This is a genomic window from Pseudomonas sp. C8002 (assembly GCF_013385765.1).
In the GTDB taxonomy this organism is placed as follows: Bacteria; Pseudomonadota; Gammaproteobacteria; order Pseudomonadales; family Pseudomonadaceae; genus Aquipseudomonas.
This window is the reverse complement of record NZ_JACAPJ010000019.1, coordinates 57672-107786: the sequence shown is the minus strand read 5'-3', so window position 1 is coordinate 107786 and position 50115 is coordinate 57672. Positions and strand designations below refer to the sequence as shown.

Genomic DNA, 50115 nt, shown 5'->3' with positions numbered 1-50115 from the left:
CTTGTACATACAAGCATATGCAAGGTTGTTGCCAACTCGACGCGTCGTTGTACAGAGAGGCCTGTAAGGCGCTGAAACACTTGAGTTGCGCGGCCATCCCTCCGTGAACCCATTGCGCGAATCAACCTTGGCGAGGAACTTGCGCACGGTATTGAGGCACAAAGTAACAATCTGCCAGAAGCTGGTGCGCGCACGAGTAACATCCCACGGCATTGACCCGCGCGCGTGCACCTGTGGTCACAACCCGTTACTGTCGACCCTGGAAGATCCGGCCCGCGGCGAAAACACGCACTCAAGGCTTTTGAGATTTTCGTGCCAAACCACGGTTTTTCGTACCCAGCCCAGAAATTTGAGAGAAAATGCAAACCCAGCACACGGTCCGTTGTCATTTGCCCCATGCGTAAACTTCTTGGCTTCACCCTCATCATGGCCCTGGTCGCCGCCGTTTCCGCCTATCTGGTCTGGACCCAGGAGCGCCCCGTGGGCCATTACCTGTCCGACCTGCGGATCAACCTGGCCGTCGACCAAGGCGTGCCCGCCGACCGCGGCAACCTGTTGGGCATCCAGCCGGAACTGTTCCCCGCCGACTACCAGAGCCTGGAACGCCTGCACCTCAAGCTGGCGGCCTATCTGCAAAACGCCCGTGACCAGGGCCTGATCAACGACAAGACCATCGTGGTACTGCCGGAACATATCGGCACCTGGCTGATGGTCAGCGGCGAAAAGAACGAGCTGTACCAGGCCACCAACCTCAAGGAAGCGATGAACTGGTTGTCGGCGAGCAACCCGCTGCTGTTCCTGCGGGCCTTGATCAGCGCCAAGGGTGACGACCGTATCGACGACGCCTACCTGCGTATGAAGGCCCCGGCCATGGCCCGCGACTATCAAGTGCTGTTCGGTGGCCTGGCCAAGGAATTCGGCGTGACCCTGGTGGCCGGCTCCATTGCCCTGCCCAACCCGAGCGTCAACCAGGGCCAGCTGCAGATCGGCCATGGCGCGCTGTACAACACCAGTGTGGTCTTCGACCGCGATGGCTTGCCGCTGGGCCAGCCGCAACGCCAGCTGTATCCGATTTTTGACGAGCGCGGCTTTATTGAGCCGGGCGATGAAAACAGCGTCAGCGTGGTCGATACCCCGGCCGGGCGCCTGGGCATCCTGATCGGCAGCGACAGCTGGTACCCGGACAACTACCGCAAGCTCAACGAGCAAGGCGCCCAGTTGGTGGCGGTGCCGGCCTTCGTGATTGGCCGCGAGACCTGGGACAAGCCGTGGCGCGGCTTCAAAAGCGTGTCGACGCCAGCCGAGATCAGCCTCAAGCCCGAAGAGCTCAGCGAAGGCGAAGCCTGGCACCGCCTGACCCTGATCAGCCAGCAACCCATCAGCCAGGCCACCGCCGGCATGAGCGTGTTCCTGCGCGGGCAGTTCTTTGACATGGGCAGCGCCGGGCAAAGCTTCCTCAGCAGCAACGGCCAGGTGTTCGCCGACGGCAATGCCCGTGGCGCGCGCCTGCTGAACGTGTGGCTGTAACTCAATGAAGCCGGTGCGGCTTGGGGATTTGTCGGTGGGCTTCGTCCACACCTTGGCCGATGCGATCCACAGCCATGGCCTGGACCCGCAACCGTTGCTGCTGCAATACGGCCTTGACCCGGCACGCCTGGCCGAGGCGGGTGCACGCTTGTCGATCCCGCGCTATATGCGCCTGGGCTTTGCGGCCATCCAGTTGACCGGCGATGCCAGCCTGGGCCTGCGCATGGGCCAGCTCAGCCGCCTGAGCCAGGCCGGGCTCGCCGGGGTCACCGCCGCCCAGGCGCCCACCGTGCGCGAAGCCGCCCGTACCCTGACGCGCTTCGAAGCCTTGTACGGCTCCAACTATCGCGGCCAGTCGAGCTTTCACGAGGATGCAGATGGTGCGTGGCTGCGCTTCTACTCCATCAGCCCCTACAACGCCTATAACCGCTTCGTGGTGGACTCGATCATCGCCGGCTGGCTGCATCAGTTGTCGAGCCTGAATGCGCAACCGGTGCAGGCGCAGCGGATCGAAATCGAGTTCCAGGCCCCCGACTACAGCGAGCGCTACAGCGTGCTTGGGGACTGCCCGATCCAGTTTGGCGCCGAGCACAATCAGTTGCGCCTTAGCCAGCAAACCCTGGCCCTGCGCAACCCGGAACACTGCCCGAGTACCTGGCAATTACTGGTGCAGTTGTGCGAACGGGAACTGGAGCAGTTGACGCGCACCCGCAGCCTGCGCGAGCGCATTACCCGCTTGCTCGGGCCGATGCTCAATGGCGGCCGGGAACCCGACCTGGAAGAAGTGGCGTCACGCTTGAAACTGCCGACCTGGACCCTGCGGCGCAAGCTGGCGGAAGAAGGGACTCAGTTCCGGGCGATTCTCAACGACACTCGCCGCGACCTGGCCATGACCTACATTCGCGATACCGAACTGGCGTTCGGTGAAATTGCCTATTTGCTCGGTTTTGCTTCAGCGGAAGCCTTTCAACGGGCGTTCAAGCGCTGGAACAGCCAGACCCCAGGGGAATTTCGCCGCAGTCAGCGGCATTCCGCCTGACGTCTGTCTTACAGCTCGGTGGCATCATCGGCCGGATCCAGCGGATCCAGTTCAAAGGCGTGGTACTCGAGCAATTCTTCCTGGTAATCGTCCATGGTTGACTCCTTGTTTTATGAAAAGGGGTTGCTTAGTGACCTGCACAACCAGCCTAAAGTGCCGTCATGACGAAAAAATGTCCGTGGCATGACATTCCTGCACTTCAGGATTAAACGTAGCAGGATTGCCTTGATTTAGCCGGATGAATTTTAGATGCAAATGCAATCATTGCAATTGCAATCGTAAGCCGAATTCCTTTAGGGTATGGGCACCCGTTGCCAAGCGACCCTGCTCATGACTGCCAGCACCGAACGCTCTGCCCTGATCTGCATCGACGCCCTGAATGCAACGCAGCAGCCCCGCTGCTCGCCCCTGTATAGCGTGATGACCATGGCCAACACCCTGGAGTCCAGCCGGCAGGCGTGGGTGATTCGCGGCCAGTCGCGCTCACGCCGAGTGGTGAGCTGGCCCACCTGGTTCGCGCGCAATACCGGGGAAAAACCCATGCTGTACCTGCACACGGCCGCGTCATCGGCGCAGTTGCGCGCGCTGTCCGGCGAGACCCGTCAGCGGGGCATCCTGTGCAACGACAATGCAACCCAGCCCTCCCCTTCACTGCCCTTATGGCTGGCCAGCAATCCTCACTGCACACCTTATGACCCGGCCTCCGGCGAGGAAGCCCGGGCGATTGTGCTGGCGGGTTTGCAGGCGCTGTATGTCGACGGCGAGCCGGGGTTCTACTACCTGGCACTGCACGATCAACACGAAGGGCCAGGGCTGAGCCCGCAGGATAGTGAGCATGCGCTCAGGGGCATGTACCGGGTCCGGCGCTCATACACGAGTGAATTGAGGGTGCGGTTGCTGGGTGCGGGTCGAGCGTTTGAAGAAGTCGTGCACGCCGCGCAGTTGCTCGAGACGGATTGGAACGTCGAGGCGCAACTGTGGAGTTGCCCCAGCTATACACGGCTGGCCCGCGAAGCGAATGCGGCGCAACGCTGGAACCGCCTGCACCCGTTGGAACCGAAGCGCAGTTGTCATCTAAGGGATTGCCTGGCTGGGGATGGCGCGCCGGTGGTCGCGGTCACCGGGTATCCGCAGCCGATCGTCGATCAATTGGCGGGGCATGTGGATGCGCGTTTTGTAGCATTGGGTGCGGGCTCCGTGGAAACGTCAGCACCCAGTCGATATTGGGTAGCGGTGCTGGCATTGAAGGCGTTGGCGGATGACGGCTGGATCGAAGCAGAACAGGTGGAGACCGCCCTGAATCGATATCACCTGAAATGACGATCTGCAATCCATCGCAGATCAAATGTGGGAGCGGGCTTGCTCGCGAAGACGGTGTGCCTGTTGATATTACTGTTGCTGACACACCGCTTTCGCAAGCAAGCCCGCTCCCACACGGAATCCGCGTCGCCTGGAATATTTGCTTCAGGTCTTACGCCGCCCACGGGTCTGCACACCCGCCTCCATCGCCAGCCCTGCAGTGCGTTCCAACGCCTCGGCAAAACCCCGGCGTTGCTCGCTGTCGAGCTGCGACAAAAACAATTCATCCACGCTGCTTTCGTAGATTTTCCACATCTTTTTACGCAATACCCGGCCCGCGTCGGTGATCGAGACAAAGGCAGCACGCCCGTCACCGTCGGAGCGCGAACGCACCACCAGGCCGTCCTTTTCCAGACGGTCGACCAGGCGCGTCAGGTTGTAGCGTTCGATGGCCAGCACATCGGCCAATTCGTGCATGCGCCGGGTGCCATCGGGGCCACTTTCCAGGCCCCACAAAGCGTCGTACCAGGCATACGGCGGCAGACCGGCATCGGCCAGGCGCCGCTCGATTTCACGGATGACCGTCCTGTGGGCCCGAACAAAACGGAACCAGACATCAGGCTCTTTCGACGACATGCAACACCATCCGGGGAATTTCAAGAAGGTTGCAATAGTAGCTCATCCCGCGCTAGATTCAGTCATGTAGTTGCAATTGCAACTACATTCGCAAAGCTCCCACAAGGAGCCCACACGCTGAAACCCGTCCACCCTGGAGCCTGACATGACCCCGAACACTGCAGTACGCCTCGACGACGATCCACAGGAAACCCGCGAATGGCTGGAGTCCATCGAATCGGTGCTGTCCACCGAAGGCCGCCCGCGCGCGCATTACCTGATTGATCAGTTGCTGGATTTCGACGTGGCGCGGCATGGCGACTTCTACGGGCGGGTGACCACCCCGTACGTCAACACCATCCCGGTAGACCGCCAGTTGCCCTACCCCGGCAACCTGGCCACCGAGCGCCGGCTGAATGCGTTTATTCGCTGGAACGCCATGGCCATGGTGCTGCGCGCGGGCAAACATTCCGGCGTGGGCGGGCATATCGCAACCTATGCGTCGGCTGCGGTGCTGTATGACGTAGGCTTCGACCATTTCTTCCGTGGCCGAACTGAAAGCTTCGATGGCGACCTGGTGTACATCCAGGGCCACTCCGCGCCGGGCATTTACGGGCGGGCGTACCTCGAAGGCCGGATCAGCGAAGCCCAGCTGGACAACTTCCGCCGGGAAGCCGGTGGCGACGGTTTGTCATCCTATCCGCACCCTCGCCTCATGCCAGACTTCTGGCAATTTCCTACGGTTTCCATGGGGCTCGGACCGATTACCGCCGCGTATCAGGCGCGCTTCATGCGCTACCTGGAGTTCCGCGACCTCAAGCAGCACCAGGGCCGCAAGGTGTGGGCGTTCCTCGGTGATGGCGAGATGGATCAGCCAGAATCCCTGGCAGCCATTTCCCTGGCCGGGCGCGAGAAGCTCGACAACCTGATCTTCGTGGTCAACTGCAACCTGCAACGCCTGGATGGGCCGGTGCGCGGCAATGCCAAGGTGATCCAGGAATTCGAAAGCCTGTACCGCGCCGCCGGCTGGAACGTGATCAAGGTAATCTGGGGCGGCGGCTGGGATGCGCTGCTGGAAAAGGATAAAAGCGGCTTGCTGCGCCAGCGCATGATGGAATGCGTGGACGGCGACTATCAGAACTACAAATCGCAAAACGGCGCCTACGTGCGGGAACACTTCTTCGGCAAATACCCGGAGTTGCTGGCGCTGGTGGCAGACATGTCCGACGACGATATCTGGAAACTCTCACGAGGCGGCCATGACCCGGACAAGGTCTACAACGCCTATGCCGCCGCCGTGCGTCACAGCGGCCAGCCGACGGTGATCCTGGCGAAAACCGTCAAGGGCTTCGGCATGGGCGAGGCCGGCGAAGGCCAGAACATCAACCACCAGCTGAAAAAGATGGGCGCTGAAGCCGTCAAAGCCTTCCGCGATCGCTTCGGGCTGGAAGTGGCCGACGACCAACTGGCTGAAATCCCGTATCTCAAACCGGCCGCCGACAGCGAAGAGGCCCGCTATTTCGCCGCCCGCCGCCAGTCACTGGGTGGCTACGTGCCGGCTCGCCATAGCGCGGTCGAGTCGCTGAAGATCCCGGAACTGGATGCCTTCGCCACCCAGCTCAAGGACACCGGCGAACGCGCGATCTCCACCACCATGGCCTTTGTGCGCATCCTCGGCACCCTGCTCAAGGACCCGAACCTGGGCAAACTGATCGTGCCCATCGTGCCGGACGAGTCCCGCACCTTCGGCATGGAAAGCCTGTTCCGCCAGATCGGCATTCACTCCGCCGTCGGCCAGCTCTACACCCCACAAGATGCCGGCCAGCTGTCCTACTACAAGGAGAGCAAGGACGGACAGATCATGCAGGAAGGCCTGAATGAATCCGGCGCCATTTCCTCATGGATCGCAGCGAGTACGTCCTACGCCAGCCACGGCTTGATGACCGTGCCGTTCTACATTTTCTATTCGATGTTCGGCTTCCAGCGGGTCGGCGACCTGGCCTGGGCCGCAGGTGATGCACGGGCGCGGGGCTTTCTGCTGGGGGCGACGGCCGGGCGCACCACGCTGATGGGCGAAGGCCTGCAGCATGACGATGGCCACAGCCATGTGCTGTCGTCGGTGATCCCGTGCTGCATTTCCTACGATCCGACGTTTGCCTTCGAGCTGGCGGTGATCATTCGCGAAGGCATGCGCCGGATGTACGTCGAGCAAGAGGACATCTACTACTACATCACCCTGCTCAACGAAAACTACCCGCACCCGGCGATGCCCGAAGGCGTCGAGGACGGGATTCTCAAGGGCATGTATCGGTTGAAGGCGGCTGAAGACACCACGCAACCACGGGTACAGCTGATGGGCAGCGGTTCGATCCTGCGGGAAGTCATCGCCGCCGCGGACCTGCTGCGCGATGATTTTGCCGTGGCCAGCGATGTGTGGAGTGTCACCAGCCTGACCGAGCTGCGCCGGGAAGGTCATGCCGTGGAGCGCTGGAACCTGCTGCATCCTGAAAGCGAACCGCGTACCAGCTATGTCGAGCAGTGCCTTGAGGGCCAGCCTGGGCCCGTGGTGGTCGCCACCGACTACATGAAAATCTTTGCCGATCAGATTCGCCCGTTTGTACCGGGCCGGCGCTTTGTGGCGCTGGGCACCGATGGCTTCGGGCAATCGGATACCCGCGAAACCTTGCGCGAGTTCTTCGAGGTGGACCGGTATTTCATTGCCCTGGCGGCCTTGAAGGCGCTGGCGGATGACGGCCTGATCAGCCGCGCCAGGGTGGCGGAGGCGATCAGCCGCTACGGGATCAACGTCGACAAGGCCAACCCCGTAGCGGTGTAGTTACTGCGCAGGCGTCGGCAGAGGCGGAATCGCTTCGGTCGGCGCCGGCAGCGCAGGAGTGGTGGCCTCTGGCGCAGGTGCCGGGGCTTCCTTTGGTGCAATCGGCGCAGGTTCCGCCGGTGGTACCACCGGCTCCGATGCCGCTGGCACCACCGCCGGTGTCACTGGGGCTGCCGGTGTGGCCGGCGCTTCTTTTGGCACTTCTTTCGGCGCTTCAACCTTATCGGCCTTATCGGCCGCCGGAGCTGCCTTAGGTTCCGGGATGCCCAGGTCAGCCTTGGGCTTCTCTGGAATATGCGCTGCCTTTTTCACTTCCTGGGGCAGGAAAACGTCCACCAGGGCGAAATAACGCTCATAAAATTTCGGCGCAGACACCGTCTCGCTGGCCACCTTGACCATGGAGTCGTCGGTGGAACCAATCGGCATCGACACCGAACCCAACACACCCACACCGAGGCTGGCGGAGTTGTTGACCTTCTTCAAGGCGTAGCGATCCTGCAAGGCGTTGGCGAACATCGTCGAGTGATGATTGCCGCTGCCATCGTCGGCACACACCACGTTGAAGCTGATCTGCAGGTGAGTTTCGCCGGTCTGCTGGAAGCTCTTGTTACCCGCCACCAGCTTTGGATCGCTGCTGGTGATGATGTAACCCTGGCTCAACAGCGCACGCCGCGCCGCTTCGCAGGCCGCCGTGTCACTGACCGGGTAATCACGGGAAAACGTGCCGGAGTCGTCGAAGTTCTCATGTTCATAAATAGCGGTCTTGGGTGACGAGCAGCCCGCAGCGCCCGCCAGCACCAGCGCCAACCCGAGGCTACGCAAGTGAAATGATGTCGACATCGAAAATCCTGAGGAAAACAGTCAGGGCGGTATTGTGCAACAGAACGTGGCCTCGGCGCGCGAATTCCTGTCGGTAAAACGTCACAGCCTTACGGGACGGTGTCCGCAGGAAAAAGCCGCTCGCCCATATGGTCGATAAACACGCGCAATTTCGCCGAGGCATGGCGACTTGATGGCCAGAGCATCCAGAAGCTGCCGCTGTGCTCCAGGTAATAGTCCAGCACCCGTTGCAGCCGGCCCTGCTCCACCGATTCGCGGACCATGAAGTCCGGCAGGCAGGCAATCCCCAGGCCTTCATGGGCCACGTGCATCAGTGATTCGATGGTGGTGGAGACCAGCGGCGCACGCAGGGTCGGCTCCGGCAGGCCCGGCTCCGGGCGCAGTGGCCAGGTTTCCAGCTTGCCGGTGGCGCAGAATTTGTGGCGCAGGCAGGCGTGGTCGCTCAAATCCCGGGGCTGGCGCGGCGTACCGTGCAGGCGCAGGTACTCCGGGGACGCCACCAGCACCAGGCGGTAATACCCGAGGTGGCGCGCCATCAAGCGTGAGTCCTCGGGCTTGCCGGTGCGGATCACCGCGTCGAAACCCTCCTCGATCACATCCACCATGCGGTCGGAGAAGTCCACGTCCAGCTCGATCTCGGGATAGGCGCGCATGAAATCCGTCAGTACCGGCATCAACAAGCCGCGCACTTGCGGCAGGCTGACGCGCAACTTGCCTCTGGGGGTGGCGGATGCCTGGCTCAGTTCCTGTTCTGCGGCTTCGACTTCCGCCAGGATGCGCCGGGAGCGTTCGAGAAACAGCGCGCCCTCGCTGGTCAACGTGATACTGCGGGTGCTGCGATGGAACAGCCGCACCCCCAGGCGCTCTTCGATGCGCGCGATGCTTTTGCCAATCGCCGAGGACGACACCCCCAGCATGCGCCCGGCCTCGGTAAAGCTGCGGGTTTCGGCCACCTGCACAAACACTGAAATACTGCCCAGGCTGTCCATCGTCTCGCTCCCGAGGATTGCGGACATTGGCGTCCGATAAGTTCGGAACCTTAGCCTGTTTTTCTCCACCGTGCAGCACCCTACTCTGGCTCCCTGCCCTTTCGTCTGAAAACCGGAGCCAAAAAACATGAGCGACAGCGCCCTATCTTCCACGACCCCCACGGTGAGCCGTGAACGACTGCCTCTGGGCGGCCTGTTGGCATTGGCTACCGCCGGCTTCATCACCATCCTCACCGAAGCCATGCCGGCAGGCTTGCTCCCGCAAATGGGCGCCGGCCTCGGGGTGTCCGAAGCGTTGGTGGGCCAGTTGGTGACCCTGTACGCCCTGGGCTCGCTGTTGGCCGCGATTCCCCTGACCATCGCCACCCGGGGCTGGCGCCGGCGGCCATTGCTGATGATTGCCATCGGCGGGTTTGCCTTGGTCAACAGTGTGACGGCGTTTTCCAGCGATTACCTGCTGACCCTGGTGGCCAGGTTCTTCGCCGGGGTGTTCGCGGGATTGCTCTGGGCGCTGCTGGCCGGTTATGCCAGCCGCATGGTTGCGCCGCACCTGCAAGGCAGGGCCATTGCCGTGGCCATGCTCGGCGCGCCATTGGCGCTGTCACTGGGTGTACCGGCCGGGACTTTCCTGGGCACCACGGTGGGCTGGCGCCTGAGCTTCGCGATCATGTCCGGCCTGACGGTTGTGCTGCTGGCCTGGGTGCGCTGGCAGGTCCCGGACTTTGCCGGGCAACAGGCGGAAAAACGCCTGGGGCTGCGCCAGGTGCTGGCACTACCAGGGATTCGTCCGGTGCTGTTTGTGACTTTCACCTACGTGCTGGCTCATAACATTCTCTACACCTATATCGCGCCGTTCCTGGTACCTGCCGGGATTGCAGCGGACATCGACCAGGTGCTGCTGGTGTTTGGCCTGGCGGCGCTGCTGGGTATCTGGATCGTCGGCGCGCTGATTGATCAGCGGCTGCGCGCGTTATTGGTGATCAGCTGCGCAATGTTCGCGCTTTCGGCCCTGGCGCTGGCGTTCTGGATCACCTCGGCGACGGTGATCTACACCACGGTGGCCTTATGGGGGCTGGCGTTTGGCGGTTTGCCGGCATTGCTGCAAACGGCGCTGGCCAAGTCGGCCGGGGATTCAGCCGATGCCGCACAGTCGATGCTGGTGACGGTGTGGAACCTGGGCATCGCCGGTGGCGGACTACTCGGCGGCATGTTGTTGCAAGGGTGGGGAGTGACATCGTTTCCATGGGCGGTCGCCGCGTTGGTCGTACTGGCGCTGATCGCGACGCTGCGTTTAACCGATGTTTAAACGAAACGTGACGTGATGTTTCTTAACTCTTATGATCGCACCGGGTGCGCTGCTGCATACGGCACAGCGCAGGTTAAAGGATAAGCATTGGTCGGGCCGCCAATGGAGACTTGTCGTGCCTGATAAACACCCTGCTATTCCGCGCCCCCAGGTTCTGGTCGAAGGCGCCCTGTCCGCATTGGAGCGGTTTTCAAGGATCGAAGCAGTCAGCGGTATCGTGTTGCTGCTGGCAGCGATCGTCGCGCTGGTCTGGGCCAACAGCCCCGTCGCAGATTCCTACGAACACTTCTGGAACACCCCACTCACTATCGGGCTGGGAGACTTCACAGTCTCGCGCTCGTTGCACTTCCTGGTGAACGATGGGCTGATGACCATCTTCTTCCTGGTGGTGGGCGCCGAGATTCGCCAGGAGATCAGGGACGGCGCACTCGCCAACCTGAAACTGGCCACCCTGCCCCTCGGCGCTGCGCTGGGTGGCGTGCTGATGCCGGCACTGATTTACACCCTGCTCAACCATGGCACCGTAGCGGCCAGTGGCTGGGCAGTGCCCACTGCCACCGACATTGCATTTGCCGTGGGTGTGCTGGCGCTGTTGGGTAAATCCATCCCCGCCGGCGTGCGCATCCTGTTGCTGGCTTTGGCGATCATTGATGACATCGTCGCCATCCTGATCATCGCGATTTTCTATACCGCCAGCCTGGACTACATGGGCCTGGTGATCGCGGCCTGCGGGCTGGCGCTGGTGCTGGTTTTTCAGCGGATGGGAATTGGCAAGGCGGTGGTGTACCTGTTGCCAGGGGCGATTGTCTGGTTTGGCCTGCTCAAGACCGGCGTCCATCCGACGCTCGCGGGCGTAATGCTTGGCCTGATAACGCCCGTGACTTCCAGACCGACTCGGGAACGCCCTCTGGACACCATCGGGCGCACGTTCAACGAGCTGATGGAGCGGCTTTCACAATCGGCTGAAAGTGCCCATCAAGTCGCCAAACCGTTGAAGCAATTGAGACAGGCCCAGCGGGAAATGCTGCCGCCGGTGCAACGTATTCAAGCGGGCTTGCACCCCTGGGTGGCCTTTGGCGTCATGCCACTGTTTGCCCTGGCCAACGCCGGAGTGAGCCTGCAAGGGTTCAACCTGGACGATCCACTGCCCCACGGCGTGTTCATGGGGGTCATCCTGGCCCTGGTGCTCGGCAAGCCGCTCGGTGTGATGCTGGCGAGCGTGGTGCTGGTCAAACTGAACATCTGCCAATTGCCGGAGGGCGTGACCTGGAACGGCGTCGCCCTAGTGGGCCTGCTGGCGGGAATTGGTTTCACCATGTCGATTTTCATCTCGTCGCTGGCCTTCTCCGATCCGACGCTGCTGTCGGCTGCCAAGCTGAGTGTGCTGAGCGCTTCGACCCTGGCGGCTGTGATTGGCCTGAGTTGGGGCAAGCTCAAGTTTGCGCGTTGAATCAAGACTGGTTGAGTCAGCTGATTAGTGGATAAAAAAAGACCCCGGCCTCTTCAGGCCGGGGTCTTTTTATTCAGGCTGTTACGAGATCAGAACTTCTTGATCTCAGCCTTGGTTTCCAACTGCTTGCGATAGGCGGCGAAGTCTTGCTGGCCGACACGGGACGCGAGGAAGCGGCGGTACTGAGCCTTCTCGTCATCGGTCGGTGCAGCGGCTTCATTGACCGCGTTCAAGCGCACGATCACCAGGCTACCGTCTGGCAGTGTCACGCTGGTGAAGGTCGGCTTGTCCTTGGCCGCAGGCTTTGCCATGCGGAACAGGGCTTGCAGCACGGCTGGCTCGACGCCTTCCTGGCCACGGGTGGCCGCTTCGGTGACTTTCCAGGCCTGGCCATCCACCGGCTGGTTCAGCGGTGTCTTGCCATCACGCAGGTTGGCAATCAGCTCGTCCGCGTGAGTCTTCGCCGCAGCGCTCGCGCGCTCCTTGGTCAACTGGGCACGGATGGCAGTGGCAACGCTTTCCAGCGGCAGCTGGGTAGGCTTCAGGTGCTCTTTGGCACGCAGCACCACGATGGTTTCCGGATCCAGCTCGATGGCGGTGCTGTTGGCACCTTCATCCAGTACTTCAGGGCTGAATGCAGCGGTCACCACGGCACGGTTGGCAGCGATGCCTTCGCCACCTTCACGGCCAAACGGCGCGGAGGTGTGCACGGTCAGCTTCAGGTCCGACGCCGGCTGGGCCAGGTCGGAAGCTTCGAATGCAGCGTCTTCCAGTTGCTTGGTCGCATCGACGAAACGCTGTTCAACCTGTTGGGTCTTGAGCTCGCGGGTCAGCTTGTCTTTCAGGCTGGCGAACGATGGCACTTCTGGTGCTTCAACACCCAACAGCTTGATCAGGTGCCAGCCGAAGCTGGAACGCACCGGTGCCGAGACCTGGTCCTTGTTCAGTGCATACAGCGCTGTTTCGAAGGCAGGGTCGTAGACACCAGGGCCAGCGAAACCGAGGTCACCGCCGTTGTTCGCAGAACCCGGATCCTGGGAGAACTCCTTGGCCAGGGCTTCGAACTTCTCGCCCTTGGCCAGGCGCGCCTGGATTTCTTCGATCTTGGCCTTGGCCTGCTCGTCAGTGGTCTTGTCGTTGACTTCAATCAGGATGTGCGCCGCGCGACGCTGTTCAGCGAGGTTGGCGGTTTCTTTCTGATAGAGGGCTTGCAGCTCATCGTCCTTGACCGCGACCTGGTCGAAGAAGGAAGCCTTCTTCAGCTCCAGATAGTCGATGACCACCTGGTCCGGGGTCATGAACTCCTTGGCGTGCTGGTCGTAGTAAGCCTTGACCTCGTCGTCAGTGATCTTCACTGCTGCAGGGTCGGCCTTGACGCTGACGGTGGCAAAATCGCGGGTCTGTTTTTCCAGACGGGCGAACGCGAGCACTTCGGCATCAGTCACAAAACCGCTGCCGGCAATGCCTGCACGAACCTGGCCGATCAGCATTTCCTGGCTCAGCATCTGACGGAATTGCATACGGCTGTAGCCCAGCTGACGGATCACCTGGTCGAAACGCTCAGCGTTGAACTGGCCATCCACCTGGAATTCCGGCGTCTGCAGGATCACTTGATCCAGCGCAGCTTCGGAGAAAGCGAATTTCGAATCGGCCGCGCCTTGCAGCAGCAGCTTGCGATCGATCAGGCCCTTGAGTGCGGCGTCGCGCAGCAGCTTTTCGTCCAGCAAGGAAGCATCGAAGTCCTTGCCCAGCTGTTGCATCAGCTGGCGACGTTGCATGTCGACGGCCTGGCCCAGTTCGCTTTGGGTGATTTCTTCACCGTTGACCTTGGCCACGTCCTGCTTGTTGTTGGTCGAAGCCTGAAAAATAGCCTCGATACCGGTGAACGCCATCAATGCGACGATGATCCCGATAATGGTCTTGGCAATCCAGCCTTGTGAATTGTCCCTGATATTCTGCAGCATGCGTCCCCCAGAAACGGTTGAACTTCAAAATTAGGCAACCGTGGAGCGTGGGTAGAGTCCGGATAGAAGAAAGGCGCATCCGAGGATGCGCCTTCTCGTAACTGGCGGAGCGGACGGGGGTTTGAACCCACACCCCCGGCGTGGCGACCCGATGGATACTCGGGTCAGCTGCCGCTCCGCTGCCAGGTCAGACCTGCGTCCGACCCGGATGGGTAAGGCTTGAGCGAAGCTTAGTTAACGGCTTCTTTCAGGGCTTTACCGGCTTTGAAACCTGGTTTTTTGGCAGCGGCGATTTGCAGAGCCTTGCCAGTCTGTGGGTTACGGCCAGTGCGAGCTGGACGATCGGTCACAGAGAAAGTACCGAAACCAACCAGTACCACAGAGTCGCCGGCCTTGAGAGCGCCAGTGACGGATTCGATTACTGCGTCCAGCGCACGGCCAGCAGCGGCTTTCGGGATATCAGCAGATGCAGCGATAGCATCAATCAGTTCCGACTTGTTCACTCTAAGTCCCCTTATATCTATTGAGTATGATTCTAAGTTTTTTGGTGAAAGCAAAAACCAGTGCTGAATGGCCTACAGACACTTAAGAGCCGCTTTATAACAAGGGCTCTAAAAAGCTGTCAAGGAAGCCCCCAGGCTTAAACGTATTAATGCGTGCTAATTCTTTCCTTAGAGTCAGTCTCGCGTTTTTCATCCTTTGCAACTATCTCCGGAGCCACATCCGGCAAGGGCTCCGGCGCGTATTGCAGCGCAATTTGCAGGACCTCGTCAATCCATTTAACCGGTTTAATCTGCAGATCCTGCTTGATGTTGTCAGGAATCTCCTTCAAGTCGCGAACATTCTCTTCAGGAATGATCACGGTCTTGATACCACCGCGGTGTGCAGCCAGCAATTTCTCTTTGAGGCCACCAATGGCCAGTACCTGGCCACGCAGGGTGATTTCCCCGGTCATGGCGACATCGGCGCGCACCGGAATGCCGGTCAGGGCTGATACCAGTGCCGTGCACATGCCTACGCCTGCGCTAGGACCGTCTTTCGGCGTTGCCCCTTCCGGCATGTGGATGTGGGTGTCGTGCTTCTCGTGGAAGTCCAGGGGGATCCCCAGGCTCTTGGCGCGGCTGCGCACCACGGTCTGCGCGGCGGTGATGGATTCAACCATCACGTCACCCAGGGAACCGGTCTTGATCAGTTGCCCTTTGCCCGGGATCACGGCGGCCTCGATGGTCAGCAATTCGCCGCCCACCTGGGTCCACGCCAGGCCAGTGACCTGGCCTACCTGGTCCTGCTGCTCAGCCAGGCCGTAGCGGAATTTGCGCACGCCCAGGAAGTGTTCCAGCAGGTCAGCGGTGACCTTCACCGAGAAGCGTTTTTCCAGCGCATGTTCCTTCACGGCCTTGCGGCAGATCTTCGCCAGTTGACGCTCAAGGCCCCGTACACCGGCCTCGCGGGTGTAGAAACGAATGATGTCGCGGATCGCGTCGGCATCAAATTCGATCTCGCCTTTTTTCAGGCCGTTGGCCGCAATCTGCTTGGGCGAGAGGTATTTGACGGCGATGTTGATCTTCTCGTCTTCGGTGTAACCCGGCAGACGAATCACCTCCATCCGGTCCAGCAAGGCTGGCGGAATATTCATCGAGTTGGAGGTGCACAGGAACATTACGTCGGACAGGTCGTAGTCGACTTCCAGGTAATGGTCGTTGAAATTGTGGTTCTGCTCGGGGTCGAGCACTTCCAGCAAAGCAGACGCCGGGTCGCCACGCATGTCGCTGCCCATCTTGTCGATTTCATCGAGCAGGAACAGCGGGTTGCGCACACCCACCTTTGTCATCTTTTGAATCAATCTTCCTGGCATCGAACCGATGTAAGTCCGGCGATGACCACGGATTTCCGCTTCATCACGCACACCGCCCAGGGCCATGCGCACGAATTTGCGGTTGGTGGCGTGGGCAATCGACTCCGCCAGCGAGGTTTTACCCACACCAGGAGGACCGACCAGGCACAACACCGGACCACGAATCTTCTTCACGCGCTTTTGCACGGCGAGGTATTCGAGGATGCGCTCCTTGACTTCTTCGAGGCCGTAGTGATCGGCATCGAGAATATCTTCGGCGCGGGCCAGGTCCAGGCGCACCTTGGTCTGGGCCTTCCACGGCACCTGCACCAGCCAGTCGATGTACGAACGAACCACGGTGGCTTCGGCCGACATCGGCGACATTTGCTTGAGCTTGTTCAGCTCGGCAGTGGCCTTGGTCAACGCGTCTTTCGGCAGGCCGGCGGCATCGATGCGTTTTTTCAGCTCCTCGATTTCGTTGTGGCCTTCCTCGCTGTCGCCCAGCTCTTTCTGAATGGCCTTCATCTGCTCATTCAGGTAGTACTCGCGCTGGCTGCGCTCCATTTGCTTTTTGACACGGCCGCGAATGCGCTTCTCAACCTGCAGCAGGTCGATTTCGGCATCCAGCAGCGCCAGGACGTGTTCGACCCGGGCCGACAAATCGATGATCTCGAGAATGTCCTGCTTCTGCTCGATTTTCAGCGCCATGTGCGCGGCCATGGTGTCGACCAGGCGGCTTGGCTCATCAATGCTGTTGAGGGAAGAGAGGACTTCTGCGGGGACTTTCTTGCCCAGTTGCACGTATTGCTCGAACTGGGACAGCAGGCTGCGAACGAACACTTCGGATTCGCGCTCAGGGGCGTCGACTTCGTCGATCAGCGCCACTTCGGCACGCAGGTGGCCGTCCACTTCCATGAAGCGCTCGACCGCACCGCGCTGCTCGCCTTCCACCAGCACCTTGACGGTGCCATCAGGCAGCTTGAGCAGTTGCAGGACAGTTGCAACGGTACCAACGCGATACAGGGCATCTTCGCCCGGATCATCGTCAGCAGGATTTCTCTGGGCCAGCAGCAGGATCTGCTTGTCGCCCGTCATCGCGGCCTCGAGGGCTTCGATAGACTTCTCGCGCCCCACGAACAGCGGGATAACCATGTGCGGATAGACGACGACATCACGCAACGGCAGGAGAGGCAATTCGATGGTTGTCTTCATGATTTCGCCTCTATGACAGATGAAAGTAAGCTTGAAACCAAGATGGGGGCTGCCTGCAAAAAAAACAAGCGTAATGGCATCAGTTAAACGCAGTAAAAACAAAGGGGCCCCTTAAGGCCCCTTTATTTTGTACAGCTCGGCGGTGCAACGCTTACGCGTCTGGCGCAGCCTTGGCAGCCGGCTCACTGTTTTCGTAGATATACAGTGGCTTGGACTTGCCTTCTATAACGCTTTCGTCGATCACCACTTTACTCACCTCGGACTGCGAGGGGATTTCGTACATGGTGTCGAGCAGTACGCCTTCGAGGATCGAGCGCAAACCACGGGCGCCGGTCTTGCGCTCCAGTGCCCGCTTGGCCACCGATTTGAGCGCGTCAGCGCGGAACTCGAGGTCCACACCTTCCATCTCGAACAGCTTGGCGTATTGCTTGGTCAGGGCGTTTTTCGGCTCGGTGAGGATCTGCATCAACGCAGCCTCATCCAGCTCGTCCAGCGTCGCCAGGACCGGCAGACGGCCAACGAATTCCGGGATCAGACCGAACTTGACCAAATCGTCAGGCTCGACTTCACGCAGGGATTCACCAACTTTCTTGCCTTCTTCCTTGCTGCGTACTTCTGCACTGAAGCCAATGCCGCCACGGGTGGAACGGTTTTGAATAACCTTTTCCAGGCCGGAGAACGCACCGCCACAGATGAACAGGATGTTGCGCGTATCAACCTGAAGGAATTCCTGCTGCGGGTGCTTGCGGCCGCCTTGTGGCGGTACGGAAGCAACCGTGCCTTCGATCAGTTTCAACAGCGCTTGCTGCACGCCTTCACCGGAAACGTCCCGGGTGATCGACGGGTTGTCGGATTTGCGCGAAATCTTGTCGATTTCATCGATGTAGACAATGCCCATCTGGGCCTTCTCCACGTCGTAGTCGCATTTCTGCAGCAGCTTCTGAATGATGTTCTCGACGTCTTCACCTACGTAACCGGCCTCGGTAAGAGTGGTTGCGTCGGCGATGGTGAAGGGAACGTTCAGCAGGCGAGCCAGGGTCTCTGCAAGCAGGGTTTTACCCGAGCCTGTAGGGCCGATCAGCAAGATGTTGCTTTTGCCGAGCTCGACGTCGTCACTTTTCTTGTCACGCTGGTTCAGACGCTTGTAGTGGTTGTACACCGCTACGGCCAGAACCTTCTTTGCACGCTCTTGACCAATCACATACTGATCAAGGATGCCGCTGATTTCTTTAGGCGAAGGCAATTTATGCGCGCTGCTTTCGGCCTGGGCTTCCTGCACCTCCTCACGGATGATGTCATTGCACAGGTCGACGCACTCGTCGCAGATAAAGACCGAGGGGCCGGCAATCAACTTGCGTACTTCATGCTGGCTTTTGCCACAGAAGGAGCAATAGAGCAGCTTGCCGTTGTCCTCGCCGTTGCGGGTGTCAGTCATTCGTTCGATCCAAATCCGATAGGCTTGCAACACAAGATGAAGGCTATTGAGGGCTTTTTCAAGTCCACTGGTGGTCGGACCTGCCGACCAGCCCTATTTTGAGCTGCTTATATTAAGCGGGGCGCTTTTCGATCACTGCGTCGATCAACCCGTATTCACGAGCCGCTTCGGCGCTCATGAAATTGTCACGGTTGGTGTCGCGCTCGATCTCTTCCAAGGTATGCCCGCTATGTTTGGCCATCAGCGTGTTGAGACGCTCACGAATGAAGAGGATTTCCTTGGCATGGATTTCGATGTCCGATGCCTGGCCCTGGAAACCGCCCAGTGGCTGGTGAATCATCACGCGTGAGTTCGGCAGGCAGTAACGCTTGCCCTCAGCACCAGCGGTCAGCAGGAAAGCACCCATGCTGCACGCCTGACCGATACAGGTGGTCGATACGTTCGGCTTGATGAACTGCATGGTGTCGTAGATCGACATGCCCGCTGTCACCGAGCCGCCCGGGGAGTTGATGTAGAGATGGATGTCCTTGTCCGGATTTTCCGCTTCAAGGAACAGCAGCTGCGCACAAATCAGGTTGGCCATGTAGTCCTCTACCGGACCAACCAGAAAGATCACTCGCTCCTTGAGCAGGCGCGAGTAGATGTCATAGGCGCGTTCGCCACGAGCAGATTGCTCGACAACCATCGGGACCAGGCCGCCAGCGGCCTGGATATCAGAGTTCTGCTGAATATACGAATTACGGAACATGCTCTGCAGTTACTCCCAAATAGTCATGTCTTGAATACGCATAAGCCAGCGCGAGGCTGGCTTATGGGTGTATTTTCAAACGAGTTGAGCGATCAGTCGGCTTGTGCTGCTTCAGCCGGCTTGACTGCTTCTTCGTAAGAGACCGCTTTATCGGTCACCTTAGCCTTCTGCAGAACAGTATCCACAACTTGCTCTTCCAGCACAACCGAACGCACTTCGTTCAGCTGCTGGTCGTTCTTGTAGTACCAGGACACAACAGCCTCAGGCTCCTGGTAGGCCGAAGCCATTTCCTGGATCATTTCGCGAACGCGGGTTTCGTCAGGCTTGAGGTCGAATTGCTTGACCACTTCAGCCACGATCAGACCCAGTACAACGCGGCGCTTGGCCTGTTCTTCGAACAGTTCGGCCGGCAGTTGGTCAGGCTTGATGTTGCCGCCGAACTGCTGAACAGCCTGCACGCGCAGACGATCAACTTCGTTGGACAGCAGGGCCTTCGGCACTTCGATCGGGTTGGCAGCCAGCAGACCGTCCATCACCTGGTTCTTGACCTTGGATTTGATCGCCTGGCGCAGTTCACGCTCCATGTTCTTGCGAACTTCGGTGCGGAAACCTTCGATGCCGGTTTCCTTGATGCCGAACTGGTTGAAGAACTCTTCGTTCAGTTCCGGCAGCTTGGGCTCGGAAACGGTGTTGACGGTCACGGTGAACTCGGCGGCTTTGCCAGCCAGGTCCAGGTTCTGATAGTCAGCCGGGAAAGTCAGGTTCAGAACGCGCTCTTCGCCGGCTTTGGCGCCAACCAGGCCGTCTTCGAAACCAGGAATCATGCGGTTGGAACCCAGCACCAGCTGAGTACCCTTGGCGGAGCCGCCAGCGAATGCTTCGCCGTCAACCTTGCCAACGAAATCGATGTTCAGCTGGTCTTCGTTCTGGGCAGCACGATCGGCCACTTCAAAACGGGTGTTCTGCTTGCGCAGGATTTCCAGCATGTTGTCCAGGTCGGAGTCAGCAACATCAGCGCTCAGGCGCTCGATGGCGATCGAATCGAAACCGGCAACTTCGAACTCAGGGAACACTTCGAAGATTGCAACGTATTCCAGATCCTTGCCTGCTTCCAGGGACTTGGGCTCGATGGAAGGCGAGCCAGCCGGGTTCAGCTTTTGCTCGACAACGGCTTCGTAGAAGGAAGCCTGGATCACGTCACCTACAGCTTCCTGACGTGCATCAGCACCGAAGCGGCGCTTGATTTCGCTCATTGGCACTTTGCCTGGACGGAAACCAGCGATCTTGGCCTTTTGGGCAGTCTGCTGCAGACGCTTGTTGACCTGGGTCTCGATGCGCTCGGCCGGCACGGTGATGCTCATGCGGCGCTCAAGAGCAGAAGTATTTTCAACAGAAACTTGCATGGATATTCCTCGTTGCACAGACGTTAGCTGGCCGTTTCCGACCCCAGAATCAAGGGCATGCATTCTAGTGGGTCAAACTCAAGAAGTCACCCTACTGAAAACGGGTAAAAAAACAGCAGGCAATTTATAGGTGCGAATGCACGAGTGCAGCTCGCCCCGGTGGCAAATACATCCCATCATGCCAGGGCTCTGCGCCAACCCTTCTATATATAGAAGCGGTTGCCAATCATCTCCCTGACAACCGACCCTGCGGACAAGGCCGGCAGGCAGTGCGGCATCATCGTGAAACATAAATACGACGAAACGCCCTGCCCTGCAGCCCAACACCTGCGACTGCGTTGAAACTCAAACCGCTGAAACAAAAAAGGCGCCAGACTATTAATCTGGCGCCTTTCGAAATATGGGGTGGACGAAGGGGATCGAACCCTCGACAACGGGAGTCACAATCCCGTGCTCTACCAACTGAGCTACGCCCACCATATTGCGTGACCAAAAAGCCCGTCAAAAAGGCTATTTGTTGAGCTTCGCGCCAACCCGCAGGCCTTCACGAAACTTTATTTGGTGCGGATGAAGAGACTCGAACTCTTACACCTTGCGGCGCTGGAACCTAAATCCAGTGTGTCTACCAATTCCACCACATCCGCGCTTGAAGCTTTTAAAGCAAAGGCGCCAGACTATTAATCTGGCGCCTTTTTAAATATGGGGTGGACGAAGGGGATCGAACCCTCGACAACGGGAGTCACAATCCCGTGCTCTACCAACTGAGCTACGCCCACCATATTGCGCTACTTGTGCCAAAGCTGCCTAATGGCGCACCCGGCAGGACTCGAACCTGCGACCATCCGCTTAGAAGGCGGATGCTCTATCCAGCTGAGCTACGGGCGCCTTATTAATCTGTACTCTTGGAGGATTACAAACTAACCAGTGCTAGGCTGTGCCCGACAAGTGCGACGAATAGTATAGATGGACCCGAAACCCGTCAAATCCTTTTTATAAAAAATTCATTTTATTTAAGGGGTTAGGGGAATTTGCAGACCAAGCGCCTTTGCCCTCACGCCATGGCATGCGAGAATGCGCGCACTTTTCTTCCCCCTCTCGATGGTTAATCACGCGTAATGACTGCACAACTTATCGACGGCAAATCAATCGCCGCCAGCCTGCGCCAGCAGATCGCCAAACGAGTCGCCGAGCGCAGCCAACAAGGCCTGCGCACGCCGGGCCTCGCGGTGATCCTGGTCGGCAGCGATCCTGCCTCTCAGGTTTATGTCTCGCACAAGCGTAAAGACTGTGAAGAGGTCGGCTTTATTTCCAAAGCCTACGACTTGGCTGAAGACACCACCCAACAGGCCCTCACCGACCTGATCGACAGCCTCAACGACGATCCGGCCATCGACGGCATCCTGCTGCAACTGCCATTGCCCGAGCATCTGGACGCGTCGAAATTGCTCGAACGCATCCGCCCGGACAAGGACGTCGACGGTTTCCACCCTTATAACGTCGGCCGCCTGGCCCAGCGTATCCCGCTGCTGCGCCCGTGCACCCCGAAGGGCATCATGACCCTGCTGGAAAGCACCGGCGTCGATCTGTATGGCCTGGATGCCGTCGTCGTCGGCGCCTCGAACATCGTCGGTCGCCCGATGGCCATGGAACTGCTGCTGGCCGGCTGCACCGTGACCGTGACTCATCGCTTCACCAAGGACCTGGCCGGCCACGTTGGCCGCGCCGACCTGGTGGTCGTCGCCGCCGGCAAGCCGGGCCTGGTCAAGGGTGAGTGGATCAAGGAGGGCGCCATCGTCATCGACGTGGGCATCAACCGCCAGGACGATGGCAAGCTCGTGGGCGACGTGGTGTACGAAACCGCCCTGCCCCGTGCCGGCTGGATCACCCCGGTACCCGGTGGTGTCGGCCCGATGACCCGTGCCTGCCTGCTGGAAAATACCCTGTACGCAGCCGAAACCCTGCACAGCTAATAACCAGCCGCTCTGAAAAAGCCCTGCCTTATCGCAGGGCTTTTTATTGGCCGGATAAAAAGTAGTTTTTTCTTTGTTTTTAAGGGGTTTCATCTGTTTTCAGAAGAACATTCGACAGTTTCTGATCCATACTCCTAAAATGTAACGGCATTTATCAGAAAGTCCGTGCAGAACGGTATATCCCTACTTTTTTTAGCGAGTTCATCCGCGTGAAAATTCATCTTTCCATTGTCAGCCTATTTTTTGCATTGACAGGCACCTTCGCGAGCGCAAGCGAAACCACCACCGCTCCCCGCGACATGTCCACCCTGCACATCGCCTCCGGCAGTGCGATGGTGGTAGACCTGCAGACCAACAAAGTCATCTATGCCAGCAACCCGGATGTCATCGTGCCGATCGCCTCGGTGAGCAAACTGATGACCGGCCTGATCGTGCTGGAAGCCAAGCAGAACATGGATGAATACATCGACATCAACATCAAGGACACGCCAGAGATGAAAGGCGTGTTCTCCCGGGTCAAGATCGGCAGCGAGATGCCGCGCAAGGAGATGTTGCTGATTGCCCTGATGTCCTCGGAAAACCGCGCCGCCGCCAGCCTGGCCCACCACTACCCGGGCGGCTACCCGGCCTTCATTGCAGCGATGAACGCCAAGGCCAAGGCACTGGGCATGACCAGTACCCATTATGTGGAACCTACCGGCCTGTCGATCCATAACGTGTCCACCGCCCGCGACCTGAGCAAGCTGCTGGCCGCCGCACGCAAGTACCCGATGCTCAGCCAGTTGAGCACCACCAAGGAAAAGACCGTCTCGTTCCGCAAACCCAACTACACCCTGGGTTTCTCCAACACTGACCACCTGATCAACCGCGCCAACTGGGACATCAAGCTGACCAAGACCGGCTTTACCAACCAGGCCGGCCATTGCCTGGTACTGGTGACCAGCATGGGTAATCGCCCGGTGTCGCTGGTGATCCTCGATGCCTTCGGCAAATTCACCCACTTTGCCGATGCCGGGCGCATCCGCAGCTGGGTCGAAACCGGCAAGAGCGGCTCGGTGCCAGACGTCGCATTGCGCTACAAGGCTGACAAAAACCTGAAGAACCGCCCACGGGCGAATGTTCAGGTCACCGAATCCCGCTGATTCGTAAACAGACACATAAAAAACGGCGCCCTTGAGCGCCGTTTTTTTTATTTGGCCTGGCTGGCCAGTGTCTTGACTGCTTGGGCCGCCGCCTGCTCCTGGCCCGCCTGGGCCGTGGCGCTGGCAGCCTGCTGCCAGCGCTGGGCGTCGACCTTGACCGGCAACTGGGTGGGCCGCTGAATAAGTACCGCCCACTTGCCGCCGTCTTTCCACGCCGACTCAAACGCACTGAAATCCATCGGCATGCGCCGCGCCAAGCCTGAACGCAGCAACACCATGCTCTTCTGCTTGTTGTAACCCACCACCACGACATACCGCGGCCCGGCCCAGAAGGTCGAGCCCTGGGTGATACGCGCCATCACCGGGTACCCGGCCGCGACCTGTGCCAGCAGCGCCGGCAGTTGATCTTCCAGCGGGTACACCAACATCCCGTATTCACGGGCCAGCACCTGCATGTTGCGCTCAAGGTCCGCTTCAGCGCCCGGCAAATGCAGTGGCTTATCCAATAGCCCCGGTGTAATCACAATGCCTTGTTGAGACAGCATGCTGGCCAGAGCGGCTGGGCCACCGAGGTAAGTCTCACCGCGAAACGCCGGCACGCCCTTGAGCTCGACACTCTCCGGCAGGCCCGGGATGCTCGTGGGTTTTGGATGCGAGGAACAGGCCGCCAGCCCCATGAAACAGGCGGCGACCCACCAGGAGGTTTTAATGTTCGAGGGAAACCGCAACTTCTTCACTCACTTGATCAACGGTCGACGTGGGCCCTGATCATAGGACGCTCCGGGGCGCGGGTATAGCCTTGCAGCGCAGTAAAAGGCCGGCGATAGAGCAAACAAGTTGGACGCACACGACCATTGGTCAATAGCAGGCAACCTGCGGATAGCTAGACTGTCCATTGAGAAGACAGTGTGTGCCCGGCACCGGGCGAAAGGAGGCACTTATGAGCCTGACAACAACGATTCTGCTTTTGATCTGTGGCTGGCTGGCCGTCGCCGCCGCCATGCTGTGGGGCGTGATGCGCGTGACCCGCCGGCACCATCACCCCCACGTAAAACCCGCAGCACCCGGCAAGCTGCACAAACCCGCCGGGCACCACGCCTGACGCCTTAGCCAGGCATGCAACTGAAGTCTTCGGTCTGCGCCAATTCCTTGCCGTGGCTATCCTTCAACTCGGCACGCACCGACGTACCCAGGCTGGATTCCACCAGGGTGTAATGCTCGCCGGCCTTGAAGTTGCCGTAGGTCACATGCCCGCGACAATCCTGCTGGTTATCATCCCCCGCCTCTTCTTCAAACAAGGTGACGTCCAGGCGATGCGCGCCGGGTTTCACTTCGAAGTAGCGGCCATCATTAATGTTTTTACCGTCTACCCGCTCGGCCATCAGGTCGTTGGGTGCCTCCTCTTGCAAGCCGATCCAGGCTTCGCTCGGGTCCGCCTTCGGCATCGGGCCGGCACACGCCGACAACAACAGGACCGCACTCAAGGCCGGGATCAACAACAAGGGTTTAAGAGACATGGCAGAACTCCAAATGGATAAAGAGTGAACAGGCGAAACAGCTCCCGTTCGATCGGTATCCAGCTTGTTACTGTCACCATTGTTGAACAAATGAATACATATGAAAGGATCTTCAGCCGTTAACTAAATCTTCCTTCACCTGGCTGAAAGGTGCGTGTTAGGTGGGTCCGTCAAGACTGCGAGCGTTTGCAATCCAACTCCTTTGGAGGTTACGGCATGCTCGGGCTGGTAAAGACCGCACTGCTCAAGCCCTACACGTTTATCGTGCTGGCAATTTTCATCTGCATCATCGGGCCCATGGCGGCCTTGCGTACCCCCACTGACGTATTTCCCGATATTGGCATCCCCGTCGTTGCGGTGGTTTGGCAGTACAACGGCCTGTCTCCGGACGCCATGGCCGGTCGCGTGATCTACACCTACGAACGCTCCCTGAGTACCACCGTCAACGACATCGAGCACATTGAATCGCAGTCGTTACCCGGCATGGGCATCGTGAAGATTTTCTTCCAGCCCGGCGTGGATATCCGCACCGCCAACGCCCAGGTAACAGCGGTGTCACAAACCGTGCTCAAGCAGATGCCACCGGGCATTACGCCGCCGCTGATCCTCAACTACAGCGCCTCTACGGTGCCGATTCTGCAGATGGCGTTCTCCAGCCCCAGCTTGTCGGAAGCGAAGATCCGCGACCTGGTGCAGAACAACATCCGCTTGCCCCTGAGCGCCCTGCCCGGCCTGGCCATGCCCACGCCAATGGGCGGCAAGCAACGCCAGATCACCCTCGACCTCGACCCACAGGCGCTGGCCGCCAAAGGCCTCTCGGCGCAGGACGTAGGCAACGCCCTGGCCCTGCAGAACCAGATTATCCCGGTGGGTACCGCCAAACTCGGCCCCAACGAATACACGATTTTGCTCAACAACAGCCCGAAGGCGATTGATGAGCTCAACGACTTGCCGATCAAGACAGTCGACGGTGCGATCATCACCATCGGCCAGGTGGCCCACGTGCGTGACGGCTCGCCGCCGCAGACCAACATCGTGCGCGTCGACGGCCACCGTGCGGTGCTGATGCCGGCCCTGAAAAACGGCAGCATCTCCACCCTGTCGATCATCGACGGCATCCGCCAGATGCTGCCGCGCATCAATGAAACCCTGCCGCCGTCGCTGAAGACCTCGCTGCTCGGCGACGCCTCGGTGTTCGTCAAACAGTCGGTGGGCAGCGTGGCCCAGGAAGGCATCATCGCCGCCTTGCTGACCAGTGCGATGATCCTGCTGTTCCTCGGCAGCTGGCGCTCGACCATCATCATCGCCGCGTCGATTCCCCTCGCGGTACTGTCGGCCATCGCCCTGCTGGCGGCCACCGGGCAAACCCTCAACGTCATGACCCTCGGCGGGCTGGCGTTGGCGGTGGGGATCCTGGTGGACGACGCCACAGTGACCATCGAGAACATCAACTGGCACCTGGAACAAGGCAAGGCGGTGAAGGACGCGATCCTCGACGGCGCCAAGCAAATCGTCGGCCCGGCGTTCGTGTCCCTGCTGTGTATCTGCATCGTGTTTGTGCCGATGTTCATGCTGCAAGGCATCGCCGGCTACCTGTTCCGCCCGATGGCATTGGCGGTGATTTTCGCCATGGCCAGCTCGTTCATTCTGTCGCGAACCCTGGTGCCGACCCTGGCGATGTTCCTGCTCAAGCCGCACGTGCCGGAGCAAGGTGAAGGTCATCACCCGGAAGATGAATTCATCAACCATCACGAGGGCGACCAGCACAAACCGCAGCGCAACGCGGTGCTGCAATCGGTGCTGAATTTCCAGCAGGGTTTTGAGCGTCACTTCTCCAACGTGCGGGACGTTTACCACGGCCTGCTGACCCTGGCCCTCGGCGCCCGCAAGCGCTTCATCATCGGCTTCCTGGCGTGCATCCTCGCCTCGTTCCTGCTGCTGCCAAGCCTGGGCCAGGACTTCTTCCCGGCCACCGACGCCGGTGCCATGGCCCTGCACGTGCGCTTGCCGCTGGGCACACGCATCGAAGAAAGCGCGGCGGCCTTTGACCGGATCGAAGCGCGGATTCGCGAGATCGTTCCGGCCGACGAACTGGACACCATCGTCGACAACATCGGCATCCCGCTGAGCGGCATCGACATGGCCTACAGCAGCAGTGGCACCATCGGCCCACAGGACGGCGATATCCAGGTCACCCTGAAAAAGGACCATGCGCCCACCGCCGACTACGTGAAAAAACTGCGTGAAGCGTTGCCCGAAAGCTTCCCCGGCAGCCAGTTCGCATTCCTCCCGGCAGACATCAGCAGCCAGATCCTCAACTTCGGTTCGCCGGCCCCGCTGGACGTGAAAATCTCCGGGCGCAGCGATGAAGAAAACCGCGCCTACGCCATCGAACTGGAACGTCGCCTGAAACACATACCGGGCATTGCCGACCTGCGCATCCAGCAGTCCACCGGCTACCCGTCACTGCAAGTCAACGTGGACCGCATGCGTGCCAACGGCCTGGGCATCACCGAGCGTGACGTAACCAACAGCATGGTTGCGTCCCTGGCCGGCAGCTCGCAAACCGCACCAACGTTCTGGCTCAACCCGGCCAACGGCGTGTCGTATTCGATCGTGGCCGCAACCCCGCAGTACCGCCTCGACAGCTTGCCTTCCCTGGAAGCATTGCCGGTGACCGGTGCCGATGGGCAGTCGCAGATCCTCGGCGGCGTAGCGACCATTTCGCGGGTACAAAGCCCGGCGGTGGTGACCCACTACAACATCGAACCGACCCTGGACCTGTACGCCAACGTGCAAGGCCGCGACCTCGGCGGCGTCGCCAGCGATGTGCAAAAGGTGCTGAACGACATGGCCCCGATGCGCCCCAAAGGCGCGACCATCAGCCTGCACGGGCAGATCGATGCGCTGCATGAAGCGTTCAACGGCTTGAGCTTCGGCCTGCTCGGTGCGGTGGTGCTGATCTACCTGCTGATCGTGGTCAACTTCCAGTCCTGGACTGACCCGTTCGTGATCATCACCGCACTGCCGGCAGCGCTGGCGGGGATCGTGTGGATGCTGTTCCTCAGCGGCACGTCATTGTCGGTGCCCGCACTCACGGGGGCCATCCTCTGTATGGGCGTGGCCACCGCCAACTCGATCCTGGTGGTGAGCTTCTGCCGAGAGCGCCTGGCCGAACATGGCGATGCACTCAAGGCCGCACTGGAAGCCGGCTACACCCGTTTCCGCCCAGTCTGCATGACCGCCCTGGCGATGATCATCGGCATGTTGCCGCTGGCCTTGTCCGAAGAACAAAACGCGCCGCTGGGACGTGCCGTGATCGGCGGCCTGATCCTCGCCACCACTGCCACTTTGCTGTTTGTACCCGTGGTCTTCAGCCTGGTCCACGGTCGTCACCCTACTCGCGCTGCTGCTGGAGAAACTTCACATGTCGTCTGATCACAAACCCTCGCGCAAGCGTCTGATGCTCATGGGTGTCGGCGGCCTGACACTGGCCGCCCTGTTGGTCGCCAACGGCCTGCACGCCCGTACGATGCATGAAAAATCCGTCACCGCCTGGACCGAAACCGCCGCCGTGCCGCAGGTGCTGGTGTTCCAGCCCAAACAGAACGCGGCCGGCGACACCCTGCGCCTGCCCGCGCATCTGGAAGCCTGGAGCAAGGCACCGATTCATGCACGGGTCAGCGGTTACCTGAAAGACTGGAAAGTCGACATCGGCAGCCAGGTCAAGGCCGGGCAGATTCTCGCCGAGATCGACAGCCCCGACCTCGACCAGCAAGTGGCGCAAACCCACGCGCGCATGGTGCAGGAACAGGCCAACGCACGACTGGCAGAAACCACTGCCACCCGTTGGAAAAACCTGCTGGACAGCCATTCGGTATCGCGCCAGGAGGCCGATGAAAAAACCTCCAACGCGCTGGCGGCCAAGGCCAACGCCCAGGCCGCCGAGGCTGACTATGCGCGGCTCTCGGCGCTGGAAGACTACAAGACCATTCGCGCGCCATTCGCCGGTGTGATCACCGCGCGCAACACCGACATCGGCCAGTTGATCAAGGCTGACAGCGACAGCGATCCGGAACTGTTCGACATCGCCGACACCCACCAACTGCGCCTCTACGTGCCGGTGCCGCAGAACTACGCCGCGGTGATTCATCCCGGGCTGGCCGCCCAACTGACGGTACCCGAGCACCCCGGCGAACACTTCAGCGCGAAGCTGATGGGCGACTCCACCGCCATCGACCGCCGCTCCGGCACCCTGCTCGCACAGTTCGTGGCCGACAACCCGGACGGCAAGTTGCTGCCCGGCGACTACGCCGAAGCCACCCTGGCGATTCCGGCGGATACCCATGGCGTGAGCATCCCGGCCAGCGCCCTGATCTTCCGCGCCGAAGGTACCCAGGTCGCGGTACTGGACGCCAAGAACCACGTGCACCTGCAAGACATCCACATCGGCCTCGACCTCGGCGAGCGCCTGGTGATTGACCAGGGCCTGAAACCCACTGACCGCGTAGTCGACAACCCACCCGACGCACTGCGCGAAGGCGACGCCGTGCAAATGGCCGATGCCGGAGGTGCCCATGCGCCCAAGGCTTAAACCCCTCGCGGCCCTGGTATTGGTGGCACTGCACGGTTGCTCGCTGGCGCCCACCTACAAGGCGCCGACCATCGACCTGCCGGCCAACTACCGCGAACAGACCAGCGACGGTCCGTGGCACAGCGCGCAACCGTCCGACCAACTGGCGCCGAAGTGGTGGCAGCTTTACCAGGACCCGCGCCTGAACGACCTGCAGGAACAACTGCTCAAGGCCAACCCGGACCTGGCCGCAGCGTTGGCGCATTTCGATGCGTCACAAGCGTATGCCAGCCAACTGCATGCCGGGCTGTTCCCGCAAATAACCGCCAGCGCGCAACCGTTGCGCCAGCGGCAATCGGACAATCGGCCACTGCGGGGTGATACCCAGCCTTCGGTGTACAACAGCAACACGGCGGGGTTTGCGCTGAGCTTCGATCTGGATCTGTGGGGCAAAATCCGCAACCAGGTGGCGGCTGGCGATGCACAGGCCCAAGCCTCCGGGGATGATTTGGCGGTGGCACGCCTGAGCCTGCAGCATCAGTTGGCAACGCTGTACGTGCAGCTCAACGGGCTGGATGCCCAGAGCCGGATTCTCAGCAGTTCGCTGGATGATTTTGGCCAGGCGCTGAAACTGACCCGCAGCCGGTACGAGGGGCAGATCGCCTCGGAGCTCGACCTGACCCGGGCGCAGAATCAGCTGGCTGAAGCACAGGCGCAGCTTGACGATGTGCGCGGTCAACGCAATCTCACCGAGCATGCGATTGGTGAATTGGTGGGCGTATCCGCCAGTGAATTCCAGCTGCCGCCGAGCAAGCAATTGATCGCGCTGCCGGGGATTCCGCAACAACTGCCGAGCCACCTGCTGCAACGCCGGCCGGATATCGCGGCAGCCGAGCGACGGGTGTTTGCGGCCAACGCGAATATCGGCGTGGCCAAGGCGGCGTGGTACCCGGATTTCAGTTTGACCGGCTTGATTGGCGGGCAGACCCAAGGTGTGGGCAACTTGTTCTCCGCCGCCAATCGGTATTGGGCGCTGGGGCCGCTGGTGAATCTGCCGATCTTTGATGGCGGCCGGTTAAGCGCCAATGAGCGCCAGGCCAAGGCGGAGTTTGAAGAGGCTTCGGCGCACTATCGCAGCCAGGTGTTAAGAGCCGTGCGTGAGGTGGAAGACAACCTTGGGCAACTGCGCGACTTGCAGCAGGAGGCGATGGACGAACAAGCCGCCGCGAATGCCGCCGAGCACACACAGGCACTGGCGATGAACAGTTACCAGGCGGGGGCTGTGAGTTACCTGGATGTGGTGACGGCGCAGACGGCGGCGTTGCAGGCGCAGCGCACGTTGCAGGCGGTGCAGACGCGGCAGTTGCAGGCGAGTGTGGGTTTGGTGACGGCGCTGGGCGGCGGCTGGTTGCCCGACGCCTGATACCTGTCTCAAGAACGACAGTGATCAACTGTGGGAGCGGGCTTGCTCGCGAAGGCGGTGGGTCAGCACCGGATATGCTGGCTGACACACCGCCTTCGCGAGCAAGCCCGCTCCCACATTTTATCGCAGTGACTGGACGTACTCAGGCAGCCAACTTACCGCTGGCGATTGCCACCGAAGCTGCCACCATCGCCCTCAGCAACACCGCACACCCCGCCGCCAAATCATCCGGCGCCGCGTTCTCGATTTCGTTATGGCTGATGCCACCTTCACACGGCACAAAGATCATCCCCGCGGGCCCCAGTTCCGCGACGAAAATCGCGTCATGCCCTGCCCCGCTCACGATATCCATGTTGGACAACCCCAACCCATTGGCCGCATCACGCACGGCATCCACGCAGCCTTTGTCGAAGTACAGCGGCGGGAAGTCAGCGGTGGGTGTCATCTCGAACGTGAGGCCGTGCTTGGCGCAGGTTTCGTCAATCACCTTGCGCACCTGGGCAATCATCGAATCCAGCCGCGCCGGTTCCAGATGGCGGAAGTCCAGGGTCATGCGCACTTCGCCAGGAATGACGTTGCGTGAGCCCGGATACGCTTGCAGGCAACCGACGGTGCCGCAGGCGTGAGGCTGATGACCCAACGCCGCCGCGTTTACTGCAGCCACCACGGCCGCGGCACCGACCAGGGCATCCTTGCGCAGGTGCATCGGGGTCGGCCCCGCATGCGCCTCGACACCCCGCAGTTTCAGGTCGAACCATTTCTGGCCAAGGGCGCCCAGCACCACACCGATGGTTTTCTTTTCATCCTCAAGAATCGGACCTTGCTCGATATGTGCTTCGAAATATGCGCCCACCTTGTGCCCGCTCACCGGGCGTGATCCGGCATACCCAATGGCATTCAGCGCATCGCCCACGGTCACGCCGTCGGCATCCGTCTTGGCCAGCGTGTCGGCCAGGGTGAATTTCTCGGCAAACACCCCGGAGCCCATCATGCAGGGAGGAAAGCGCGAGCCTTCTTCGTTGGTCCACACCACCACTTCCAGCGGCGCTTCGGTTTCCACCTTCAGGTCATTGAGGGTGCGCAATACCTCAACGCCCGCCAGCACGCCAAAACAGCCATCAAACTTGCCGCCGGTGGGCTGGGTGTCGATATGGCTGCCGGTCATCACCGGCGGCAACTGGGGATTGCGCCCCGGCCGGCGGGCAAAGATATTGCCGACGCCATCGATGGTCACGGTACAGCCCGCTTCTTCGCACCACTTCACAAACAGGTCGCGGGCCTGGCGATCGAGGTCGGTCAGGGCCAGGCGGCACACACCGCCCTTGGGGGTGGCGCCGAGCTTGGCGAGTTCCATCAGGGACAGCCACAGACGATCGCGGTTGATGTGCTGATGGGTGGATTGCAGAACGTCTATGGCAGCGTTCATGGGGATCTCCTCAGGCAGTAGTTCTTATAAATTTGACCAGACTCTCACTGGAGGACTGCGATCAAAAATGTGGGAGCGGGCTTGCTCGCGAAGGCGGTGATTCAGCTAACACATCTGGCGACTGGCACACCGTATTCGCGAGCAAGCCCGCTCCCACATTTGATTGCATTCCACATCGATTAAAGCGGTGTTTTCACGGCGACCACACGAGCCCCGCGTTTCATGCAGAGGGCGTAATACAACAGGCCACCGAGCGCCGAGCCGGTGAACCAGCCATAGCTGTAGAACCAGCTGAACGCATCGCTGCCCAGGGACAGCAACGTCAACACCACCGGCACGCCAAACGCCAGGAAGCCATGCCAGTTCCACGCCGGGTACACGTCATCGCGATACAAACCGGCGAGGTCCAGTTGCTGTTTCTTGATGATGAAATAGTCCACCACCATGATCCCGGCGATCGGCCCCAAGAGGCTTGAGTAACCCAGCAACCAGTTGGAATAGACGGTTTCCAGGCTCACGTCGGAGATGATCAGCCCGAGCTTTTTCAGCAGCTCATGGGCCATCAACGCCAGGCCCACCAGGCCGGTGAGCACCACCGCCGTGGTGCGGTTGATCAGCTTGGGGGCGATGTTCTGGAAGTCGTTGGTGGGCGAGACGATGTTCGCCGCGGTGTTGGTGGACAAGGTGGCGATGATGATCAGCGCCATCGCCACGGCCACCCACACCGGGCTCTGGATATGGCCGATCAGGGTGACCGGGTCGGAGACGCTGACGCCCACCAGTTTCACCGAGGCGGCGGTCATGATTACGCCGAGGGCGGCGAACAGGAACATGGTCAGCGGCAGGCCGAAAATCTGCCCGAGGATCTGGTCTTTCTGGCTTTTGGCGTAGCGGCTGAAGTCGGGAATGTTCAACGACAAGGTGGCCCAGAAACCCACCATCGCCGTCAGGCCCGCCATGAAGTAGCCGGTGAGGCTGGCGCCTTCGGGACGTTTGGGCGGGATCGCCATCAGCTCGGTCAGCGACACATTCGGCAGCGCCCACACCAGCAGCCCGATACCCACCGCCACCAGCAGCGGTGCCGACAGGGTTTCCAGCCATTTGATCGACTCGGCGCCACGCAATACCACCCACAGGTTCAGGGTCCAGAAGATCATGAAGCCGATCACTTCACCGGTGCCGCCAAGGGATTTCCAACCCTCGAAAATCGACCCCAGGAACAGGTGGATCGCCAGGCCGCCAAACATCGTCTGGATACCGAACCAGCCACACGCCACCAACGCGCGGATCAGGCACGGCACGTTGGAGCCGAGCACGCCGAAGGACGAGCGCAGCAACACCGGAAACGGGATGCCGTACTTGGTACCGGGGAAGGCGTTGAGGGTCAGCGGGATCAGCACCACGATATTGGCCAGCAGGATCGCCATCAGCGCCTCGCCCACCGACAACCCGAAGTACGCGGTGAGCACGCCGCCCAGGGTGTAGGTCGGCACACACACCGACATGCCGATCCACAGCGCGGTGATATGCCACTTGTTCCAGGTGCGTTCGCGCACCTTGGTCGGTGCCATGTCGTGGTTGTAGCGGGGGCTGTCGAGGACGTCGGGGCCGGCGTCGAGTTCGTACAGGCCGTTGCGCTCAATGACTTGCGATCTGTTCTGTTGCATGGCCGCTCCACGGTTTTTTCGAATTATTTTTGCTCATCCCGTGACGTGCACGGGATGGCCGGAGTACCTCGTTGACAACATGACATCCGGGACCCGGCCAACCGCCACCGCACTCAATAACCGTGCCGTAAACCGTCAACCTGCCCGCACCGCTTGTATAACTTGCTGATGTTTATCAGCTTTATTGTCTCGACCGAAGAGCCCCTCGTTACTTTCAGCGTTACTCAGGCCAAATAACGCAGAAGTTGTCCGAACCATCAGGACTCAATCTGGTGCAACACAATTATTTTTATTTACCGGCCCCGTCAAGAGGCATGTCTCAAGCGTCTGATTTGCAATAGGAAATGTTGCTCATATTGGGAACCTGTCAAGTGCGTCAAAATGGTGAGAGGCCGCTACATTTTGGTGATTTTGATTTTTTATCGTTAAAATTCAATTACTTAATAAAGATATAAGCTTATAAAAAATATTCTTGCTCATTCGAAAAACTCGGGCTAGTTTCTATTCCTGTCACCGCTGACAGGAATTAATTTTCCAGCGGCGCGATGCATGACAACACTTAGAACTGGCACAAGCCGGTCAAGCCTGTGAGGAACTCGACATGTCGCTGTTGATCCGTGGCGCTACCGTTATTACCCATGATGAAAGTTACCGAGCCGATGTTTTATGCGCAGACGGTCTAATCCGCGCCATTGGCACTGATCTGGATATTCCCGCCGGCACCGAGATACTCGACGGCAGCGGTCAATACCTGATGCCCGGCGGCATCGACCCCCACACCCATATGCAGTTGCCCTTCATGGGCACCGTGGCCAGTGAAGATTTTTTCAGTGGCACGGCCGCCGGGTTGGCGGGCGGTACCACGTCGATCATCGACTTCGTGATTCCCAACCCGCAGCAATCCCTGTTGGAAGCCTTCCATCAGTGGCGCGGCTGGGCCGAGAAGTCGGCGTCCGACTACGGCTTTCACGTCGCCATTACCTGGTGGAGCGAGCAGGTCCGCGAGGAAATGGCCGAGCTGGTGAGCCAACACGGCATCAACAGCTTCAAGCATTTCATGGCGTACAAGAACGCGATCATGGCCGCCGACGACACCTTGGTGGCGAGCTTCGAACGCTGCCTGGAACTGGGTGCGGTACCGACGGCGCATGCCGAAAACGGCGAGCTGGTGTATCACCTGCAACGCAAGCTGATGGCCCAGGGCATTACCGGGCCTGAAGCGCATCCGTTGTCGCGGCCTTCGCAGGTGGAAGGTGAAGCCGCCAGCCGGGCGATCAGGATTGCCGAAACCATCGGCACGCCGCTGTACCTGGTGCACGTGTCCACCAAGGAAGCGCTGGATGAAATCACCTACGCCCGCAGCAAGGGCCAGCCGGTGTACGGCGAAGTATTGGCCGGGCATCTGCTGCTGGACGACAGCGTGTATCAACACCCCGACTGGCAGACCGCCGCCGGCTATGTGATGAGCCCGCCCTTCCGCCCGCGCGGGCATCAGGAGGCACTGTGGCATGGCCTGCAATCGGGCAACCTGCACACCACCGCCACCGACCATTGCTGCTTCTGCGCCGAGCAAAAAGCCGCCGGGCGGGATGACTTCAGCAAGATTCCCAATGGCACTGCCGGTATCGAAGACCGCATGGCGGTGTTGTGGGATGAGGGCGTGAACACTGGGCGCTTGTCGATGCAGGAATTCGTCGCGCTGACGTCTACCAACACGGCGAAGATCTTCAACCTGTACCCGCGTAAAGGTGCGATCCGCGTGGGGGCCGATGCTGACCTGGTGCTGTGGGACCCGCAAGGCACACGGACCATTTCCGCGAAGACTCACCACCAGAAAGTCGACTTCAACATCTTCGAAGGCAAGACCGTGCGCGGCGTGCCGAGCCATACCATCAGCCAGGGCAAGCTGGTCTGGGCGGATGGGGATTTGCGCGCCGAACGGGGTGCGGGTCGGTATATCGAACGGCCGACGTATCCGCCGGTGTTTGAGCAGTTGGGCAAGCGGGCGGAGCGTTCCAGGCCGGTTGCTGTGAAACGCTGAGGCCGCCATTCGCGAGCAAGCCCGCTCCCACATTCGCCCCCATTCCAACAGGATAAATGCAGTCGAATGTGGGAGCGGGCTTGCTCGCGAAGAGGCCGGTACCGGCAACAAAAAAACCACTGCCCACCAGAGGCAGCACCTCAAAAACCGTGAGGCCAATACCGTGATCCAGACCCTGAACCATCTTCCCCACCCCCATGAAGATGCGGCGACCCTCGCCGCGCATTTCACCGACCTGGCGCCGCCGCTCAATGCCCGGCAAGCCCAACTGGAAGCCTCGCGCTGCCTCTACTGCTACGACGCACCGTGCGTCAACGCGTGCCCCAGCGAGATCGATATCCCGTCGTTCATCCGCAATATCCACACGGAGAACGTCCAGGGCGCCGCGCAGAAGATTCTCTCGGCGAATATCCTCGGCGGCAGTTGCGCCCGGGTCTGCCCGACGGAAATCCTCTGCCAGCAAGCCTGCGTGCGCAACAATGCCGAGGAATGCGCCCCGGTGCTGATCGGCCTGTTGCAGCGTTACGCGGTGGACAACGCGCACTTCAGCGAACACCCGTTCCAGCGCGCCGCGCCCACCGGCAAGCGCATCGCGGTGGTCGGCGCCGGGCCTGCGGGTTTGTCCTGCGCCCATCGCAGCGCCCTGCACGGCCATGACGTGGTGATTTTCGAAGCCCGGGAAAAAGCCGGCGGCCTGAATGAATACGGGATCGCCAAGTACAAGCTGGTGGATGACTTCGCGCAAAAGGAACTGGATTTCCTCCTGCAAATTGGCGGCATCGAGATCCGTCACGGCCAGCGTCTGGGCGACAACCTGACCTTGAGCGAACTGCACCAGCAGTTCGATGCAGTGTTCCTCGGCCTTGGCCTGGCTGCCAGCAAACAGCTCGGCCTGCCACACGAAGACGCCCCCGGCCTGCTCGCCGCCACCGACTACATCCGTGAACTGCGCCAGGCCGACGACCTCAGTCAACTGCCCCTGGCCGACCGTTGTATCGTGCTCGGCGCCGGCAACACGGCCATCGACATGGCGGTGCAAATGGCCCGCCTCGGTGCCCGTGACGTCAACCTGGTGTATCGCCGTGGCCTGGCTGAAATGGGCGCCACCGGCCATGAGCAGGACATCGCCAAGGCCAACCAGGTACGCCTGCTGACCTGGGCCCAGCCCGAAGAAGTGTTGCTCGACGACCAGGGCCATGTGCGCGGCATGCGTTTCGCCCGCACCCGCATGGTCGATGGCCGCCTGCAAGCCACCGGCGAGACCTTCGAACTGGCCGCCGACGCGATCTTCAAGGCCATCGGCCAAGGCTTCGACGACGAGGCGCTGCACGACCCGCTGGCCCACCAACTGCAACGCCAGGGCGATCGGATCTTCGTCAACGAACAGCTGCGCACCAGCATCCCCGGTGTGTACGCCGGCGGCGATTGCGTCAGCCTCGGCCAGGACCTCACCGTCCAGGCCGTGCAACACGGCAAGCTGGCCGCGCAAGCCATGCACGCTCAACTCATGCTGAATGTGGAGGCTGCGTAATGGCCGATCTCTCGATTGTATTCGCCGGCATCAAAGCCCCCAATCCGTTCTGGCTGGCCTCCGCGCCGCCTACCGACAAGGCCTACAACGTGGTCCGCGCCTTTGAAGCAGGCTGGGGCGGCGTGGTCTGGAAAACCCTCGGCGAAGACCCGGCCGCGGTCAACGTCTCATCGCGCTACTCGGCGCACTTTGGCGCCAACCGTGAAGTGCTCGGCATCAACAATATCGAGCTGATTACCGATAGGTCCCTGGAGATCAACCTGCGGGAAATCACCCAGGTGAAAAAAGACTGGCCCGACCGCGCACTGATCGTGTCGCTGATGGTGCCGTGTGTTGAAGAATCCTGGAAACACATCCTGCCGCTGGTGGAAGCCACAGGCTGCGACGGCATCGAGCTGAACTTCGGCTGCCCCCACGGCATGCCGGAACGCGGCATGGGCGCGGCGGTGGGCCAGGTGCCGGAGTATGTGGAACAGGTGACGCGCTGGTGCAAGACCTATTGCTCGCTGCCGGTGATCGTCAAGCTCACGCCGAACATCACCGACATACGCGTGGCGGCGCGGGCAGCGTATCGCGGGGGCGCGGATGCGGTGTCGCTGATCAACACCATCAACTCCATCACCAGTGTCGACCTGGAGCGCATGGTCGCCCTGCCGATGGTCGGCACCCAAAGCACCCACGGGGGTTACTGCGGCTCGGCGGTGAAACCCATCGCGCTGAACATGGTGGCGGAGATTGCCCGGGACCCACAGACACAAGGCTTGCCGATCTGCGGGATTGGCGGGATTGGCAACTGGCGCGATGCAGCGGAATTCGTCGCGCTGGGCTGCGGCGCGGTGCAGGTGTGCACGGCGGCGATGCTGCATGGGTTTCGGATTGTCGAAGAAATGAAGGACGGGCTGTCGCGGTGGATGGACAGCCAGGGTTACAGCAGCCTGCAGGAATTTTCCGGGCGGGCGGTGGGCAATACGACGGATTGGAAGTACCTGGATATCAATTACCAGGTGATCGCCAAGATTGACCAGGCGGCATGTATTGGCTGTGGGCGTTGCCATATTGCCTGTGAAGACACGTCGCACCAGGCGATTGCCAGCTTGAAGCAGGCGGATGGGACACATAAATACGAGGTGATCGATGATGAGTGCGTGGGGTGCAACCTGTGCCAGATCACCTGCCCGGTGGCGGACTGTATCGAGATGGTGCCGGTGGATACCGGGAAGCCGTTTTTGAACTGGACGCAGGATCCGAGGAACCCCTACCGCGAGGCGGTGTAGCCTGAATGATCGTTCCCACGCTCCGCGTGGGAATGCATCCGTTGACGCTCCGCGTCACGACCTTAAGAGCGGACGCAGAGCGTCCAGGGCGGCACTCCCACGCGGAGCGTGGGAACGATCTAGGGCTCCAACCCGATCCCCCGCAGGATCACACTCGTCACCGTCTGCACCGCCCGCTCAAACTGCATGTCCGACAACGGCTGATGGTCATTCAGGATCTTCACCTGATGATCAAAGTCGGCATAGTGCTGGGTCGACGCCCAGATCATATACAGCAGGCTCGACGGCTCCACCGGCAAAATCCGCTTGTCCTCCACCCACTGGCGAATCTTCGCTTCCTTCATCTTGGCCCAGTCATACAGGCTCACATCCAGCGCCTCCCCCAGGGTTGGCGCGCCGTGGATGATTTCATTCGCCCAGACTTTCGAACCATAAGGCCGGCTGCGGGAATGTTGCATCTTGGCGCGGATGTAGCTACTGAGCACCACCCGCGGGTCGTCGAACATCTCGAAGCACAAGGCGTCCTGCTTCCACACCTCGAGCAGGTCGAACAACACCGCGCTGTACAGCTCGCTCTTGGTACTGAAGTAGTAATGCAGGTTGGAGCGCGGCAGTTGCACTTCTTCAGCGATGTCGGCCATGGCGGTGCTGCCATAGCCCTTCTCGGCGAAGACCTTTTCAGCCGCCAGCAGAATCTTTTCGACGTTGACCCGACGAATACCGATCTTGTGATTGCCCATAAGGGCTCCCTGACAACAACATGGCTTCAAGACTACCATCCGCTCTAGATCGCGGCGACACGCCACTGTGAAACTTCGTACAAGAACCTTCCCCGTCGATAGCGGATTGGTTAGCATCGCCATCCCCTCGAAGGATCATCCCCCATGACTATTCGACAGCGAAGCGCGTGTGACGACCCGGTGCTGGGTGCACTGTGGGAACGCTCGGTGCGCGCCACCCATGACTTTCTCAGCGAAGACGACATCCAGCGCCTGCTGCCCCTGGTACGCGACTGCTACCTGCCGATGCCCGCACTTGAAGTGTGGGTGTACGAAGATGCCCAAGGCATTGGCGGCTTCGTCGGCACCGGCGGCAATAATGTCGAGATGCTGTTTATCGACCCGAACCGACGCGGCCAGGGCATCGGTCGCCAGTTGCTGGACTTCGTCCGCGCCCGCCACGACACCCTGCGGGTCGACGTGAACGAGCAGAATCCACAGGCCGTGGGTTTCTACCTGCACTATGGTTTTATCCAGACCGGCCGCTCGCCCGTCGATGGCGAAGGCAAGCCCTTCCCCTTGTTGCACATGGCACTACCGAACGACTGACTCTCACCTGAAGGTATTGAACAATGTTGATCAAGAAGACCCTCACCACCGTCGCCCTGCTCGCTTCCCTGCTGGGCGCCTCGGCCGCGTTTGCCCACGCCCACCTGAAAAGCTCGGAGCCTGCCGCCGACAGCAGCGTCTCCGCGCCCAAGGACCTGCGCCTGACGTTCAGCGAAGGCGTTGAAGCGACCTTCACCAAGGTATCCCTGAGCAAGGACGGCACCGAAGTCGCGATCAAGGGCCTGGAAACCCCGGACGCCGACAAGAAAGTATTGGTGGTGACACCGGCCGCACCCTTGGCCGCCGGCACCTACAAAGTGGTGTGGAACGCGGTCTCGGTGGATACCCACAAGAGCAACGGTGAATACAGCTTCAAGGTCGGCCAATAATTCATGGCCTCCCTGCTGGTGCTGTGCCGCTTCCTGCATTTCATCGTGGTGTTGTTGATGTTCGGGGCCTGTGTATTCAGGCCCTGGCTGCTGGGCGCGGGACCGCAACCGGTGCTGGACCGCCAACTGTCGCGCATCACCCAAGGGTTGGCGTGGCTGGCATTGGTGTCGGGGGTGGCGTGGCTGCTGTTGATCAGCGCGAGCATGGCCGGTGTCGGGCTGGGCGCGCTGGAATGGTCGACCGTGCAGTTGGTGCTGGGCAAAACCTTTTTCGGCCAGGTCTGGACCTGGCACTTGCTACTGAACGTGCTGCTGGTGCTGGGCCTGATGACGCCGTGGAAGGCGTTGCGCCTGCCGCTCTGTGCATTGCTGCTGGCGACACTGGCACCGGTGGGCCATGGCGCCATGCTCAATGGCATGGCCGGACAGCTGCTGATCCTCAATCAGGTGGTGCACCTGGTGTGTGTCGGTGCCTGGCTGGGCGGCCTGCTCCTGCTGGTGTTGATCCTCAGGCAGTCGCCCCGCTATCCGTTGGAACCGATCCTCAAGCGCTTCAGTGGCATCGGTTATGGCCTGGTGACAGGGCTGCTGGTGACCGGATTGATCAACGTGCGGGTGCTCACCGGGCAGTTCTGGCCGACGCCCTTGTTCACAGGGTTCGCCCTGATCCTGTTGATCAAGGTGCTGCTGGTGTTCGGCATGCTCGCCCTGGCGCTGCTGAACCGCCTGCGGATTCACAACTGTGAGCAGCGGCTGCCTGCCTTGAAGGCCAGCGTGATGATTGAATGGTTACTAGGTGTTTCAGCGGTAGCCGCCGTTTCGCTGCTTGGCACCTTGCCACCCATGGTTGCAGCGGGATAACTCCTTCCCCACTGACTCCCTTCACGCAGGGAGTCATCGTATAACTTTCGATTGACAACCCCCTGAAACCTCGCAAATATCGCCCTCAATGTTGTACGACAACGTATAACAAAAAATAAAAACAACAAAAAGACAAGGGAGCGTCACTGTGAGCCAACACGTCCGCCAGTTCTCCGGCACCACCCGTTTTGCCGCCATCGGTTTGAGCAGCCTGGCCTTTACCCTCCCCGCCACCGCCTCGGCAGAAGGCTTCATCGATGACGCCACCGCCACGCTCAACCTGCGCAACGCCTACTTCAACCGCAACTTCACCAACCCCGCCTACCCCCAGGGCAAGGCCGAGGAGTGGACGCAAAACTTCATTCTCGATGCCAGGTCCGGCTTCACCCAAGGCACCGTCGGTTTCGGCCTCGACGTGCTGGGCCTGTACTCGCAGAAACTCGACGGCGGCAAAGGTACCGCCGGCACCCAACTGCTGCCGACCCGCAGCGATGGCCGCCCTGCCGATAACTTCGGGCGCCTGGGCGTGGCGCTGAAAACCAAGCTGTCGAACACCGAATTGAAAGTCGGCGAATGGATGCCGGTACTGCCGATCCTGCGCTCGGATGACGGCCGCTCACTGCCGCAAACGTTCCGCGGCGGCCAGGTAACGTCCAGGGAAATCGCCGGCCTGACCTTGTATGGCGGCCAGTTCCGCGGCAACAGCCCGCGCAACGACGCGAGCATGGATGACATGTTTCTCAACGGCAAAGCCGCATTCACCTCGGACCGCTTCAACTTCGGCGGCGGCGAATACACCTTCAACGACAAGCGCACCCAGGTTGGCGTGTGGTACGCCGAACTCAGTGACATCTACCAGCAACAGTATTTCAACCTGACCCACAGCCAGCCCGTGGGTGACTGGACCCTGGGCGCCAACCTCGGGTTCTTCACCGGCAAGGAAGACGGCAAGGCCCTGGCCGGCGACCTCGACAACAAAACCGCGTTCGCCCTGCTCTCGGCCAAATACAAAGGCAACAGCTTCTATATCGGCCTGCAGAAACTCAGCGGCGACAGCGCCTGGATGCGGGTCAACGGCACCAGCGGCGGCACCCTGGCCAACGACAGCTACAACGCCAGCTACGACAACGCCAAGGAAAAGTCCTGGCAGGTGCGGCACGACTTCAACTTCGTGGTACTGGGCATTCCCGGGTTGGCCATGATGAACCGCTACATCAGTGGCGATAACGTGCACACCGGGGCGATCACCAATGGCAAGGAGTGGGGCCGTGAGTCGGAGCTGGCCTACACGGTACAAAGCGGTCCACTGCGGGACCTGAATGTGCGCTGGCGCAACGCAACGATGCGCCGGGATTTCAGTACCAACGAGTTTGATGAGAACCGGATATTCATCAGTTACCCGCTGTCGTTGTTATAGCGGTTTACAAACAACCGGAAAGGCTTTTGTGGCGGGGGAGATTGCTGTGGGGAGAGATTGCTGTGGGGAGGTAGATTGCTGTGGCGAGGGAGCTTGCTCCCGCTGGGCTGCGCAGCGGCCCCAAAATCTTGGGAGCGCTTCGCACTCCAGCGGGAGCAAGCTCCCTCGCCACAGCAAGCTCCCTCGCCACAGCAAGCCCTCTTGCCACAGCAAGCTCCCTCGCCACAGGACAGCGATGAGCCTCTATCAACTTCGACCAATAGTGCGTTGACAAGTGTAGGAAACCCTAAGGATACTTCGGATCAGTCATACGACAACCTACAACAATAACGGGATCACCATGACCACCACAACCGCCCCTACCCCGTTCAACCGCTTGCTGCTCACCGGTGCCGCCGGTGGCCTGGGCAAAGTCTTGCGCGAACGCCTGCGTCCTTACGCCAAGGTACTGCGCCTGTCGGATATCGCCGACATGGCCCCAGCCGCTGACGACAGCGAAGAAGTATTGCCTTGCGATCTTTCCGACAAACAAGCCGTGCACCAACTGGTGGAAAGCGTCGATGCGATCCTGCATTTCGGCGGCGTATCGGTGGAACGCTCGTTCGAGGAAGTGCTGGGCGCGAACATCTGCGGGATCTTCCACATCTATGAAGCGGCGCGCCGCCATGGGGTCAAGCGCGTCATCTTCGCCAGCTCCAACCACGTGATCGGCTTCTACAAGCAGGACGAAGCCCTCGACGCCCACTCCCCGCGCCGCCCCGACAGTTACTACGGGCTGTCCAAATCCTACGGCGAGGACATGGCCAGTTTCTACTTCGATCGCTATGGCATCGAGACCGTCAGCATCCGCATCGGCTCTTCGTTCCCGGAACCCCAGAACCGCCGGATGATGCACACCTGGCTGAGCTTCGACGACCTCACCCAACTGCTCGAACGCTCGCTGTACACACCGAATGTCGGGCATACCGTGGTCTACGGCATGTCGGATAACCTCGATGTGTGGTGGGACAACCGCTTCGCCGCGCACCTGGGCTTCACCCCGCGGGACTCTTCCGAAGTATTCCGCAAACAGGTGGAAGCCCAGCCGATGCCCGCTGCCGACGACCCGGCGCGGGTGTACCAGGGGGGCGCGTTTTGCGCCGCCGGCCCGTTCGGTGACTGACCACAGACCAACCCAAGGGAATGAGTGGCCATGCAAGCAGAACTGATTGTCGACGCCCGCAACGCCGTGGGTGAATGCCCGGTGTGGGTACCCGGGGAAAACGCCCTGTACTGGGTGGATATTCCCACAGGCGAACTGCAACGCTGGAACGCCACCAGCGGCCAGGCGCAGGCCTGGAAAGCTCCGCAGATGCTCGCCTGCATCGCCCGCACCTCGGCGGGCGATTGGGTTGCGGGCATGCAAACCGGGTTTTTCCGGCTGACGCCCCACAACGATGGCAGGCTCGACACTGCGCCCCTGGCCAGCGTCGAGCACGCCCGCCCGGACATGCGCCTGAACGATGGCCGCTGTGATCGCCAGGGCCGGTTCTGGGCCGGCAGCATGGTGCTGAACATGGCCGAGAATGCGGCCGACGGTGCACTGTACCGCTACGAAACAGGCCGGGCGGTTCACACCGCACTCAACGGTTTCATCACCCCCAACGGCCTGGCCTTCAGCCCGGACGGGCGCACGATGTACCTCTCGGATTCGCACCCGTTGGTCCAGCAGGTCTGGGCCTTCGACTACGACATCGACAGCGGCACGCCGTCCAATCGGCGGCTGTTTGTGGATATGCACCAGTTCCTCGGCCGCCCCGACGGAGCCGCCGTGGATGCCGAAGGTTGCTACTGGATCTGCGCCAACGATGCCGGGCTGGTCCACCGCTTTACCCCCGACGGCCGTCTCGACCGCTCACTGGCCGTGCCGGTGAAAAAACCCACCATGTGCGCCTTCGGTGGCAGCCGCCTGGACACCCTGTTCGTCACCTCGATCCGCGACGACCACAGTGCCCAGTCGCTGGCCGGCGGCGTGTTTGCCCTCAACCCCGGGGTCACCGGATTGCCGGAGCCCACCTTCATCCTCTAGCTGCATCGCTGTGCCTTGAATAAAACAATAACAAGACTGGAGAGACACCCCATGGACTTCAAACGCACTTTGCTCCTCGCCGCACTCCCCTTCACCTTCGTCTTCGCCGGTGCCGCCCACGCGCTGGAAATCAAATTCGCCGACATCCACCCCGCCGGCTACCCCACCGTCGTCGCCGAAGAACAGCTGGGTAAAACCCTGGTGGCCGAAAGCAACGGCGGCCTGACCTTCAAGATGTTCCCCGGCGGCGTGCTGGGCTCGGAAAAGGAAGTGGTGGAACAGGCCCAGGTCGGCGCGATCCAGATGGCCCGGGTCAGCCTCGGCATCGTCGGCCCGGTAGTGCCGGACGTGAACGTGTTCAACATGCCGTTCGTGTTCCGCGACCAGGTGCATATGCGCAAGGTCATCGACGGCGAGATCGGCGATGAAATCCTCGCCAAGATCACCGACTCCGAATTCAACCTGGTGGCGCTGGCCTGGATGGACGGCGGCACGCGCAACCTCTACACCAAGAAACCGGTGCGCAAGATCGAAGACCTCAAGGGCATGAAGATCCGCGTGCAGGGCAACCCGATCTTCATCGAAACCATCAACGCCATGGGCGGCAACGGCATTGCCATGGACACCGGCGAGATCTTCAGCGCCCTGCAGACCGGCGTGATTGACGGCGCGGAAAACAACCCGCCCACCCTGCTGGAACACAACCACTACCAGAACGCCAAGTTCTACAGCCTGACCGGCCACCTGATTCTGCCCGAGCCCATCGTGATGTCGAAAATCACCTGGAACAAGCTCACCCCCGAGCAACAGGTGCTGGTGAAGAACACCGCCAAGGCCGCGCAGATCCAGGAGCGCGAGCTGTGGGACGCCAAGTCTGCCAGCAGTGAAGCCAAGCTCAAGGCCGCCGGTGTGGAGTTCATCGACATCGACAAAAAACCGTTCTATGAGGCCACCGCTTCGATCCGCGACAAGTACGGCGCGCCCTACGCCGACCTGATCAAGCGCATCGAAGCCGTCGAGTAACCCTTTTTCCTCTCATAGACAAGGCCCGGCGCGGTCGGTACCGACGCGCCCGGTTACGGTGAACGCCATGAAGAATTTACTGCTGCGCATCAACGACCGCATTTACATGAGCTGCATCTGGATCGCCGGCCTCGCCGTTCTCGGCGTCGCGCTGATCATTCCCTGGGGCATCTTCGCCCGCTACGTACTCGGCACCGGCTCCAGTTGGCCGGAACCCACCGCCATCCTGCTGATGCTGGTGTTCACCTTTGTCGGCGCCGCCGCCAGTTACCGCGCCGGGGCGCACATGTCGGTGGCCATGGTCACCGACCGCCTGCCGCCCGGCCAACGCCGAATCGTCGGCATCGTCTCGCAATTGCTGATGGCAACCATCTGCCTGTTCATGACGATCTGGGGCAGCAAATTGTGCCTGTCGACCTGGAACCAGTTCATGAGCGCCATGCCGACCTTGCGGGTGGGCATCACCTATATGCCGATCCCGATCGGTGGCTTGCTGACCCTGGTTTTTGTGCTGGAAAAACTCCTGCTGGGTGACCAGAGCAACCGCCGGGTCGTGCGCTTCGACCTGGTTGAAGAAAGTGAAGGGGCTGCCTGAATGGACGCATTGATTCTGTTGGGCAGCTTTATCGCCCTGATCCTGATTGGCATGCCGGTGGCCTACGCCCTGGGGCTTTCTGCGCTGATCGGCGCGTGGTGGATCGACATTCCGTTCCAGGCCCTGATGATTCAGGTGGCCGGCGGGGTGAACAAGTTTTCGCTGATGGCGATTCCGTTCTTCGTGCTGGCCGGGGCGATCATGGCCGAGGGCGGCATGTCGCGCCGGCTGGTGGCGTTTGCCGGGGTGTTGGTGGGCTTTGTGCGCGGCGGCCTGTCCCTGGTGAACATCATGGCCTCGACGTTTTTTGGCGCGATCTCCGGCTCGTCGGTGGCCGATACGGCGTCTGTCGGTTCGGTGCTGATTCCGGAAATGGAACGCCAGGGCTATCCCCGTGAATTCGCCACCGCCGTCACCGTGAGCGGCTCGGTACAAGCCTTGCTGACGCCTCCCAGCCACAACTCGGTGCTCTACTCCCTGGCGGCGGGCGGCACCGTGTCCATCGCCTCGCTGTTCATGGCCGGCGTGGTCCCGGGCCTGCTGATGAGCGCCTGCCTGATGGTGCTGTGCCTGATCTTCGCGAAAAAGCGCAACTACCCCAAAGGCGAAGTGATCCCCCTGAAACAGGCACTGAAAATCTGCGCCGATGCACTGTGGGGCCTGATGGCCATGGTGATCATTCTTGGCGGGATTCTGTCGGGCATCTTCACCGCCACCGAGTCGGCGGCGATTGCGGTGTTGTGGGCGTTCTTCGTGACCATGTTCATCTACCGCGACTACAAATGGAGCGAGCTGCCCAAGCTGATGCACCGCACGGTGCGCACGATCTCCATCGTGATGATCCTGATCGCGTTCGCCGCCAGCTTCGGCTACATCATGACCCTGATGCAGATCCCGGCGAAGATCACCACGATGTTCCTGACCCTGTCGGACAACCGCTACGTGATCCTGATGTGCATCAACGCCATGCTGCTGTTGCTGGGCACGGTGATGGACATGGCGCCGCTGATTTTGATCCTCACGCCGATTTTGCTGCCGGTGATCCTGGGGATTGGCGTCGACCCGGTGCACTTCGGCATGATCATGCTGGTGAACCTGGGGATCGGCCTGATCACCCCGCCGGTGGGTGCGGTGTTGTTTGTGGGGGCGGCGGTGGGCAAAGTCAGCATCGAGAAGACCGTGAAGGCGTTGCTGCCGTTTTATGGCGTGCTGTTTTTGGTGCTGATGGCCGTGACCTACATTCCGGCGTTGTCGTTGTGGTTGCCCGGGCTGGTGTTATAAGCCCCACACTGCGTGTAGCGAGGGAGCTATTGTGGAGAGGGAGCTGCTGTGGCAAGGGAGCTTTCTGTGGCGAGGGAGCTTGCTCCCGCTGGAGTGCGAAGCGCTCCCGCTTTTTTTGGGGCCGCTCCGCAGCCCATCGGGAGCAAGCTCCCTCGCCACACAAGCATTCATCATTCAATAGGTCTGCTGACACTCATGATGCTTGAACTCGAAGACAACCTGACCCACCTGACGCTGGCGCCAGCGTTGGGCGGGAGTATCGTCAACTGGACAGTACGCAGCAGCGGCCAGCCGTTGCTACGCCACACCGATCAACAGTCGCTGGCCAGCGGCCTGCCGGGGAAGCTTGCGTGCTTCCCGCTGGCGCCCTGGTCGAACCGGGTTGCCGAAGGTGGCTTTGATAACCCATCAGGGTGGTTGGGACTTGAGCCCAACAGCCCGCTGGACCCGCTGCCAATTCATGGCAGTGCCTGGCAACAGGTGTGGCAGGTGGTCAGCCAGACGTCAGACGAAGTGGTGTTGCAACTGGACAGCAGCACACCCTTTGCGTATCGCGCCGAGCAGCGGGTTCAGTTGAAGGGCGGCAAGTTGAGCATCACCTTGCGCGTCACGCACCTGGCGGAAACGGCGACGTGGCACGGGCTGGGATTGCATCCGTATCTGCCCCGCAGGCCGGGCACGCAATTGCAGGCAAAGGCTTCGCAGGTATGGATGAGTGATGCGGCGAAATTGCCGACAGGGCTGGCTGCCGTACCCGCCGAGTGGGATTTTCAACACCCAGAATCGTTGCCCGAGACACTGGTGGACAACGGTTTTTGCCAGTGGGACGGGCGCTGCGTCATCCAGCAGCCAGACCTGGGTTACACCCTGGAATGCCAGGCCACCGGCAGCGACTATTACCTGCTGTATTGCCCGCCGGGGCTGGATTTTTTCTGCTTCGAGCCGGTGAGTCATCCGGTGAATGCCCATCACCTGCCGGGTAGGCCGGGATTGAAGCTGTTGGAACAAGGCCAGTCGGCAGAACTCAGTTTCAGCCTGCAATACAAAACCCTCTAACAACACAAAACCCATGTGGGAGCGGGCTTGCTCGCGAATGCGGTGGATCAGTCAACACATCTGCGACTGACACTCCGCATTCGCGAGCAAGCCCGCTCCCACATTTTTGATCTCCATTGTGTCTTAGGGAGGGGTGTTTTTCAGGCGCCCCGCCGTGTCGATACTCACCACCACCGACAATCCCGGTCGCAGCCGTTCACTCTGCTCCTGCCCCGGATCCACGGTAATCCGCACCGGCACCCGCTGGGCGATCTTCACGAAGTTGCCGGTAGCATTGTCCGCCTGCAACAGGCTGAACTCCGACCCGGTCGCCGGGGAAATGCGCTGCACCGTGCCGTGAAACTTGCGGTGGTCCAGGGCATCCACGGTAAAGGTCACCGGCTGGCCAACCTGCACGTTGTCCATCTGGGTTTCTTTCATGTTGGCGATCACCCACAGCTGGTTCGGCACCAGCGCCATCAACTGCGCGCCGCTGTTGACGTAGGCCCCGAGGCGCACGCCAATCTGGCCCAGTTGCCCGTCACGCGGGGCGATGATCCGGGTGTTCGACAGGTCGATACGCGCCAGCTCCACTGCCGCATCGGCACTGGCCACCGCCGCCTCCAGCGAACCGCGATTGACGATCACTGTCTGCAAATCCTGCCGGGCGATTTCCAGGTTGGCCTGGGCCTGGGCCACGGCCGCAATGGTTTGCGCATTGGCGGCGCGGGTCACGTCCAGCTCGCGTTTGGACACCGACCCATCGCTGATCAACTCCTCATTGCGGCGCAAATCCGCGGTGCTTTTGCGGGCCTGGGCCTGGCTGTCCATCAAGGCCGCCTGACGCAGCTTGATGGTCGCCTCGGCGCTGTTGCGTTGCTGCACCACATTGGCCAGGGACGCCTGCTGCACCGCCAGTTGCGCCTGGGCCTGATCAAGGCGCTGCTTGTAGATACGGTCATCGAGGCGCACCAGCAAATCCCCGGCCTTGACGTACTGGAAGTCCGTCACCGGCACTTCATACACGTAACCGCTGAGCTGCGGCCCGATGATCGTC

40 protein-coding genes and 4 tRNA genes (1 of these 44 cut by a window edge) are annotated in these 50115 nt (G+C 60.7%); 25 read left to right on the top strand and 19 right to left on the bottom strand.

The window, feature by feature from the left end; genetic code table 11:
* Window positions 1–396 precede the first annotated feature (396 nt).
* The 3 genes from HX814_RS23470 (at window position 397) to HX814_RS23460 (ending at window position 3886) form a co-directional block, all read left to right on the top strand.
* Window positions 397–1527 (top strand): carbon-nitrogen hydrolase family protein, encoded by a 1131-nt coding sequence (locus HX814_RS23470; protein WP_008431963.1) that lies wholly within the window; start codon window positions 397–399, stop codon window positions 1525–1527.
* 4 nt (window positions 1528–1531) lie between these two features.
* Window positions 1532–2566: an AraC family transcriptional regulator gene (locus tag HX814_RS23465; RefSeq protein WP_177009553.1), complete on the top strand. Its 1035-nt coding sequence runs from the start codon at window positions 1532–1534 to the stop codon at window positions 2564–2566.
* A gap of 300 nt (window positions 2567–2866) precedes the next feature.
* Complete coding sequence (locus HX814_RS23460) at window positions 2867–3886, top strand: pyruvate dehydrogenase (RefSeq protein ID WP_134327008.1); 1020 nt, start codon at window positions 2867–2869, stop codon at window positions 3884–3886.
* A gap of 144 nt (window positions 3887–4030) precedes the next feature.
* Here HX814_RS23460 and HX814_RS23455 read toward each other — a convergent pair whose 3' ends face one another.
* Complete coding sequence (locus tag HX814_RS23455; protein WP_008431958.1) at window positions 4031–4501, bottom strand: MarR family winged helix-turn-helix transcriptional regulator; 471 nt, start codon at window positions 4499–4501, stop codon at window positions 4031–4033.
* 145 nt (window positions 4502–4646) lie between these two features.
* On the opposite strand from HX814_RS23455, the gene aceE reads away from it, so the two are divergent.
* The gene (gene aceE / locus HX814_RS23450; RefSeq protein ID WP_177009554.1) at window positions 4647–7316 is read left to right on the top strand and encodes a pyruvate dehydrogenase (acetyl-transferring), homodimeric type; all 2670 of its coding nucleotides are present in this window, start codon (window positions 4647–4649) and stop codon (window positions 7314–7316) included.
* Here the strand turns inward: aceE and HX814_RS23445 are convergent, their stop codons facing one another.
* Together HX814_RS23445 and HX814_RS23440 are read right to left on the bottom strand one after the other, a co-directional pair.
* Entirely contained in the window at window positions 7317–8156 is an 840-nt protein-coding gene (locus HX814_RS23445; RefSeq protein ID WP_003207865.1) for a DUF2242 domain-containing protein, read from the bottom strand. It lies immediately after the preceding gene.
* Window positions 8157–8245: 89 nt separating this feature from the next.
* On the bottom strand, window positions 8246–9145 hold the full coding sequence (locus HX814_RS23440; RefSeq protein WP_003207864.1) for a LysR family transcriptional regulator: 900 nt from the start codon (window positions 9143–9145) through the stop codon (window positions 8246–8248).
* A gap of 127 nt (window positions 9146–9272) precedes the next feature.
* Here HX814_RS23440 and HX814_RS23435 point away from each other — a divergent pair, with 127 nt between their 5' ends.
* On the top strand, window positions 9273–10451 hold the full coding sequence (locus tag HX814_RS23435) for an MFS transporter (RefSeq protein WP_008431952.1): 1179 nt from the start codon (window positions 9273–9275) through the stop codon (window positions 10449–10451).
* A gap of 115 nt (window positions 10452–10566) precedes the next feature.
* On the top strand, window positions 10567–11901 hold the full coding sequence (gene nhaA, locus HX814_RS23430; RefSeq protein ID WP_087693206.1) for a Na+/H+ antiporter NhaA: 1335 nt from the start codon (window positions 10567–10569) through the stop codon (window positions 11899–11901).
* Window positions 11902–11990: 89 nt separating this feature from the next.
* Here the strand turns inward: nhaA and HX814_RS23425 are convergent, their stop codons facing one another.
* The 10 genes from HX814_RS23425 to HX814_RS23380 all read right to left on the bottom strand — a co-directional run bounded on the left by HX814_RS23425 (window position 11991) and on the right by HX814_RS23380 (window position 21382).
* Window positions 11991–13865: a SurA N-terminal domain-containing protein gene (locus tag HX814_RS23425; protein ID WP_177009555.1), complete on the bottom strand. Its 1875-nt coding sequence runs from the start codon at window positions 13863–13865 to the stop codon at window positions 11991–11993.
* Between the two features lie 230 nt (window positions 13866–14095).
* Window positions 14096–14368, bottom strand: coding sequence for an HU family DNA-binding protein (locus HX814_RS23420; RefSeq protein WP_003174819.1), 273 nt, complete (start codon window positions 14366–14368; stop codon window positions 14096–14098).
* A 146-nt stretch (window positions 14369–14514) separates the two neighbouring features.
* Window positions 14515–16911, bottom strand: coding sequence for an endopeptidase La (gene lon / locus HX814_RS23415; RefSeq protein ID WP_003207858.1), 2397 nt, complete (start codon window positions 16909–16911; stop codon window positions 14515–14517).
* Between the two features lie 151 nt (window positions 16912–17062).
* Window positions 17063–18346: an ATP-dependent Clp protease ATP-binding subunit ClpX gene (gene clpX, locus HX814_RS23410; RefSeq protein ID WP_003207856.1), complete on the bottom strand. Its 1284-nt coding sequence runs from the start codon at window positions 18344–18346 to the stop codon at window positions 17063–17065.
* A gap of 112 nt (window positions 18347–18458) precedes the next feature.
* The gene (gene clpP / locus HX814_RS23405) at window positions 18459–19094 is read right to left on the bottom strand and encodes an ATP-dependent Clp endopeptidase proteolytic subunit ClpP (RefSeq protein WP_003174822.1); all 636 of its coding nucleotides are present in this window, start codon (window positions 19092–19094) and stop codon (window positions 18459–18461) included.
* A 92-nt stretch (window positions 19095–19186) separates the two neighbouring features.
* The gene (gene tig, locus HX814_RS23400; RefSeq protein ID WP_008431940.1) at window positions 19187–20497 is read right to left on the bottom strand and encodes a trigger factor; all 1311 of its coding nucleotides are present in this window, start codon (window positions 20495–20497) and stop codon (window positions 19187–19189) included.
* A gap of 401 nt (window positions 20498–20898) precedes the next feature.
* A tRNA-His gene (locus HX814_RS23395) sits at window positions 20899–20974 on the bottom strand.
* 82 nt (window positions 20975–21056) lie between these two features.
* A tRNA-Leu gene (locus HX814_RS23390) sits at window positions 21057–21141 on the bottom strand.
* Between the two features lie 56 nt (window positions 21142–21197).
* Window positions 21198–21273 (bottom strand) — tRNA-His (locus HX814_RS23385).
* Between the two features lie 32 nt (window positions 21274–21305).
* Window positions 21306–21382: transfer RNA gene (locus HX814_RS23380), tRNA-Arg, on the bottom strand.
* 230 nt (window positions 21383–21612) lie between these two features.
* Between HX814_RS23380 and folD the strand changes: the two genes are divergently transcribed.
* Both folD and pbpG read left to right on the top strand, forming a co-directional pair.
* Window positions 21613–22467, top strand: a complete 855-nt coding sequence (folD, locus tag HX814_RS23375; RefSeq protein WP_010166832.1) for a bifunctional methylenetetrahydrofolate dehydrogenase/methenyltetrahydrofolate cyclohydrolase FolD — start codon at window positions 21613–21615, stop codon at window positions 22465–22467.
* A gap of 209 nt (window positions 22468–22676) precedes the next feature.
* On the top strand, window positions 22677–23609 hold the full coding sequence (gene pbpG, locus HX814_RS23370) for a D-alanyl-D-alanine endopeptidase (RefSeq protein ID WP_003207851.1): 933 nt from the start codon (window positions 22677–22679) through the stop codon (window positions 23607–23609).
* A gap of 47 nt (window positions 23610–23656) precedes the next feature.
* On the opposite strand, the gene HX814_RS23365 is transcribed toward pbpG, so the two are convergent.
* Window positions 23657–24286 (bottom strand): peptidase C39 family protein, encoded by a 630-nt coding sequence (locus tag HX814_RS23365; RefSeq protein WP_023658984.1) that lies wholly within the window; start codon window positions 24284–24286, stop codon window positions 23657–23659.
* A gap of 263 nt (window positions 24287–24549) precedes the next feature.
* Here HX814_RS23365 and HX814_RS23360 point away from each other — a divergent pair, with 263 nt between their 5' ends.
* Entirely contained in the window at window positions 24550–24711 is a 162-nt protein-coding gene (locus HX814_RS23360) for a hypothetical protein (RefSeq protein ID WP_003207847.1), read from the top strand.
* Window positions 24712–24715: 4 nt separating this feature from the next.
* On the opposite strand, the gene HX814_RS23355 is transcribed toward HX814_RS23360, so the two are convergent.
* On the bottom strand, window positions 24716–25126 hold the full coding sequence (locus HX814_RS23355) for a hypothetical protein (RefSeq protein ID WP_102369542.1): 411 nt from the start codon (window positions 25124–25126) through the stop codon (window positions 24716–24718).
* A 216-nt stretch (window positions 25127–25342) separates the two neighbouring features.
* Between HX814_RS23355 and HX814_RS23350 the strand changes: the two genes are divergently transcribed.
* From HX814_RS23350 to HX814_RS23340, 3 genes are read left to right on the top strand one after another with little or no spacing between them, the layout of a single operon-like run.
* Window positions 25343–28564: an efflux RND transporter permease subunit gene (locus HX814_RS23350; RefSeq protein ID WP_087693205.1), complete on the top strand. Its 3222-nt coding sequence runs from the start codon at window positions 25343–25345 to the stop codon at window positions 28562–28564.
* The gene (locus HX814_RS23345; protein ID WP_003207841.1) at window positions 28554–29720 is read left to right on the top strand and encodes an efflux RND transporter periplasmic adaptor subunit; all 1167 of its coding nucleotides are present in this window, start codon (window positions 28554–28556) and stop codon (window positions 29718–29720) included. Before HX814_RS23350 ends, HX814_RS23345 begins: the two co-directional genes overlap by 11 nt.
* On the top strand, window positions 29704–31122 hold the full coding sequence (locus HX814_RS23340; protein WP_177009556.1) for an efflux transporter outer membrane subunit: 1419 nt from the start codon (window positions 29704–29706) through the stop codon (window positions 31120–31122). The genes HX814_RS23345 and HX814_RS23340 overlap by 17 nt, the downstream gene beginning before the upstream one ends.
* 142 nt (window positions 31123–31264) lie before the next feature.
* Here HX814_RS23340 and HX814_RS23335 read toward each other — a convergent pair whose 3' ends face one another.
* Together HX814_RS23335 and HX814_RS23330 are read right to left on the bottom strand one after the other, a co-directional pair.
* Window positions 31265–32548 (bottom strand): Zn-dependent hydrolase, encoded by a 1284-nt coding sequence (locus HX814_RS23335; protein ID WP_087693198.1) that lies wholly within the window; start codon window positions 32546–32548, stop codon window positions 31265–31267.
* Window positions 32549–32727: 179 nt separating this feature from the next.
* The gene (locus HX814_RS23330; protein WP_003207834.1) at window positions 32728–34215 is read right to left on the bottom strand and encodes an NCS1 family nucleobase:cation symporter-1; all 1488 of its coding nucleotides are present in this window, start codon (window positions 34213–34215) and stop codon (window positions 32728–32730) included.
* A 601-nt stretch (window positions 34216–34816) separates the two neighbouring features.
* Between HX814_RS23330 and hydA the strand changes: the two genes are divergently transcribed.
* The 3 genes from hydA to preA all read left to right on the top strand — a co-directional run bounded on the left by hydA (window position 34817) and on the right by preA (window position 39061).
* On the top strand, window positions 34817–36256 hold the full coding sequence (hydA, locus tag HX814_RS23325; protein WP_177009557.1) for a dihydropyrimidinase: 1440 nt from the start codon (window positions 34817–34819) through the stop codon (window positions 36254–36256).
* Window positions 36257–36419: 163 nt separating this feature from the next.
* Complete coding sequence (locus HX814_RS23320; RefSeq protein WP_177009558.1) at window positions 36420–37787, top strand: NAD(P)-dependent oxidoreductase; 1368 nt, start codon at window positions 36420–36422, stop codon at window positions 37785–37787.
* The gene (preA, locus tag HX814_RS23315; protein ID WP_003207829.1) at window positions 37787–39061 is read left to right on the top strand and encodes an NAD-dependent dihydropyrimidine dehydrogenase subunit PreA; all 1275 of its coding nucleotides are present in this window, start codon (window positions 37787–37789) and stop codon (window positions 39059–39061) included. Before HX814_RS23320 ends, preA begins: the two co-directional genes overlap by 1 nt.
* Window positions 39062–39180: 119 nt before the next feature.
* On the opposite strand, the gene HX814_RS23310 is transcribed toward preA, so the two are convergent.
* Window positions 39181–39801 carry a TetR/AcrR family transcriptional regulator gene (locus tag HX814_RS23310; RefSeq protein WP_003207828.1) on the bottom strand — a complete coding sequence of 207 codons (621 nt, stop codon included), beginning with the start codon at window positions 39799–39801 and terminating at the stop codon, window positions 39181–39183.
* Window positions 39802–39945: 144 nt separating this feature from the next.
* Between HX814_RS23310 and HX814_RS23305 the strand changes: the two genes are divergently transcribed.
* From HX814_RS23305 to HX814_RS23260, 10 genes are all read left to right on the top strand, one after another.
* On the top strand, window positions 39946–40389 hold the full coding sequence (locus HX814_RS23305) for a GNAT family N-acetyltransferase (RefSeq protein ID WP_087694483.1): 444 nt from the start codon (window positions 39946–39948) through the stop codon (window positions 40387–40389).
* Window positions 40390–40412: 23 nt separating this feature from the next.
* Window positions 40413–40778, top strand: coding sequence for a copper homeostasis periplasmic binding protein CopC (gene copC / locus HX814_RS23300; protein WP_177009559.1), 366 nt, complete (start codon window positions 40413–40415; stop codon window positions 40776–40778).
* Between the two features lie 3 nt (window positions 40779–40781).
* The gene (gene copD / locus HX814_RS23295; RefSeq protein WP_177009560.1) at window positions 40782–41639 is read left to right on the top strand and encodes a copper homeostasis membrane protein CopD; all 858 of its coding nucleotides are present in this window, start codon (window positions 40782–40784) and stop codon (window positions 41637–41639) included.
* A 148-nt stretch (window positions 41640–41787) separates the two neighbouring features.
* A complete protein-coding gene (locus tag HX814_RS23290; RefSeq protein ID WP_177009561.1) occupies window positions 41788–43056 on the top strand; it encodes an OprD family porin in 1269 nt (422 codons plus the stop codon).
* 340 nt (window positions 43057–43396) lie between these two features.
* On the top strand, window positions 43397–44218 hold the full coding sequence (locus tag HX814_RS23285) for an NAD(P)-dependent oxidoreductase (RefSeq protein WP_177009562.1): 822 nt from the start codon (window positions 43397–43399) through the stop codon (window positions 44216–44218).
* Window positions 44219–44248: 30 nt separating this feature from the next.
* A complete protein-coding gene (locus HX814_RS23280) occupies window positions 44249–45124 on the top strand; it encodes an SMP-30/gluconolactonase/LRE family protein (RefSeq protein WP_003207816.1) in 876 nt (291 codons plus the stop codon).
* A 51-nt stretch (window positions 45125–45175) separates the two neighbouring features.
* On the top strand, window positions 45176–46147 hold the full coding sequence (locus HX814_RS23275; RefSeq protein ID WP_003207815.1) for a TRAP transporter substrate-binding protein: 972 nt from the start codon (window positions 45176–45178) through the stop codon (window positions 46145–46147).
* Between the two features lie 67 nt (window positions 46148–46214).
* Window positions 46215–46742, top strand: a complete 528-nt coding sequence (locus HX814_RS23270; RefSeq protein ID WP_003207813.1) for a TRAP transporter small permease — start codon at window positions 46215–46217, stop codon at window positions 46740–46742.
* Window positions 46743–48023 (top strand): TRAP transporter large permease, encoded by a 1281-nt coding sequence (locus HX814_RS23265; protein WP_003207810.1) that lies wholly within the window; start codon window positions 46743–46745, stop codon window positions 48021–48023.
* A 195-nt stretch (window positions 48024–48218) separates the two neighbouring features.
* Window positions 48219–49079: an aldose 1-epimerase gene (locus tag HX814_RS23260; protein WP_134327686.1), complete on the top strand. Its 861-nt coding sequence runs from the start codon at window positions 48219–48221 to the stop codon at window positions 49077–49079.
* Window positions 49080–49202: 123 nt separating this feature from the next.
* Here the strand turns inward: HX814_RS23260 and HX814_RS23255 are convergent, their stop codons facing one another.
* Window positions 49203–50115: the 3' portion of an HlyD family secretion protein gene (locus tag HX814_RS23255; protein ID WP_003207807.1), read on the bottom strand. It continues 233 nt past the right edge of the window; the window shows 913 of its 1146 coding nt (coding positions 234–1146); the start codon falls outside the window, past its right edge; it ends in the stop codon at window positions 49203–49205.

Coding starts and splice junctions, on each gene's coding strand:
- HX814_RS23340 (WP_177009556.1), top strand. CDS start 29,704: ATGCGCCCAAGGCTTAAACCCCTCGCGGCCCTGGTATTGGTGGCACTG.
- tig (WP_008431940.1), bottom strand. CDS start 20,497: ATGCAAGTTTCTGTTGAAAATACTTCTGCTCTTGAGCGCCGCATGAGC.
- HX814_RS23345 (WP_003207841.1), top strand. CDS start 28,554: ATGTCGTCTGATCACAAACCCTCGCGCAAGCGTCTGATGCTCATGGGT.
- copC (WP_177009559.1), top strand. CDS start 40,413: ATGTTGATCAAGAAGACCCTCACCACCGTCGCCCTGCTCGCTTCCCTG.
- HX814_RS23265 (WP_003207810.1), top strand. CDS start 46,743: ATGGACGCATTGATTCTGTTGGGCAGCTTTATCGCCCTGATCCTGATT.
- HX814_RS23335 (WP_087693198.1), bottom strand. CDS start 32,548: ATGAACGCTGCCATAGACGTTCTGCAATCCACCCATCAGCACATCAAC.
- HX814_RS23350 (WP_087693205.1), top strand. CDS start 25,343: ATGCTCGGGCTGGTAAAGACCGCACTGCTCAAGCCCTACACGTTTATC.
- HX814_RS23305 (WP_087694483.1), top strand. CDS start 39,946: ATGACTATTCGACAGCGAAGCGCGTGTGACGACCCGGTGCTGGGTGCA.
- HX814_RS23355 (WP_102369542.1), bottom strand. CDS start 25,126: ATGTCTCTTAAACCCTTGTTGTTGATCCCGGCCTTGAGTGCGGTCCTG.
- HX814_RS23435 (WP_008431952.1), top strand. CDS start 9,273: ATGAGCGACAGCGCCCTATCTTCCACGACCCCCACGGTGAGCCGTGAA.
- HX814_RS23285 (WP_177009562.1), top strand. CDS start 43,397: ATGACCACCACAACCGCCCCTACCCCGTTCAACCGCTTGCTGCTCACC.
- preA (WP_003207829.1), top strand. CDS start 37,787: ATGGCCGATCTCTCGATTGTATTCGCCGGCATCAAAGCCCCCAATCCG.
- HX814_RS23440 (WP_003207864.1), bottom strand. CDS start 9,145: ATGGACAGCCTGGGCAGTATTTCAGTGTTTGTGCAGGTGGCCGAAACC.
- HX814_RS23260 (WP_134327686.1), top strand. CDS start 48,219: ATGATGCTTGAACTCGAAGACAACCTGACCCACCTGACGCTGGCGCCA.
- HX814_RS23360 (WP_003207847.1), top strand. CDS start 24,550: ATGAGCCTGACAACAACGATTCTGCTTTTGATCTGTGGCTGGCTGGCC.
- HX814_RS23310 (WP_003207828.1), bottom strand. CDS start 39,801: ATGGGCAATCACAAGATCGGTATTCGTCGGGTCAACGTCGAAAAGATT.
- HX814_RS23455 (WP_008431958.1), bottom strand. CDS start 4,501: ATGTCGTCGAAAGAGCCTGATGTCTGGTTCCGTTTTGTTCGGGCCCAC.
- lon (WP_003207858.1), bottom strand. CDS start 16,911: ATGAAGACAACCATCGAATTGCCTCTCCTGCCGTTGCGTGATGTCGTC.
- HX814_RS23425 (WP_177009555.1), bottom strand. CDS start 13,865: ATGCTGCAGAATATCAGGGACAATTCACAAGGCTGGATTGCCAAGACC.
- HX814_RS23445 (WP_003207865.1), bottom strand. CDS start 8,156: ATGTCGACATCATTTCACTTGCGTAGCCTCGGGTTGGCGCTGGTGCTG.
- HX814_RS23470 (WP_008431963.1), top strand. CDS start 397: ATGCGTAAACTTCTTGGCTTCACCCTCATCATGGCCCTGGTCGCCGCC.
- hydA (WP_177009557.1), top strand. CDS start 34,817: ATGTCGCTGTTGATCCGTGGCGCTACCGTTATTACCCATGATGAAAGT.
- aceE (WP_177009554.1), top strand. CDS start 4,647: ATGACCCCGAACACTGCAGTACGCCTCGACGACGATCCACAGGAAACC.
- HX814_RS23280 (WP_003207816.1), top strand. CDS start 44,249: ATGCAAGCAGAACTGATTGTCGACGCCCGCAACGCCGTGGGTGAATGC.
- HX814_RS23270 (WP_003207813.1), top strand. CDS start 46,215: ATGAAGAATTTACTGCTGCGCATCAACGACCGCATTTACATGAGCTGC.
- clpP (WP_003174822.1), bottom strand. CDS start 19,094: ATGTTCCGTAATTCGTATATTCAGCAGAACTCTGATATCCAGGCCGCT.
- copD (WP_177009560.1), top strand. CDS start 40,782: ATGGCCTCCCTGCTGGTGCTGTGCCGCTTCCTGCATTTCATCGTGGTG.
- clpX (WP_003207856.1), bottom strand. CDS start 18,346: ATGACTGACACCCGCAACGGCGAGGACAACGGCAAGCTGCTCTATTGC.
- HX814_RS23275 (WP_003207815.1), top strand. CDS start 45,176: ATGGACTTCAAACGCACTTTGCTCCTCGCCGCACTCCCCTTCACCTTC.
- HX814_RS23460 (WP_134327008.1), top strand. CDS start 2,867: ATGGGCACCCGTTGCCAAGCGACCCTGCTCATGACTGCCAGCACCGAA.
- HX814_RS23365 (WP_023658984.1), bottom strand. CDS start 24,286: ATGGGGCTGGCGGCCTGTTCCTCGCATCCAAAACCCACGAGCATCCCG.
- folD (WP_010166832.1), top strand. CDS start 21,613: ATGACTGCACAACTTATCGACGGCAAATCAATCGCCGCCAGCCTGCGC.
- HX814_RS23465 (WP_177009553.1), top strand. CDS start 1,532: ATGAAGCCGGTGCGGCTTGGGGATTTGTCGGTGGGCTTCGTCCACACC.
- HX814_RS23330 (WP_003207834.1), bottom strand. CDS start 34,215: ATGCAACAGAACAGATCGCAAGTCATTGAGCGCAACGGCCTGTACGAA.